Consider the following 51,418-nt stretch of genomic DNA (forward strand, 5'->3'; position numbering starts at 1 on the left):
CCGACGACTTTGCTGGCCCAAGTCGATTCCTCGGTCGGCGGCAAAACGGCCATTAATGCCAGTGCCGGTAAGAATCTCATCGGCGTTTTCTGGCAGCCGCGTTATGTTCTGGCGGATCTATCCACGCTGGCGACTTTGCCTGCGCGCGATTTGCGGGCAGGTTGGGCCGAGATTTTGAAGATCGGCCTACTTGGCGACCGGGCTTTCTTTGACTGGTGCCTGGCCCATGCACCCACGGCGCTGGCTGGCACGGTTGAGCATTTGGCCTATGCCATTGGTCAGTCCGTTCGGGCCAAAGCCCGCATTGTGGCTGAAGATGAACGCGAAGCTGGCGTGCGCGCACTGTTGAACCTGGGCCACACTTTTGGCCATGCGTTTGAAGCCATCGTTGGTTTTGATGAAAGCGTGCTGCGCCATGGCGAAGCGGTGGCCTGTGGCATGGCGATGGCATTCCGCTTTTCCCACGCCCAAGGGCTTTGCCCACATCAAGATGTCCTGTTGGCAGAGCAGGCTTTGCAAGCCGCAGGCCTTGCCCATCTGCCTAAACTCTTGCCCGGCGGGCCTTGGCATCCAGACGCTTTGTTTGAAGCCATGAGCCACGACAAGAAAAATGAGAATGGGGCCCTGACCCTGATTTTGACGCGCGGCATCGGCGCGGCCTTTGTGCAAAAGGGCGTTGATGCAGAAGCCGTCCGAGCCTTTTTGAAAGAGGATGTTCAACGATGACGATTGACCCCACGGTCATCGTAACAGCGATTTCGGTCGCTGTTCTTATTGCGATGTCTGCTTTTTACTCTGCGGCTGAGACGTCGATTACGTCCTCCTCGCGCGCACGTATGTTCCAGCTTGAAAAGGACGGTGACCGGGCGGCAGCGCGCGTCAATCGCCTGATCCAAAATCCAGACCGGCTAATTGGCTCGCTGCTTTTGGGCAATAACTTTTTGAACACCTTGGCCGGTGCGCTGACAACCGCGCTTTTGGTGCAATTGTTTGGCCAAGCACCCACCACAATTGCCATCGCGACGGCTCTTGTGACGGCGATTGTTTTGATCTTTGCCGAAGTGATGCCGAAAACCTTTGCTTTCTCTTACCCAGAGACGACGGCGCGCTGGGTGTCCTTGCCCGTGCAATGGTCGGTTACCCTTCTCAGCCCGATTGTGACCGCCGTGCGCTGGATTGTGCGGGCCACCTTGCAGATATTTGGCGTCAAGTTGGATCGAGTCACCGATGAAGATGCGACGATGGAAGAAATTCGCGGCGCGATTGAGCTTGGCAAGCATGAAGGCAGCGTTGAAAAATCCGACCGCGACCGGGTTGCCGGGGTTCTCGACCTTGAAGAGCTCGATGTTTCCGACGTGATGATCCACCGCAAGAATATGAAAACGATTGATGTGGAATTGCCGTCGCGCGAAATCGTCATGCAAGTGCTGCAGACTCAGCATTCGCGCTTACCCCTCTATGAGGGCGATCAGGAAAACATTGTCGGCATTCTCCACGCAAAAGACTTGTTGCAAGCCATTGCGGATGCCCAAGGCGATTTGGACGCGATCGACCTGAAGGCCATCATTCGCCAGCCCTGGTTTGTGCCCGACACCACCACTTTGAAAGAGCAATTGGAAGAATTCTTGAAGCGCCGCAGCCATGTCGCCTGTGTGGTCGATGAATATGGGGCGCTGCAAGGCCTTGTGACCTTGGAAGACATTTTAGAAGAAATCGTCGGCGACATTGTGGACGAGCATGACATCGCCATTCAAGGCGTAAGGCCGCAACCCGATGGCTCGGTCAATGTCGATGGGGCCGTACCCATTCGCGACCTCAATCGCGCCATGGACTGGGATTTGCCCGACGAAGAAGCGGTGACCATTGCAGGCCTTGTGATCCATGAGGCCCAAGCCATTCCAGACCCCGGCCAACGTTTTGCCTTCCACGGCTATCGCTTCCAAATCCTCCGCAAGCATCGCAACCAGATTCTGGCCATTCGTATCACACCGGAAGTGGCCAGCGATAAGGATGAGGCCGGGCGAAAATAGCGCAAACAAAAAGGCCGTAAGCTTGCGCTTACGGCCTTTCGATGTGACTTTGGAAGTCGTTCTTAGAAGGTACGCTTCAACTGAACAACGCCCTTACCTTCGTAGAGGTTGTTATTGTCAACGTCGGTGTCGGTGTAGAACACGTCGACAGCCCAGCCGCCTTCCGTGGCAGCTGTCAGACCGACTTTCCAGTTGGTGTAGTCTGGCAGAACCAAGTTGGTTTCTGCGTTCAAGCTACCGACCGAAGCGCTAGCCGACAAAGCGAAGGGGCCGATTTTTGCGCCCGGGATTGGGGCAGAAACAGCGGCTTCATAATACCAGTAGGAAGGGCCATCTTTGCCATATTCTGGCGAATAGAACACCGAACCCGTCAGCGCGACGCCCGACTCGGTTGCAACCGTGCCAGCGAACTTGCCTTCATAGATCAAAAGATTGCTCTCTTGTGGGTAGGTATAGGCCAGAACGCCGATATCCAAGGTGACAGGGCCGACTTGTGGCTTGTAGCCAGCATAGAGGTCGACTTCCAAATTGGCCTTGGTGCCGAAATCGACGTTCGACAACCAGGTGCCGACATAGAAGGAACCAGCCGACACATCCACGCCGCCGAAAACCTGGCCCGTGTCGTCAGCATTTTGGTTCACGCCGCGGAATTGGTAGCTAGAAGCAACACCGACGTTCACGGAGGTGGTGGTTTCTTGAGCGGAAGCGACGGCGGGAGCGCCGCATACCAAGGCTGTAGCCAAAAGGAGTGCTTTGAGTTTCATTTTAGTCCCCTATGGAAGCCGCGAAAGGTGCGACCCCTTGTAATTTACATTCGCCTTTTTGGCGAAGTTTGAACTTCGCCGCTATGACATCAGCGCAACACCTCGTTTGCAATCGCACTGAACGTCAGGCGGACGCGATGAACCGCGCCATGCTGCTTCTTTAATCATAAAACATCAAAAAATGACTAATAAGCGGGCTTGCGCTTATGTCGGTGCACGGATGCTTGCCCCAAGATGGAGTCCTGCATCCACAAGCAGGGTCTCGCCCGTGATGTGGCGGGACGCGGTGGAACAGAAGAAGGCGACCGTGTCGGCGATATCATCGGGACCCGAAGCAACTTGCAGAGGGACTTGTTTCTTTACGTTTTCTCGGATTTTTGCCGTGGTATCTTCGCCGAAAGCATCGGTAAACCAGCGTGTATCAATAAAGCCCGGGCAGACCGCATTGACCCGAATCGCCGGTGCCAAAGCGCGGGCCAACGACTTGGTCATGGTGTTGAGGGCCCCCTTGGTGGCGGCATAGGCAACCGAGGATCCAATGCCGATGACCCCGGCAATCGACGAAATCATCACAACAGAACTTGCCGATTGGCTCTTATGATAGGCTGCGATCAATAAGGGCTTTGCCGCGCGCACCATCATGAACGGGCCGACCGTATTGACTTGATAGAGGTGGAGGAAATCGTCCGCCGCCAGTGCGTCCATATCGGCGTGATTGGGGGCGTGCTTTGTGGTTCCCGCATTATTGACCAAAATATCGACTTGGCCCCAATCCTCAGCAGCTGCTGCGATTTTACGGCAATCCTCATCTAAGGCGACATTGCCTTGCACAACGCGCACTTCCTTTGCCCCGGCTTTCAGACAGGCCTGGGCGGTTGCTTCGCATTCTGCTTGGCTTTTGGAATAATTCAGAATGATCCTGGCACCAGACTCCGAAAGCTTCAAAGCCGTTGACGCGCCAAGCCCGGTGGCAGAACCCGTGATGATTGCGACCTTGTTTTCAAAATTGGCCATGATCTAGAAATCCTTTGCTTCGGCCAAGGCCGCCCGATATTCGGCCTCTAGCCGGTCGATAAGGTCCTTGACTGGGATTGTCTCGTGAATGGCCCCCACACCCTGACCCGCCGACCAAATGGTGGACCAAGCTTTTCCGGCATTGAGTTCTTCGCCCATATCGACATGGGTCTTGGGCTCCATGGTGACAGGGTCTAGGCCATTTTGGAGCAAAGAGGGGATCAGGAAATTGGCCGGAATGCCGCTGATCTTCGGCGTATAGACAATATCGGCAGCCTCGCTGTCCGCAATCATCTGCTTATAGTCATCCTGGCCTCGGCTCTCGTTAGTCGCGATAAAGCGCGTGCCCATATAGGCCAAGTCTGCGCCCAGCATGCGGGCGGTAGCAACGTGCCGCCCGGTCGACATCGCACCCGACAGGGCGATGCACGTATCGGGAAAGGCTTGGCGCAATTCGGTGACCAGCGCGAAGGGTGACAAGGTGCCTGCATGGCCACCCGCACCCGCACAAACCGGGATCAGGCCATCAACACCTGCCTCCATCGCTTTTTCGGCATGCTTCATATTGGTGACGTCATGGAAGACCAGACCGCCGCCATCATGAATGGCTTGCACCACATCTTTGACCGCCCCAAGCGAGGTAATTGCTAGGGGGATTTTCTTGTCGCTGGAAATTTTGACGTCTGCCGCCAAGCGCGGATTGGTCTTGTGCACAATCAAGTTCACGCCAAATGGGCCATCTTGCGGGGTCAATGCAGCTTGGATGAGATCAAGCCATTCCCCATAGCCTTCGCTGGTCCTCTGATTGAGGGCGGGAAAGGTCCCCAGAATACCTGCTTTGCAGGACGCTATGACCAGTTCTGGCCCTGAGACCAGAAACATGGGTGCGGCCACAATCGGCAGCCGCAAGCGCCCCTGAAGTGAAAGTGGTAAGGCCATAGGCGATGCTCCCCTGATTGTTTTTGCTTGGGGAAAGTCTTGGCCAAGCCTTAGGGGAAGGTCAAGCCTGAATCCAAATTAGGTCTAGCTCGCGCTTTAGCGCCCAGACTTGCGGGCTTGGGCCGCTTTGTCTTCGGCCTCTGTCGGAATAAAGCCTTTGCCATTTTGGGCGCGGTCAAGCTTGTCCAATTCTTTCAACATATCCGCACTGGTGGCGGTTTCGATGAAACGATTGGCCATGTCGGTTAACTGGCCAACGGGCAAAACAGCCTTCACATTGAGCTTGATCGGCACCCCGGATAGGACTTGCGGATTGGCCCCGATCAAGACCACGCCCAAGGTCAAATCCCCAGTGATACGGCCATCGACCGTGATTCTATCGATCTCATACTCAATGCCGGTCAAGGCTTGGGCGGCGATTTCGGCTTGGCTTGGTGGCCGAGGCGCAAACCATCTTTGATACCAAGGCAGCTTTTTCACTGGGGCCTTTGGGTCAGACCCCGGAATGGGCCCCGTGTAGCGAATTTTTCCGCCACCGTCGCGCGCCTGCAGCTTACCCCCCACAATCTCCACACTGCCATTGCGCACCTCAATCGGGAAGACGCCAGAGACTTTCCCGTCGATCTGCAAGTTTGGGATTTTCGTGAGGCCTAAGAATTTCGCGAGGTCGACATCTTCGACATCGACCGCAAAGGATTGATCCCCGTCGCGGAAGGTCCAGCTTGCGGGGCGAACGGATAATGTGCCGTCGGCAAACGGCCAACTTGCATCTTTGAGTTCAAGCGTATTGTCACCGGGCAAGGCAAAGACGACATTGACGTCTTGGATCGGCAAGCCCGGATCAAATTGGGCGACCGTAAAGCCTTGCTCTCCGGCAGAGCGGACTTTCAACAAATCATCGAGCGAAAAGTCGCCCGTCAAATTGGTGACCGGACCTAGCATGGTCAGGAAGTCGAGATTAGCGGTCGAAAGCTTGGCGTCTGAAACGGTCGCCTGATTGGGCCCCCAAGCCATGGAGGCTGAACCCGAGACATCGCCCACTACATCCAAAATCACCCCTTGTAGGGCTGGAACAATATCATCCGCATCGAGCGGCCGGACATTCTCTTGCGTGACACCGGCCGCATTCTTGGGCAATTGGCCAAAGGAAATCGACTCTGACAAGGCATCGAGGCGGCCAAGACCTGTCTCGGCATTATGGTTCAAAATGGCGCGTGCAAGAAAAGCGTTCGAGGCCGCCAAGCTGATGTCGCTTTGAATGTCGATTTGGCTGCCATTGATGGTGCCTTCGCCCGTGAGAGACAGCATGCCAAAGCGGGCAGGGCGCTCAACGAGCTCGCCATTGGCATCGGGCGTCGGGAAATAGGTCGGCGCATCGCGCACCAAAAGATTCTCAAACGCAAGACTGCCGACAAGCCCTGCACGTCGTGCCTGGAGGTCGGCGGTTGCGATGCCAGAAATCTGCACGGGCAGGCCCTTGGCCCGCAAGCCGGCCAACTGGCCGCGCAAGGTCATGCCGCCGGGGTCAGGGGTCAGTCGCAACGAGGAATCTTGTGCGTTGAGTTCTGCAAAGCCGCCATCTGGCAATTTGAATGTGTAGCCAAGCTCTTTCGAGGTCAGGTCCAGTAACCAACCACCAGTCGCCGACGGGCGGAAATCCCCGCGGACGGCGCCTAAACGCAGAGAGCGGCCATCTTCTAAGGCCCCTAAGCGCAATTCTAACGGCTCAAACCGGGCATCGGCATAGATAATGGGGTCTCCCCCCATCAAGCTGGCAAATCGACCAAAGCGGTCCGGGCAGAAGCTGGACCTGACTGGCCCGACGCTCGCATCGCCGGGAAAACGACCCTGTTGGGCCGTCACGGCCAAACAGCTATCGCCCTGCAGAAGGATGGCCGAACCAACTTCGCTTGGAATGGCTTGCAGTGGCCCGCTCACCCGCAAGCCTTCAACATAGGTATCGCCGGAGGTCAGCGAGCTTGCAGTCGCATTCAGATTAGTTGTGGCTTGCCACATGGAGGCCTGACCGGGGGCGGAGCGAAAACGGATTGGCAAGTCGGCGCGCAACCCATCAACATGGCTGTCATCATAAGCCAAGGTTTCTGCATCCATCGTCAGGGTGCCGCTGGCTTCCACCGCTTGCATAGTCCCGCGCGCAGAAATTGGCAGGGTGAACCGACCTGTTCGCACGCCAAAGCTTTGGGAGGAGAGGCTGTCCACCGCGCCTGTGATGGTTAGGTTGGCGTCCCAACTACCCAAGTGGCTGAGGTTGAGCGCCTCTACTTGATTTGGGCTCGAAGGTAGCGCGACAAGCCCCCCCAGCCGGGCGCGGCCTTTCAGCCGTCCCGATAAATCGAGCACATTGAGATCGGGTGATCGGAACCCCGCTGCCCCAATTTGACCGTCGAGGTCCACCGTCCAGATTGACTGGTTACGAACGGCCTTAGCATCTAAACTCAACCGCCCCTGCCGTGCCCCTGGGCCATTCTTGCCAAATCCCTCAATCGGGCCTGCCACCGAAACCGACAAGATTTGACCATTGCCGCGAATTTGCCCGGTCAATTTCGCGCGCCCTGCGCCAAGACCCAATCCGGCGGTACCGGCTTTGGCTGCCACCTCGATTGTGCCCCGACCCGACCCCACCGGAACGTCACCACGCTTTGCAGCCAAGGACAGATCGCCTACTTGGCCAGACAGCAAAACGCCAGACCAAGCACCAGGCATGGGCACATTCTTCAGGGCTAGGTTTCGCGCAGCCAGCGACCAGCCGGCGGGGTTCCAACTAAAGTCTTCCAGTCGGCCTTGGCCAGTGCCTGCATTGGGGGCAGAAATCGCAAAATCGCCAGAGCCGATGGCTTCAAAGCCTTCTGCATTTGGCTTGGTCAAATCCAATCGGAACAAGGGCGGACGTTTTGCGTCGGGCGTGAAGCGCAGTTTCGGGCCTGAGCGCAGCGCCAGTTCAATGGGATCACTGACCCGCACTTCGGCTTGCTTGGGCCCATAGGCAAAGCCAAACCCAGCCTTGCCTGACACGGGATCGGCAACCTTTTGAGCCTCTTGCACGAGATTGGCCCAGGTCAACAGAGTCTGGCCTTCCCACGTCGCCTCGGGGGCTTGTTTGAGGTCTTTCAAGACGGTCTGAACAAAGCCCGAGACCTCCGCCTTGCTGGCGCTCCAGCCGAGGGCAGGACTAGTCTGAGGGCTTGCCACGCTGCCTTTGATATCCAGACGGGTTAAGCCGGTCTGGGTGCGGGCTGTCGAGAAGTCCAAAGCAAGATTTTGAAACTGGCCTTGCGAAGCTTGCACGGATTTGGCTTCGATCCGGCCAATCAAAGTGCCAAAGCCCGTCTCGAACCAAGATTTCTGACCTGAGACCTGATGCTGCCACTGCCCGGTGCCACCTGTAAGGGTCAGAGATTGCGCGCTTAGTTGTGGGAGGCGGGCTTTTTGCGCCGTCAACGCGACTGTGCGTGTTTCAACCCGCGTACCGCCTTTGCCATCAAGAACGACGAGCGCTTGAGCAAGCCCAGCCAAACGGTCGAGTTGGAAATCCCCGATGCGATAGCTCTGCCCTTCGGGCCGCAACGCTAGGCCGATTTGGGTTGGGCCTTTTTGCCCATCGGCCCCTTCGGCTATTGGGGCCAAAGCCAATCCAACTGCCAAAGGCCGATCGCGCGACTGCGTCACGACCTCTGTCGGTGGCGTTATCAGTATTTGCGCGCGCCAGCCCGTCAGATCACCCCCTGAAGCTTGGATGCGCGCCGAGCCCTTTCCCATCGTGCTGTCAAAGCTCAACAGGGCATCGCGCAAGATCACATCGGTCAGCCGAACTTGGCTTGGCTTGTCTGACGGGATCAAGAAAGGCTTGAGTGCGCCAAAATCGGGCTCACCCGTCTTTGTCATCCCAATATGGAGTTTGGCACCTTGCGCCTCTAACCGGTCAATCACCAAACGACCGCTTCTGATGTCGAAGTGCCAGCTCAAGCTCGCAACCGGCAAAACAAGGGTTGGGTTTTGCGCCGGGCCTAAGCGGAGATCACGGATCGTGGCCGCATTTACTGATAATTTTGTGAAAGAAATTCCGCCTTCGATTCCGCGCTCACGCAGAAGTGACTGAACCCCCGATTCGGCGAGTTCGGCTCGCCAAATCCAACCAAGACTCGCGGCTGAGGCGAGTCCTAGAAGTCCAAGGCCCCAAAGACGCGAAGTTCCCCTCAGATAAGTTTTACGACTCAAATGGTTAACTTTGTTAACACTTGGGGTCTCGGTCTCAGAATTGAGGTCATCATGAGGCGGGACTCGGTCATTCATACAAGCTCTATACCTTGCTCTGGCCGGTTTCTCGACCCCCCACTTATAGGCGCTCGAACCTGTACCAAACTGCGATCAAAAGTGACCAAAAAGAGGCAAATGCAGGGGTGAAATTGGACTCCGACTGAGGCAAGGGGTTGCCCTGTGCTGAAACTTGTGTATTTCAGGCAACACAATGAGAAAAAAAACTGCCAAAGTATGGTTAAACGGGGCGGGATTTACACCCGAACTTAATCTGTGAAGGGTACAGTTCGTACTCGTAACGGCTAAAGGGGTTAGCTTTTGAGACACACGACCAAACGTCGCGCTGCCTTCAATCTCGCAGTCAAGCTTAGCTTGGGATGTGCGATCGGCTTTATCGCCTCAGCTGGAACTATTCACACCGCGATCGCGCAAAATGCCAATCTTGAGCATATGGCCTTTGCCGCTGGTACCGGACAATCAGATCGTCAAACCATTTCGATTCGCGCTGGCGAAACCCTCGAACAAGCTTTGATCCGCGCCGGTGCGATGCGCGATGATGTCGCAAGCGCTGTTCGTTCGCTGGCTCGCAGCCTTGATCCGCGCGATGTGCGTCGCGACGACAAGGTGACCGTGTTTATGCAGCCTGGTGCCGGTGGCAATCGCTTGGCTGGGTTCAATCTCGCCAGCGGGGCAGAGCGCTCGGTAACCGTTACGCGCGGTATCGACAATGTATTCCGCGCCCGTGAGATGACCACCAACATGCAGCGCAAGACCCTGCGCATTGCCGGTGTTATTGGTCAAAACGGCTTGGTGAATGCGGTGCGCGAATTGGGTGCACCAGACCGCGCCGCTGATTCCATCGCACAAGCCTTTGCTTATGACGTCGACTTCGAACGCGAAGTGGGCCCAGGCACTGAGTTTGAACTGATGTATGACCGCGTGTCTGACTTGCGCGGTCAAGTCGTCCGCGAAGGCGAACCTGTGTTTGCCCGCATGACCACTGCCGGTGGTCGCACCATCCAGTTGTATCGTTTTCAGCCTCCAGGCTCTGCATCGTCGGACTGGTATGATGCTGCAGGCCGGTCTGCCCGAAAGTTCTTGATGCGGACGCCGATTAACGGTGCACGCTTGACTTCTGGGTTTGGTAGCCGTGTTCACCCTGTGTTGGGCTATACCAAAATGCATGAAGGCATCGACTTCGGTGCACCAATCGGTACCCCGATCTTGGCCGCAGGCGATGGCGTGGTGACCCGTGCGAGCGCGATGGGCGGCTATGGAAATGTCGTGGATATTCAACACGATGCAACCTGGTCTACCCGTTATGGCCATATTTCACGCTTTGCCCCCGGCTTGCGTCCGGGTGACCGGGTGAAGCAGGGCGATGTGATTGCGTTTGTGGGCAATACCGGTCGTTCGACTGGCCCGCATTTGCATTATGAAGTTCGCCGCAACGGCCAAGCGATCAACCCTCTTGGCGTTGGCGTGCCAACCGGTCAGGCTTTGCCGCCCGAGCAAATGGCCCGCTTTAATGCTTTCCGTGCCCGGATCGACGCGATGCGCCGGGAAGCCATTGGATCGACATCGATCGCACAAGCTGGCTCGGGCACTACCCGTATCACAAACTAAAAATCTCCGTGTTAAGCACTTCAAGCACGCCCCGGGTCATCCCGGGGCGTTTCTTTTGCTGCAACATGAAAGCTGTGCATCGTGAAGTTCATGGGGGGTTCACATGGGAATAGTCATGCTATGACTGTCTTACGGGATAGGCCCGTGCTGATAAGGATGGCCCCATGCGTCACAGTCTTCTTGCGATAAGCGCCGTAGGGTTAGTTGGTGTTGCTGGCTGCACGCCCACAATTCGCCTGCAGGTGCCCGACAAGCCAATCGAGATCAATCTGAATATCAATATGAAGATTGAGCAGACGGTGCGGGTTAAGTTGGAGCGTGAGCTCGATAAGGCAGCACAAGCCAATCCTGGCATTTTCTAATCCCCTGACACAGGCGCGCCGCAGGACAGGTAGCGCTTTCGGAGAGTGATGGACATGAAACGCACGATTCTCATAGGCTTAATGGTAGCAGGCGCGCTGATCGCGACTTCTGCCATGGCGATCGACAATAATGGCCCAGTTGATAAGGCCATGGCTGCTGGCATCATTGGCGAGCAGGCTGACGGCTATCTCGGCTTTGTGCGCCCCCCGACTGCCGCCCAAGCAGACCTGCAGCGCCGGATCAATGAGATCAATATTCGCCGCCGCGGCGTGTTTAACGACACGGCCAAAGAGACGGGTGAGACCGAAGATCGAGTTGCTCTGTTGTCGGCCTTACGTCAGATTACCAAGACGCCAAATGGCGAGTATTTTCAGGACATCACCAAGACTTGGTGCGTGAAGACACCCGAATCCCAGGTCATGCAAACCGCCGATGATGTCGTCGTCATCCGTTGTGCTCCTGCTCCCAAGGCAAACTAAAGCCTTGGCCGGCGACCTGACCCCTCAAGCACCCAAGGCCTCCCAGCGTTTGTCTGGGGGGGCTTGGTTGATTATTGTCTTTTTGGGTCTCTTGATGATTGCCAGTTTGGCGGGCTTTGTATCGATCTTCTTGATCGGTCGCTTCCCTGTTATCTCCATGCATGGCTGGATCGCTATGGGCTTGGGGACCGTCTTGTCGCTGGCTTTGGGTTTTGGCTTGATGTGGTTGAGCTTTTATTCCTCGCGTCACGGCTATGACGATCGGGCCGATCCCGGTCGCAAACGCCCGGGCCAAAATTAGGGGCTGTGAAGGCCCAGATTTGGGCCTTGCGCGGGCACCATAAACTGGGCCAATCTGACTGAATGCGCCGCCCCAGTGAGAAGGCGGCCAGTCAGGGAGTTCCATATGTCAGCCGCCAGCTTTGAGACTATCACGCTCGAGATTGCAGACAAAGTTGCTGTGATCACCCTCAATCGTCCCGAAAAAATGAACGCCTTCACCGGCCAGATGATGCTGGACATGGTGGCAGCTTTCGATCTGACCGATGCCAATGATGATGTGGGTGCCGTCATCGTTACAGGGGCCGGTCGGGCTTTTTGCGCTGGCGCTGACTTATCGGCTGGGGCCAAGACTTTTGACTATGATAATCGCTCAGATCGGCCCGACAAAGCGGGTTTAGATGATTTAGAGCGCATTCGTGATAGCGGCGGGCGCATGACGTTGCGCATGTTTGAGAGCCTTAAGCCGGTCATTGGTGCGATCAATGGGGCCGGTGTCGGAATTGGGGCTACCATGCAATTGCCGATGGATATTCGCATTGCTTCGACCGCGGCCCGTTTTGGTTTTGTTTTTGCCCGACGAGGCATCGTGCCAGAAGCTTGTTCCAGTTGGTTTTTGCCCCGATTGGTTGGCATTTCTCAGGCGTTGGACTGGTGCATGTCTGGTCGCGTCTTTGGTGCGGAAGAAGCTTTAGCGGCTGGATTGGTGAAATCCTTGCATGCGCCAGAAGATCTCTTGCCCGCAGCACATGCAATCGCGCGCGAAATTGTGGATAATACTGCACCGGTTTCTGTGGCCCTAACCCGTCAGATGATGTGGCGCATGTTGGGGGCAGACCATCCCATGCAGGCCCACAAGATTGATAGCCGCGGTGTCTATGCGCGGGGGCAAACCATTGATGCCCGCGAAGGCGTCATGAGCTTCCTTGAAAAGCGGCCGCCGGCCTATGCCAACAAGGTTTCAACCGAAATGCCGGACTTTTTTCCTTGGTGGGACGATGTTCCATTTAAGTGAGTCTCGGCCTTACTTTGAGCATAAGGTGTAAACTGGATTTTAATGTTCCTCGGCCAGTTTAAGACCTAGTGTGAGGACGAAATGGCAGACGGAACCCTATCTGAGTTCGAAATAGACAGATTCGAAATCGAAGAAGGGGGACAAACCAAGACGCGCGCCATGTTGACGCGACGTCTGCAGGACGTGGTTGGTCTGCCTGGTTCACGCATTACCCCACAAGAACGCCATATTGCGGCCGATCTCTTGATAGAGGTCTTGCGCGAAAGCGATATTGGCACTCGCGTGCGCTGTGCGGAACGTATGGCGCTCTTGATAGATACACCTGCAATCCTGTTACGCTTTTTGGCCAAGGACGAGCTCCAAGTAGCCATTCCCTTGCTGGAAGTGTGCGAAGGTTTCAACGACTCAGACCTGATCGCCACAGCGCTTTCGCCTTCTGCAACCACCACGCACCGCTTGATGATTGCGAAGCGCAAAGTGGTGTCTGAGGCGGTGACCGATGTTCTGGTCAATATGGGCGAAGTGGAAGTCATTCAGGCCCTGTTGCGCAATGAAGGCAGCACCTTTGCCCATCCCGCCATGGAGCAGGCCACAGCCCTGTCCAAGCAAGAGCACAGCCTTGTGCCTCTTCTGGTCAAGCGTCCGGAATTGAAGCCCTCTCAGGGCCTGACCATGTTCTGGTGGGCCGATGCGGAAGATCGTCGCCGCATTCTGCAACGCTTTGCGGTTGAGCGCTTGACGCTTCTGGAGGCCGCCCAAGACATTTTTGCTCGCGCTGCGGGTGACGGCTGGCGTGATCCTTTGGTCCGCAAGACACTTCAATTCATCGAGCGACGCCAGCGCAATCGCGATGCAGCCGCCCGCAGCCCCTATGGCAGCCTCGAGGGCGCAATCGAGGCGCTCGACCATCAATTGCCCTCGCGTGAGCTTTTTGTGGAGGTCTCCTTCCTCGCAGGTATCAAGCCCATGTGTGGTGCGCAGATTTTGTCGGACGGCGGTGGCGAATCAATCGCAGTGCTGTGCAAGGCGACGGGCCTAAAACGGAAGCATTTCCGCCAATTATGGCGCGGATTACGCCGTCCAATGGCCGATGATCATGATCTGAGTGATCCGTGGGGCCGCTCGGTGCTCGTCTATGACACAATTTCCACCAATAAAGCACAAACCGTGCTGCGTTATTGGAATTGGGCGCTGACATCTGCAATGTCGCCAACCTTGGCCGCCAAGCTTGAAGAGGGCGATGAGGAGTTACTATATTCGGTCGCTGCCCGCTCTTCAAACCTAGTTTTTGGCAATACCCCCTAAGGTTACCTTAGTTGTCGATACCCGTTGGTATGTGGAATCTGCCATTTTTCCAAATAAAATCAGAAATCGAGTTTTTCCACCCATTGGGGATTTTTAAAGATTACCGAATTGTAATAACACTTTGTTAGGCGTAACCAAATAGTACTTTGAGTATAGAATATTTAATTGAGAACGTTTGCACGACATTTTTTGTAATAGGTAACCATCTGTCGGGTTATCAATTAAATCAATCTTGAACTACCATGGGTATCGTCATATTTTCCGTGGTTTAAGTGCTTGCATTTACATCGGTAAGGTGAAAGAAGTTGGTGGTGGCAGTTTTATCTGCTCCGCAAGAATAAAAAGTGGTTTTGGCCATGAAGTAGTGGCGCGCCTCCTCTCTGCGCTAGCTGCTCGGGCTAAGACTTATGTTAGGTAGGTCTTTAGGGCGGTGTCTCTAATTTCTGGGGAACTAAGTAATGTCGGAAAACACGGATGCCAGTTTGATTGAGATGACGGTTGAAATCGTTGCAGCCTATGTGGCCGGTAATGAGCTTCCCTCGTCTGAATTGCCTGGTTTGATCTCGACGGTCTATGCGTCGTTGAAGAATACCCATGAGGGTGCGCCTGTCGTGGAGTCCAAGGAATTGGTTCCAGCAGTGCCTGCCAAAAAGTCGGTCTTCCCAGACCATATCGTCTGTTTGGAAGATGGTAAGAAGTTCAAGTCGCTGAAGCGCCACTTGCGTTCTTCTTACGATATGTCGCCGGATGAGTATCGCGCCAAATGGGGGCTGCCAGCAGACTATCCAATGGTGGCGCCAAATTATGCTGCGGCACGCTCTGAATTAGCCAAGAAAATTGGCTTGGGACGCGGTCGTCGTTAACTATTAAGAGATCATTTCGCTACCGAAACAAGTATTCGCAGTGAAAAGATGAAAATATTCTCTTGCTATACATAAAGACTCTTGCGCGATTCGGTGCAAATCACTGATACTAATCTCAACAGGGGGTTAATATCGGTGTCAATGTTCCGAGCTCAATTGCTGCTGGAAGAACAGCGTCGTCTTTTCGACGTCTGGAACAGCGCAGCTGGCTGCTCGCCGATGCCGACGCGCGAGAGTTTTCAACCCCGTGCTTTTGGGCCGCTTCTGCCCTTCATCTCGCTCATCGAAACCAAGTCGTTGGAAGGCCCGCGGGTTCGCGTGGCGGGCAGTGCGCTGCGCGACGTCTTTGGTGATGATCCGCGCCTATGTTTGGTCCAATCAGACTTGCCCGGGTCAGCTGAGACGATCCAGCGCGTCGTGCGCGAACGTAAGCCTTCCTGTGGCGTGGCACCCGCCGAAGTCGGTGTTCATGGGCATTCGGTGCGTTTCTGGATGCGCCTGCCATTAGGCCATGATGAAGAAGTGGAGGCCGTGATTGGCCTTGATATCGCCCTTTCTGGGGCCCGCGCGCCCAATTGGGCACTCCAGCGTATGTTGACAGCTTAGATTTTGGCCCCACGGGCAGCCTTGAAATAGGACAAGCCTGTCCAAATCGACATCAACGCGCCTAAAACCAGTATTGCAAACCCGGCAAAGCCTAATTCGGACATGCCGGTAGCAAGCCCGGCCAGCAAAACACCCATCCCGCCCATAATCACCGCTGTTTTGGACTTTGCGGCAAAGGTCGGTGACAGCGAGATCCCTTTCAGACTTGCTTGCGCCCGCAAGCGCGTCACCAAACTGTCCCGGACTGGAATTGCGAGCAAAAAGAACACGCCCGCAGCAACCCCCAAGGGATCGGCTAAAGCGTCTGCTATCAAACTACCATGGGGATTATTCTGCATGATCCACCCGACCCAGAGGGCCAGCAAGGTGATGCCCACCAAAATTTTATCGCCCCAGAGGTCGAGCTTGCCGCCCAACTCGCTCTTGGCATCCAGCGCGCGTGCCAAATAGCCGTCCAACCAATCGGTCAAAGCTGAAAAGACAAAAAGCCCAAACGCCCATTCAAGCTCGCGATTGGCCACACCTTTGGAAAGCCCCACCCAAATCAAATAACCAATCAACGGCGCAAGGGCCAATCTGCTGATCGAGACGGCATTGGGGAGCCACTTCATCCTTAGGTCCTTTGAAAATAAGCCAAAATTCGAGTTGCCAGTTCTTCATTAACCCCTGGCACTTCCATCAATTCGGATAGACTAGCACGCGCAACCCCACGGGCAGAGCCAAAGCGCGCCAGAATGGCCTTCTTTCGCATGGGGCCGACGCCCGCAATCTCGTCCAGCGGATTTTTTGAAATGGCGATAGAGCGTTTCTGACGGTGCGCCCCAATCGCAAAACGGTGGGCTTCATCGCGCAAACGCTGCAGATAATAGAGAACAGGGTCCTTGGGCTCCAAGCGGAAAGGTTGCCGGCCCGGCAGATGAAAGAATTCGCGCCCGGCATCACGGTCCACGCCTTTGGCGATGGAGATCAAAGTGATGTCTTCGTCCAGTCCCAATTCCTTGGCCACTTCCACCACGACTGCCAATTGCTGCTCACCCCCATCGATCAACACAATGTCGGGCCAAGCGGTGTCTTGTTGGCGGTTTTTCCGCCCGCCCTCGTCAATCAGATTGCCCTCCATATCGACACTGGGGGGTAAATCTTCCGGTTCTGGCTGGATCAAGCGAGCAAAGCGGCGGGTGAAGACTTCGCGCATCATGGCAAAATCATCGCCGCCCTTGGCATCTTTGATGGTCCATTTTCGGTACTGGCTTTTCTCAAACCCATCGGGCCCTGCAACAATCATCGCCCCAACGGCATGGCTGCCTTGGATGTGGGAATTGTCATAGACTTCGATCCGTTGCGGGGTAGCTGCAAGGCCGAATACATCGGCGACCCCGTCCAGCAATTTCGTCTGGGTACTGCTCTCGGCCATTTTGCGGGCCAGCGCTTCGCGGGCATTCGATGTGGCATGGGCCACTGTGTCGCGCTTTTCACCGCGTTGGGGACAGCGAATCTCAACTTTCATATCCATCTGCAGGCTTAGGGCCTCCTCCAGAAGCTCTGCCTCTGGCAAAACATGGCTGGTTAGGATCAGGCTTGGCGCGGGCTTGTCGTCGTAGAATTGCGCCATGAAGGCATCGAGGATTTCGGCCTCTGTCGTATCTTTCTCATGTTTTGGGAAATAGGCGCGATTGCCCCAGTTTTGCCCGGCCCTGAAGAAAAAGACCTGGATACAACTCATACCGCCATTTAGGGCCACGCCAAACACATCGGCCTCTTGGAAGCTTTGCGGATTAATGCCCTGAACCGCTCGGATTGAGGCAAGCGCCTTGATGCGGTCGCGTAAGCGGGCGGCGCGCTCAAAGTCCAAGCTCTCGGCGGCTTCATGCATGTCATCAGCCAGCCGCTTTTGCAGGTCGACCGATTTGCCGCGCAAAAAGGCGGTCGCCTCATCAACCAATTCCCCATAATCGGCTTGACTGATCAGACCGACGCACGGGGCAGAGCAGCGCTTGATCTGGTGCAACATGCAGGGCCGCGACCGCCCGTCATAGACGCTATCGGTACACGACCGCAGCAGGAAGGCCTTCTGCAGGGTGGTGAGGCTGGCGTTGACGGCCCAAGCACTGGCGAAGGGCCCGAAATAATCCACGTTTTTGGCGCGTGCGCCGCGATGCTTGGCGATTTGCGGGGCGGCATGATCGCGGCGGATGGAGATATAGGGAAAGGATTTGTCATCCCGCATCAAAATGTTGAAGCGGGGCCGTAGTCGCTTAATCAGATTGGCCTCAAGCAACAGCGCTTCTGTTTCGGTTGCCGTCACCACAAATTCCATTGCCCGCGTCAGATCGATCATGCGGGCGATGCGGTTGGAATGGCCGAGACCTCGGGCATAGGAGGTCACCCGATTTTTCAGGTTTTTGGCCTTGCCAACATACAGGACTTCGCCGTCTGCCCCGATCATCCGATAGACGCCGGGTTTGCCCGGTAAGCGCCGCAAATGATCGCGGATGACCTCAACCCCTTGCAGCACGCCCTTTGCCGGGGTGGCTTCCCCAGGCAGGTCGGCTAGATCGGGTAAAGGGGTTGAATCGGCCTTAGACATGGTCTGACTGAGGTGCACGCGACAGCGCCAGAAGGCAAGGCCCCTTGGCTTTAAGGCTTCGCTTGCGGGGCAGGGGCGGGTGCCGGCGGGGGTGAAGCAGGTGCGGTAAAGGTCACGGGCACGACGCTCATGCCCAATTTGGCCGACGCGGCAACCAATTCCCGACTATAGGAAACATAGATGATCGACTGATTAGGCACATCAACAATCCGGCGCAGCGCAATGCTTTTGAAGAACAGGCTAGAGCCTTTGGAGAAGACTTCCGCATTCTTTGGCAAGGTCGCCAAAGTGGCGGCATCAATCGGGCTTGTTTGATGGCAATCAATGGCGGTGTTGGATGGGTTCTCAAACCAATTACCCTTACCCAGACGGTCCAAGAGGCTGCGGTCAAACGAACCAAAATAGCAGGTGACTTGTGCCAATTGCGGGTCGCGCAGCGCTGTTACCTTGATCTCATTGCCGGTCAAATCATTGGTGAAGCCACCAACTTGATCATCTTTTGCACCACAGCCTGCGGCCAAAAGTGGCAGGCTCAGCGCTAAGGCAAATCCGATGAGGTGATTTCTGCGGCCTAGGTTTAGCATTGTTTGCTCCTGTGATCGTCAAAAGAGACGCCCCTCTTTGTAAGGCCCTATGTGGGGACGCGTGGGGCTCTTGTCATCGGCAGGTGGCCTTGGTTGCTGTGGCTTATGCGCATTTAGGATTATTTGGCTGCAATCAGCCAACGGCTCGCATGATTTGCCCTTGCTTTGCGGCTTCTGTCGTTGAATACCTGCATCAAACGCCCAAAGAGGCGGCACATAATCCCTTCAGGGAGAGGAAACATCCATGCCATTTCCAGCCATGTCGGTTGCCCAAGCTCATGCCATTTTAACCGGCCCCGGTGGCCCGCTCGAAATTGAGACCAAGAATATCCGCGGACAAGATCTGCGCGTTTATAAAGTTGGTCCGCAAAACTTGCGCGACATCTTTGAGATTGGCCGTTCACACGGTGAGCTTGAGTTTTTGATCTATGGGGACGAGCGAATTACCTATCGCGCCCATGCTAATGCAGCTTCGAAACTGGCTCATATTCTGAAAGACACCTATGGCATCCAAAAGGGGGACCGCGTTGCCCTGGTGATGCGTAATCTGCCCGAATGGCCTGTGGTGTTCTGGGCGAGCGTCATTATTGGCGCGATGATTTGCCCCCTGAATGCGTGGTGGACGGCCGATGAGTTGGAATATGGTCTGCGCGACTCAGGCTCTGTGATCGCGATTGTCGATGTAGAGCGCGCCGATCGCATTGCTGAAAAACTGCCCAATATTCCAAACCTAAAGGCGCTGATTGTGGCGCGTGGCGGCGATGATCGCCCAGCAGGTGCGGTTGCTTTGGAAGATCTGATTGGTGAAACAGTTTCGTGGGCAAGCCTGCCAGAGACCTCTCCGCCAAACGTGGCCTTAGACCCAGAAGACCTCTGCACCCTGTTTTATACATCGGGCACAACCGGCGCACCCAAGGGGGCCTATGGCACACACCGCAATGTCATCACCAATTTGATGAATATGATGGTCAATACAGCCCGCCAATTCCTGCGCCGGGGTGAGACCCCACCCGCGCCAGACCCGACCCTGCCCAAAAAGGCAACTTTGCTCGCCATTCCCTTCTTCCACGTCACCGGGTGCCACGCGGTTTTGGTGCCGTCAGTGGCACAGGGGGTGAAGATCGTCATGATGCACCGCTGGGATGCGCTGAAAGGGATTGAGTTGATCGAAAGGGAAAAGATCAACAGTTTTGGCGGCGTGCCAGCAATCGCCTGGCAGGTGATTGAGCACCCACGTTTGAAGGAATTCGATACTTCGACGGTGGAGAGCGTTTCCTATGGTGGGGCACCTTCTTCGGCAGAATTGGTGCGCAAGATCGTCGAAACCTTCCCGAAAGTTTCCCCCGGCCAAGGCTATGGCCTGACCGAAACCTCGGCCGCCGTTACCAATATCGGCTCAGAAGATTATGAGCTGCGGCCCTTATCCTGCGGTCCGGCCCATCCAATCAATGATGTGCGCGTGGTCGATGCCAATGGCAAGGACGTGCCGGTTGGTGAAGTGGGCGAACTGTGGATTCGTGGTCCCAATGTCATTGTCGGCTATTGGAACAAACCCGAAGCCACCGAAGCAGCCTTTGGCGGTGGCTGGTTCAAGTCGGGCGATTTGGTCAAAATGGACGAGGAAGGCTTTATCTTCATCGTTGATCGCGCCAAAGACATGATTATTCGCGGTGGCGAGAATGTCTATTGCTCTGAAATTGAAGACATTCTCTACAAGCATCCTGACATTTCCGATGCCGCGATCATCGGTGTGCCGCACAAAGTGTTGGGCGAAGAGGTGGGGGCGGTCGTCACCGTACCGCCCAGCTCGACGTTGACAGCAGAAGAGTTGAAGCGCTGGGTTGGGGCCTCGCTGGCCAGCTTCAAAGTGCCTGCCCATGTGCGCATCATGCACGAGCCCTTGTTGCGCAATGCCAACGGCAAAATCCTGAAGCGGGAGCTTAAAGCTCTGTTTGAATAGGAGCAGATGATGACAGATCGCGGTCGTGTTTTGGGTTTGGGCGGGGTCTTTATCAAAAGCCCTGACCCGGACCGGTTAAAGGCTTGGTACCGCGATGTGCTTGGCTTTGCGCTTGATGAGTATGGCGTCAATTTCGCGCTGGCGGGCCAAGACGGGTATCAAATCTGGAGTCCTTTCAAGGCGGATACAGCTTATTTTGAGCCTTCCACCCGCGATGTCATGCTCAACTTCCGGGTTGATGATCTCGACGCCCTCATCGTCAAAATACTGGCGGCGGGCGGCGACATGCTGGGCGATGTTCAAGAAGAGCCCTATGGCAAGTTTGCTTGGCTGGTTGATCCCGACGGGACAAAAATCGAATTGTGGCAGCAGACGGGCGACTTTGCGTGACACTTAACCCACGCCAAACAGTTGTTGGGATGACAGAGGACGCATTCAGCCCTATCTGCGCACCATGACTGAGATGAGCCTCGCCAATCATGCCTTGGTGCGCAACCCAGATGCGCAAGCTGTCCTTGCCGCCCTTAATGCGGTCCGCGCCGATGGCGCGCGGTTGGTTGGCGGCTGTGTGCGCGATGCGGTTTTAGGTAAATTGGCGCATGATATTGATATTGCGACCCAGCTAGAGCCCGAAGCTGCTATGGCAGCCCTGCAAGCAGCCGGGATCAAAGTGGTGCCCACGGGTCTTGCCCATGGCACCGTCACCGCCATTCCCGCGGGCAAGCCTGTCGAGGTTACCACCCTTCGCACCGATATAGCCACGGATGGCCGCCATGCTGAAGTGGCCTTTACCGATGATTGGTTGGCCGACGCCCAGCGTCGCGACCTGACGATGAATGCGCTTTATTGTGACGTGCAAGGCCGTGTCTTTGACCCAATCGGCACGGGCATTGCCGATGCGAAATCAGGCCATGTCCGCTTTGTGGGCGAGGCGGCGAAGCGCGTCACCGAAGACTATTTGCGTATCCTGCGGTTTTTCCGCTTTCATGCCTTCTATGGCAAAGGCACCCCAGACTCGGTCGCTTTGGCAGCATGTGCCGCACATCGCGACGGCATCGCAAAATTGTCGGTTGAGCGGGTATGGATGGAGCTCAAGCGCTTGCTGGCGGCCCCCGATCCCCGCGTGGTTTTGACTGCCATGGCGCAGGCAGGCGTCTTGGCGGCCACCTTACCCGAAGCGGAGGGCCTTGAAGCGCTGCACCATTTGGTCGAGATTGAAAATAGCCTCTTCCTAGAGCCAGACCCACTCCAACGCTTGATGGCCCTGTTGCCGCGTGATCCAACCCGGGTTGCAGGCTTAGTCAGCCGCCTTAAATTGTCGAGTGCGGAAGGCGACCGGCTCCTGGCTTGGGCCGCAGATCAGACGGTCATCCAGTCTTATTTATCAGCACGCGAGGTTCGTCGAGCCCTCTATTGGATGGGGGTGCCGCTCTATCTTGATCGCGTGCGCCTCGCGTGGGCAGGCGACCCGGAACCGCGCCGGACCAGCCAATGGCGCGCTATGATTGCCTTGTCGAGCGGCTTTGTTGCCCCGCGCTTTCCTGTGACCGGGGAACAGGTGCTGGCAGCAGGCGCACGGCCCGGCCCGGCCATTGGCGCAATCTTGCGAGAGCTGGAGCGTTGGTGGGTGGAAAATGACTTTACCGAGGATGAGATGGGCTTAGTTGAACGCCTAAAGGCCTTGGTGCAAGCGCTCGGCTAGTCATCTGCCCACAAGGCGCGCCTCAAGTCCCGCTTTAACCTGCGGCCATTCTTCTCGCAGGATAGAGAACCAAGCGGTGTCGCGCCAATGGCCGTCGGGCAAAAGAAGGTGGCGGCGGAAAATGCCTTCAAACGCGGCACCCAGCTTTAAAATGGCCGCACGAGAGCGACTGTTACGCGCATCGGTCTTCAGTTCTACCCGTTCAGCGCCACAGGCAAAGGCGTTTTCCAACAGGGCAAGTTTGCAGGCTGGATTGACTTGGGTGCCATGGACGTCTGCCGCATACCACGTGCCGCCAATCTCGACGCCCTTATGCTCTGGCCGGATCGCGAGATAACAAGTCTGGCCGACAAGGCGGCCATTAGACAGGCGAACCGTATGCAAAATCCAACGACCAGCAGCTTGCTCTTTCAACATCCAGTCAAAGTTCTCATCCCATTTGTCGGCCGCCATATTGCGTGGCCAGTAGCGAAATAGGGCAGGGTCTGAGGCGGCGATGCGCAACTCTTCCCGGTCTGATTCCACCAAAGGGGTAAGCGACACGTCGTAGAGGCTGGCGGTAACAGGGTTAAGTTGCATGCCTTGCTGTTTATGCCGCAGCAATATCCACTTCAAGTCTCATGCTTTCGATTGCCCTCCCGCCAGCACGGGGCTAGGTTAGGGGGAACGTAGAAGAACACGAAACAGGGAGCAGGACATGATTTTCGAACATTCAGAACAAACCAAGCATTGGGTCGCACGTGTTGAGGCCTTTATGGAAGAGCATATCATCCCAGCTATCCCTGTGTATCAAAAGCAGGACGCTGAGGGCGAGCGCTGGAAGGTCATTCCTATTGTTGAAGAACTGAAGGCAAAAGCTAAAGCCGCTGGCCTGTGGAATATGTTCATGCCGCCCAGCCATGGTGCAGCCCATGTTGACGACACGTTCGAATTTGAAGGCCCGGGCCTATCGAATGTGACCTATGCCGCGATTGCTGAAATCTTGGGCCGCGTTGGTTTTGCGTCAGAAGTCTTCAATTGCTCGGCACCGGACACCGGCAATATGGAAGTGTTGATGCGCTATGGTACGTTGGCGCAAAAGGAAAAATGGCTCCGCCCCCTGATGAATGGCGAAATCCGTTCGGCCTTTTTGATGACAGAACCCGCTGTGGCTTCGTCAGACGCCACCAATATCCAAACCTCCATCGTGCGCGATGGCGACGAATATGTGATTAATGGCACCAAATGGTGGAGCTCTGGCGTTGGCGATCCGCGCTGCAAAGTCGCCATTGTGATGGGCAAAACTGACCCCAGTGCCAAGTCCTACACCCAGCAAAGCCAGATCCTGATGCCTTTGGATGCAAAGGGCGTGACCTTAGTGCGTCCGCTGCATGTCTTTGGCTATGACGATGCACCCCATGGCCATTTTGAAGTGAAGATGGAAAATGTGCGGGTACCTGCTGAAAATCTGATCTTGCGCGAAGGCGCAGGCTTTGAGATTGCTCAAGGGCGCTTAGGTCCAGGCCGTATCCACCATTGCATGCGCACGATCGGTGTTGCTGAAGTCGCGCTGGAAAAAATGTGTAAGCGCTTGGTCACCCGCGTTGCATTCGGCAAAACGGTCGCAGAACATTCGATTTGGGAACAGCGTATCGCACGTGCCCGTATCGATCTGGAAATGACGCGTCTGCTCTGCCTCAAAGCCGCCTATATGATGGATACTGTTGGCAATAAGGTTGCCCGCGCGGAAATCGCGATGATCAAAGTCCAAGCGCCAACTATGGCCCTTCAGATCATTGATGATGCGATCCAAGCCCATGGCGGTGGCGGGGTCAGCCAAGACTTTGGCCTTGCCCAAGCCTATGCCCACCAGCGCACCCTACGTTTGGCTGATGGCCCGGATGAAGTGCATAATCGCACGATTGCCCGCTTAGAGCTCGGTCGCCATGCCGGCTCTGCGATGAAGGAAAAGGCTGAAGCCGAAGCTGCTCTGCACGTGCCCGGTATTCGCTAAGCTACCTCTTTTGCCAAATACAAAAAAGGCCCGGACGGTGACGTCCGGGCCAAAGTATAGAATGGGTTTTCTATAGTCTCTTCTCTTATCGGAAGAGTGAAAGGGCAGACTGAGCAGAACTATTGGCAATCGATAGTGCCTGAATGCCCAATTGTTGCTTGACTTGAAGCGACTGCAGTTTCGCGCTCTCTTTGCTGAGGTCGGCATCGGTGATGGCCCCAATCCCGGTATTAAGGGCATCGGACAGCTTCGCGACAAAGGTGCGATGGACTTCAAAGCGCTTGGCACCCGCACCCCAAGTTGCCAGTTGCGTACCCAGGTTGGTGATGGATGTGTTGACAAGGCCCAAGGCGGTGGTCGCATTAGTTGCGGTGTCGATTGCCGAGGACGCCGTTACGGTAATTGTCGAGCCCCCCAGTGACAAGTTCGCACCGGCGACAGTGATGTTGTTGCCGCCACTGGCATCGCCCAAAGAAACCGCGGATGCTGGCGAGGCGCCTACAAGGTTTGCGCCGTCAAACGAAGCATTTGCGATCACATTGGTGATTTGGTCTCGCAACTGAATGAAGTCCGCGTTCAATGCGGCTTGAGAGCCAGCCGAAAGTCCAGGCTGAGAAGCGGCGAGGGCTTTGCCTTTCATTTCATTGAGCAATTCCATGATGCTCTCGCCTGCGGCGATGGCGGTATCGAGGATAGCGCCTGCCCGATCATTCGATTCCCGCACGCGGTTATAGGCCATGACATCGGATGTCATCTTGTTGGCGATGGTCCAGATTGCGCCATTGTCCTTAGCCGATGCAACGCTTTTTCCAGTTGCAATGGCATTTTGCGTGGTTTGCAGATCCCGCTTGGTCGAGGCGAGGTTTTGAATAGCCGCCATAGCCCCGATATTGGTATTGATACTGATCATTTTGATCCCTTTGCTTTTTGCATTTGGGCGATGTTTTATCGCCTTGTCGTTTTGACGAGCCCATATTACCCATGGGTTATGAATCTTTAGTTACTCTCGGTAACAATCTGCATCTGCAGCGCAATTGGGGCGCTGAAGGGGCTTGCAACAGGCAAAAGGCTCGGAAGGCACATGCCGCCATCCGAGCCTTAGTTATATGATTAATTTTTGTTTTTCGGGCTAGCGAAACAAGCCCAAAGCATATTGGGTTGTTGAGTTGGCAATCGAGAGCGCTTGGATGCCCAATTGCTTCTTCACTTGCAAGGATTGCAACTTGGCGCTTTCAGCGGACAAGTCTGCATCAACCAAAGAGCCAATACCCGTGTTCAGCGCATCTTGTAGCTTGCCGACAAATTGGCGGTGAACTTCTAGTCGCTTCGCGCCCGCGCCCCAGGTTGCCAATTGCGTCCCCAAGGCGGTGATGGAAGCATTGACCAAGCCAAGTGCGGTGCTGGCATTGGAGGCGGTGTCAACCGTAGTGCCTGTCGCCACACTCACCACAGGGCCGCCCAAGCTGAGGTTCGCCCCAGCAATGGTAATCCCGTTGCCTCCAGATGAATCCCCCAAGCCAATGGCGCTGTCTGGGGTTGCGCCCACCATATTGGTGCCATCAAAGGAAGCATTGGCAACCACCGTGGTGATCTGATCCCGCAATTGGTTAAAGTCGGCAGTAAGTGCGGCTTGCGACCCAGCAGACAGGCCCGTTTGGGTGGCAGCCAAAGCCTTGGCCTTCATCTCATTGAGCAATTCCATAATCCCTTCACCGGCGGCAATGGCGGTGTCGAGAATGGCCGTGGCGCGATCATTCGATTCCCGCACCCGGCTGTAAGATTGCACATCGGTCGACATTTTATTGGCAATCACCCAAACCGCGCCATTGTCACGGACATTGGCGATTTTCTTGCCGGTCGAGATGGCCGATTGGGTCTGCTGTAACTCTAACCCGGTACGGTTGAGATTTTGAATGGCGGCCATGGCAGCCAGATTGGTGTTGACACTGATCATTGTGATCTCCTTGCATTTAGCAATTGATTTGACTTCAAGTCACGCGTTGCTGAAACGGGCGCTATGGCCCTGTTAGGGGGAACTTCGCTCAGCCCATGGGTGCGGACAGCCGCCCCCATGCATGCCGATAGCGATCGGCATGGTGGAACTCTCGAAGGCACGCATACAAAGAGGGGGGTGGAGTTAGCCGCGCTTAGCGGAACAAGGCCAGTGCAAGTTGGGATGCACGATTGGTGATCCCAAATGGCTGTGACTCCAATTGTTGACGGATTTGCAGCGCCTGAAGGCGAGCGGCATCGGTCGTAAGATCGCTGGTCGTTACCTGCGTTGAATTGGCAGACACAATCGCTTCCATCTGCGAGAGGAAATCCATGTGGTGCGCTTTAGGTAACTGATCCGACGGGGTTCGAGGCATTGTCAGATCAATTTCAAAGGCCTTTTCGGCTTGGTCTGACCCGGTGTCGCGAGCGCGCATGTCGTCCGAAGTTTTTTGGGACGGATCACTGCGGGCTGCGACCTGCAGCTGTAAGGCCTGTACGGGCCCAAAGCCAGAGTTGATGCCAATCATTGTATGATCCTTCATCAAGCGGTGGAACGCCATTCAGGCGCTTGGTCGTTGTAACCAAGCGCTATGTTACCCATAAGTTACAAATAAATGGTCCGCAGAATTAGGAGAAATTGACTCAAGTTCGAGATTGATTTGAACTAGATTTGAATCGGATTTTAGCTAAATTTTCTGCCTAGACGCGGATATCGATGACCCGCCCTGGTCGGGCCAATCCGGTTTGCGGTGCGGCTTCTTCTGCCTTGACGGAAGGGCTTGAATTTAAACCAGAAGCTTGTTGTGCCGCTGGGGCTTCATTTGACGGTGTACGCGGCAGGCTGGAACGTTGATTGGCTGCACTCAACAGTGCAGCAAACGCCTTGATCGACTCGCTTGTGTTCGCCGAAGGACGCGCCGACGTAGGGGTATGGCCGAGTGATTGGGGAAAAAGGGGCGGATCAACTTTCATAGAGACAGGGCTAATCTGAGTTGCGTTAATGATTTACAAACAACTCGGGCAGGCCCGCCACCGCAAACAAATCAGCTTTAGGGAGTTGAATTGCGGGCTGCCAATTGCGCCAAATCGGCGGCAACTTTCGGCGTGATTTCGCCCCGATGTCGGGCCAAGACAATACCCTTAGCGCTGATGACATAGGTCTCGGGCACACCGCCTAAACCCAATTGCACCCCGGCCGCGCCCTGCCGATCGATGCCGGTCTGGGCATAGGGGTCGCCCAATTCATCCAGATAAGCTTGGGTTTTGCTCGGGTCGTCGCGATAGGCAAGGCCGATCACGACAAAGCGCTTGTCCTTGGCCAATTGCAGCAACATCGGGTGCTCAACCCGGCACGGGGCACACCAAGACGCAAACACATTCACAATGACGGCGCGGCCCTTATAGCTGGCAAGGTCAAGCGTATTGCCGTCCATATCGGGTAAAACAATCGGTGGAACGGGCTTGCCAATTAAGGCGCTGGCGTGGCGGTCAACCCGTTGGCCAAACATGGCCCAAGCAAACAATCCCGCCAGCGCCAGAAACAAGGCCAGCGGCAAAAAGGCCATTAGGCGATTGGCTTTGGGCTGTTCGCTCATGGGTTTGCGCCTGCATCCTTTTCTTGGCGCAAGGCTTCTAAGCGGGCCTTTTGCTGACGTCCATTCACAATAGCCCGCAGGATGAGGGCGGTGATGACCGCAACGCTCAAGCCCCAAGCGCCCCACACAAAACCGGCATAGCCACCCATGGCCATAAAGTCAGAGAGGGAAGCAAATTGTGGGGTCATGCCTGCAACCTCGCTTGGATCGCATCGGCCGAGCGCTTCCAGATTTCGGCGCGCATGGCTGCCAAGGTCAAGGCGGTGAAGATCAGCAGATACGCGACGCCCATGACAAGCAGGGGATGTAGTAAGCTGGGGTCAAGGCTCGGACCGCCCTCGCGAATGACCGATGCCTTTTGGTGCAACGTATTCCACCATTCAACCGAGAAGCGGATGATGGGGATATTGATCGTGCCAACCAAGCAGAGGATCGCTGCCGCTTTAGAGGCTTTGCTGGTCTCATCTAACGCGCTTCGCAGCGCCATATAGCCCAAATAGAGAAAGAACAGCACAAGGACAGAGGTTAGCCGGCCATCCCATTCCCACCAGGTGCCCCACATGGGCCGGCCCCAGATAGAACCAGTGGCCAGACACAGGGCGGTAAAGGCCGCGCCAATGGGGGCCATCACTTTGGCGGCAATATCGCCAAGCGCATGGCCCCAGACCAGATAAGACACACTGCCAATCGCCATGCCCGTGTAGGCACCCACGGCAATCCAAGCTGCGGGCACATGAATATACATGATGCGCGCGGTCTCACCTTGCTGATAGTCGGCCGGGGCATAAAGCAGCGACCAAACCACGCCAATGCCGGTTACAAAGACGGCCAGCACACTGGTGATCGGCAACAGCCAGTTGCTGAGACCGAGGAAACGTTGCGGGTTTGCAAAGCCAGAAATCATAAGTCCTCAGTTAGAACGCACACGCCATCAGGTCCAGCGTTAGAGCGCGATCAGACGCAGCACAAAAGCGTGCGCAATCGGTCAGGGCCCGGCCTGCAGAAGCAAGGCAGTTGGGGTCGAAAGCAAGGTGCCCAGCTTAGGTTGCACTTGATAAGCCCAGCCGCGGGTAGCTTCGGTCAAACGTTGGCCCTCTTCATCGGTCGCCGCCTTACTCGCATCCACGCGCACTTTGACCCAGAATTGGCCATCGGCCTCATAACCCTCCAGTGCTAAGATCAGGCCTGATTTTAGGCTTGTCTCATGGCGAAAGCTTGCGGGGCCGATCATCCGGCTTTCACGTCGCGCATCTTGAAAAGCCAAGCGCGTCAACACCAAGGCGATATCGGTGATGGAGGCATTTGCGCTGCCACCGACCGGCGCAAAGCCGCCATCCGGTCGGCGGACGATATCAATCGGGCCTTGCCCGGTCCGTGTGAGGCTTATGGTCGCAATTCGCTCTGGCGGGATGTCAAAGTGCGGCAAATCCAGCCACGCACTGGCCGAAGTCAAACTTGGCCAATCGGCGGACGTCACTTCATATAAGGTGGTGTCATCGGACAATAAGACCAAGGTCCGATCCCCCCGTCTTGCGACGATGAGGGTGGCGAGCTTTTCTCGCGCGTCGGTCTCGAGCGACAGCCAAACCCCGTCCCCGCCGGTGCGCGGATCAATTTGGCTGGCAGCGGCATCTTGTTGGGTTGGGGGTGGCAAAGCGCGGACATAGCGAAGGTCTGACACTGCCTTCAAAAGGCGGCGCAGCGGCGCCTCGGCTATGGCATGGGAATCGGCCAGGGGCATGACCCACGTGCCTGAGACTTTCACGAGTTCAAATTGGTTTGAGGGCCCAAGTATCTCGATCCGGCTGACTTTCGATAAATCTCTGGCAAGTCTTGGAAAGAGCTTGCCCGATTTGGATTGCCCCGGCCCCGCCCCAGACCGGCTTAGATGGGCACTCAGGCTAAGGCCTATTCCAAGCAGGGTTATCGCGCCCAAACGCAACACGATATCCCGCCGCTTGAGGTCGCCGGTGGTCGGACGCATTCCAGTCATGCGGCGACCTTTTTGGCTTGGCGTCGCCGCAGCATCTGGACCACGAGGCCTGCCAGCAAAATGAGCGCAGGGATCACAATTCCGGGGATTAGCATGAGGCGCGTTTTGATCCCGGCCACCCCCTCGCGCACACCTTCTTGCACGGCCCGCAAGCGCGTCCGTGCCTCTTGCACGTCTTGGCGGACTTGGGCGCGTTCTTTGTCTGTCACGTCAGAGGCAATCACCCCTTCAAGCGCTTCTGAGGTCTCAATCTCTTTTAGGCGGGCTTCAGCAAGCGCCAGTCGGTTCTCTAAAGCTTGCTCTTCTTCTAGAATGCGGGCTTGGGCGGCCTGCCGCAATCTTTCAACTTCAACCAAGTTGCGCGGGCGGGGCGTTTTGGATCGCAGGCTTAGAAGTTGCGTTTTGCCTGCAAGATAATCGACACTATTGAGGAGCAAGCGCGCATTATCGGCCACGGCGCCGGTGTCATCGATATAGAGGCTGTCGGCCAGAAGATCGACGTCGCCAAAGATGAGGATTTGGCCCGGACGGGTGCTTGTTTTGAGCGTGCTTGCGTTTTGATCGCGCGGATTCCCGGCTGGAAAGGCGGTGGTCCATGTCCCTTGCACCTCTGCCGCCAAGATTTGGCGCTGGCCTGAGCTCTGCCAACTCAATTCCACATCTTGCGGGCTTATGCCCGACAAGGCGCGCTGGGCCTCTAAGCGCATGGTATCGGTCGAGGAGGTCAAAAGCGGGGTAAAGCGGGTGCTGGTTTGACCAAGGGGGACCACTTCACCCGGCGTCGCGACATGCACACCTTGGCTTAGGCCCGATGTGATGGCTTGGTCCTGATTAAGGCCACTCGCGGGCACACGGAAGATCAGAGGCTGGGGGGCAATTGCGTTGCGCCCTGCAAGGCCGGTCTGTACCGGTAGCGCAAAAGTGCGGTCTGCGATCACATCGCCCTGGACACTTACCCCCCACGCTTGCGTCAACCGACCCAGCGCTTGGCTGCCCTGTTCAAGCCCGCCGCCGCCATCCCGCGATACGGTCGAGGCGGGGTCGAGAAAGATCAAGAGCTTGCCACCCGAGAGGACATATTGGTCGAGCACAAATTGCTGCGCATCGGTCAAAGCCTCAGGCTGGGCCAAAATCAGCACATCGATGCCAGATGGAACCGCCTGAAAATCGGGGCTGAGCAGCGAGAAATCGGTTTCCTGCGTCAACAGCTGCGCGACCTCAGCCACAGGTCGCAGGCCACCGCTTTGTGGGTCCGACGTGACGAGCCAAGGCAAGCTTGTGAGCATGGCAACCCGCGTTGGCTTTGCTTCCTGAAGTTTGACCACCGCACGGGTTAGGTGAAACTCGAGGCTGGCTGCCTCACGCGGGTCCAGCAACGGCAGCACCACATCGCGGCCATAGGGGCTTTTGACCACCAAACCTAAAAAGGCTGCGGCATCATCGGGGTTCGGGCCTGGAATAGGGGTTAGGCCTGCCTTCAGCGCTTCGTCTTCTGCCGCTGAGAAGGGCTTGGGATCGATCAGGGTCAGCTTGATCTGGCCACGGGCTTGGCTGGCATAGACCGACAGCAAATCGGCCACCCGCTTGCTAAAGCTCCGCATGACAGGGTCTTCGGTCAGGGCGTCGCGCGATAAATACAGGCGTAGTTCTAAAGGCTGCTGGATGTCACCCAAAACCGCCCGTGTGTTAGCCGAAAGCGTATAGTCTTGATCTTGGGTCGTATCGAGGCGCAGTGCCGCGAACCAATTTTGGCTGATCACTTGGCTGCAGAGAAACAAGACCACCAAAAGTGCTGCAGCAAGCCGGGTGAAAAGGGGCCGCTTCATGCCTGCCCCCCGCGCTTATGATCAACCCACAGGCCAGTCAGTGCAAGGCCCAATGCCATGACAGCCAGAAAGTAGCTGAGGGCACGGGCTTCGATCACACCGCGCTCAAACCCTGCAAAAGCGTCCAGCATGGACAGTGCAGCAAGCGCTTCAGTTAGGGGGAGCGGCAGAAAACCTGCCAGCGTGCTACCCACCAAGGGCAGGCCCGCCGCTGTGGCCAAAAAGCTAAAGCTTAGCGCCAAAACAAAGCTCAAGACTTGACTGCGGCTGGCCGCTGATGCCGCCATGCCAATCGCCAGATAGGCCCCGGCCAACAGACAAGATCCCAGATAAGCCGTCAAAGTCGCACCATGGTCTACCGGGCCAAGTAGGCTAAGGCCCAACCAGAGTGGGGTTGTGAGGGCCAGCATCAGGCACGCCAAGGTCCATGCCGCCATGAATTTGGCAAGAACCAGTGCTGAGGTCGGCACCGGTAACGACAGCAAGGTTTCCAACGTGCCAGTCCGCGCCTCGTCACTCCAAGCCCGCATGCTGAGCGCAGGCATTAAAACCACAAACAGCCACGGGTGGAATTGGAAAAAGGCAACCAGTTCGGCTCGGCCAGCTTCAAACAAACCGCCCACTTGAAATGCCAAAAGGACTGAGGCCGACACAAAACTGGCACCAAAGACATAGGCGAGGGGGTTGCCGGCATCTTGGCGCAACTCCCGCCAATAGAGCGCGCGAAAGCCGGTCCAAAAGGCGGTCATATGTGTGCCTCGCCCGGCTTTTCCGGCCCGTCCGTTGAAGCGACGGTCAGGCGATAAAACACGTCTTCAATCTGCCCTTTAGGGTCTTGTGCGGCAAAGTCAGCTGGGCTCTGGTCTGCCCGCACGTGACCATCGGCTATTAAAATCAAACGGCTGCACAAAGTGGCAACTTCGTCCAATTGATGGGTGGAGATCAAAATGATGCGGCCGGGGGAAAGGTCCCGGATCAGCGCCCGCGTCACCCGCTTTTGGTTGGGGTCAAGGCCATCGCTGGGCTCATCCAATATAAGGACGGGTGGGTCATGAGCGAGGGCACCGGCCAGCGCCACACGCCTGCGATAACCCTTCGAGAGGCTCTCAATCCTGCGATCCAGCACATCTTCAATCTGGGTGCGTTTGGCGGCTTGGCTGACCAAAGCGGTGCGCTGGTTACGAACAAGCCCGCGCGCGGCCAGTAAAAAGTCCAGATAAGTGCGCGGGGTCATATCCTCATACAGGGGGGCATGTTCGGGCAAATAGCCCAGTAAGGCCTGGGCGGCTTTGCGGTTTGACCACATATCATGGCCCAGTACGTGCACACTGCCGTGGTCGGGCTCAAGCGTACCTGCAATCATCCGCAGCGTCGTCGTCTTCCCAGCGCCATTGGGGCCGACAAAGCCCACCACTTCGCCGGGCGCAACCTCAAAGCTGACAGAGTTCACACCCCTTTGGCCAGCATAGGTTTTGGTGAGCCCGTCAAGTTTCAGCATGCTGATGTTTGTTCCCGTCGCAGGTTGGGCTTTCTAGCCCCCAGAGCCGGACAGGGGAAGGGCAGCCCGCACGTAAGCGCGGCGCTCCGGCGGCTTAATTGCGCGGCGGGCGGGCTGGCTGCGGTCGCCGCGGTGCCTGTTTTGGGCGTGGTTGTGCCTGTACATCATAAAAGATGGCGATAGGCGGGTTTTGGCTTTCGGTAGAAGCCGGAGCCAGGCGCACACCCCCACCCACAGGTTCAATCGTATCGATAAAACTGCCGACAGGTGGCAACGCATCGTTCGACCGCGTGATGCGGACTTTGCGCGGCCGTTCTTTGCGCACCTCAGCCTTTACCTGCGGCGCAGTTACCCCATCAGAGCGATAGGTGGAGACGCTTTGGGCTTGCCCGCTGGAGGCAAAGCCTAAGGCGACGAGTGTTCCAAGGTAGGCCGCATGCTTAATCATGACGCACGCACAGCAAGTTTTGCGCCAATCTACCTTGGCTTTAAAGGCCCCGCGCGGCAGCTAGTTCTGCAAGGCTAACCAAAGGGCGCGCGCCATAATGGGAAATCACTTCGCCCGCAGCCAAGGAGCCCAATTTGCCGCAGGCCTCAAGCTCGCGGCCCGTGGCGAGGCCAAAAAGCACACCCGCCGCATAGAGGTCGCCTGCACCTGTGGTGTCGACCACCGCCGCAACCGGATCGGCCGCAACCGTTACAATTTCATCGCCGCGGGCCAGAACAGAGCCCTTTTCAGAGCGGGTCAGCGCGACCAAATCGCAATCCTTGCGGGCTGCGGCCAAAGCGGCGTCAAAGTCTGATGCGTCATACAGCGCGATAATCTCGGCCTCATTGGCGAACAAAATATCGATATGATTGGCAACCAGATGCCGGAAAGCGGCTTTGTGACGGTCCACGCAGAACAGGTCTGACAAGGTCAGCGCCACCTTATTGCCGGCGGTATGGGCGATTTCAGAGGCCTTTACAAAGGCTGCTTTGGCTTCTTCGGCGTCAAACAAATAGCCTTCAAGGAAGACGATTTGGGCTGAAGCGAGTTTCGCAGGGTCCAAGTCTTCCGGCGTCAAAAGGGGTGAGCAGCCTAAGAATGTGCTCATGGAGCGCTGGCCATCGGGCGTCACATTGATCAAGCAGCGTGCGGTTGAAGGGCCGTTTGAATGGGGTGGCGTATCATAGGCGACGCCGCCTGCATTCATATCGTGGCGAAACACCTTGCCCAATGTGTCATCGGCAACCTTGCCAATATAGGCCCCTTTGCCACCCAGCGAGGCGATGCCAGCCAATGTGTTGGCGGCTGACCCGCCCGAGCTTTCTTGACCTGCCGCCATGGTTGCATAAAGGCGCTCAACCGCCGGCTCATCAAAAATCAGCGTCATGGCGCCTTTGGCAATTTGATGTTCTGCGAGGAATTCGTCCGTAGCAGGCGCAATCACGTCAACAATCGCATTCCCTACACCGCAAACATCAAATTGGGTCGTCATTTTTGGGCTCCTTGCCGCAAGCAATTTAGTGCGGGCTTGCTCTAGACGTTTGCGCGCGATGCGGCTAGCGCCTTGGACATGAAACCAATCGCCCTGCTTGTCACCCACGACTATTACCCCAGCCGTCCCGATCGGGACGAGCCCGATTATGCGCATAATCAACTTGTGCTGTTGCGCGAGGCCTTTGCCCCATCCGGTGTCGAGATTGAACCTGTGTTCTGGCAAGATGAGGGAACAGATTGGTCGCGCTTTTGTGCGGTTTTGCCTTTGCTGGCTTGGAATTATCCCCAAGCCACAGACACCTTCTTGAAGCGGATCGCGGAGATTGGAGCCTCTGGTGCGCGCCTGTTAAATGATGGTGCTGTCATTCGCGCCAATATGGATAAAGGCTATTTGGCCGAGCTTGAGCGCCGCGGTGCACCTGTTCCACCGACCTTGGCAATCGACGCCTGTAGCCCAGAGGTGATTCTCGAAAGTTTTGATGCCTTGGGTGCTAATGAAATCATCATCAAACCGCGCATTGGCGCAGGCGCGTGGCGGCAAGCGCGACTAAAGCGCGGGGAGCCTGTGCCGAGCGCAGATATCCTGCCGCCAGCGGCAGCCCTGATCCAGCCTTTTCTGCCTGCGGTCACCGAAGAAGGCGAATTGTCGCTGCTTTACTTTGGTGGACGGTTTTCCCACGCCCTCATCAAGCGGCCCAAAGCAGGCGATTATCGCACGCAAGGCCAGCATGGTGCGGTCGAAACCGGCATTGATGCACCCGAAGGCGCGCTGGAAGCAGCTGAAGCCGTGCTCGCCAAAGCAGATGGCACGCCCTTGACCTATGCAAGGGTTGATCTCGTGCGCGGGGCGGACGGAAACTGGCTCTTGATGGAGTTGGAATTGATTGAGCCTTGGCTCTATCTGGCGCTCGACCGTCAAGGCGGCAAGCATGGCGCGAAACTCTTTGCCCAAGCCGTGCTGCAGCGGCTGTAGGCATTAGTCGTTCTGGATCATCCGGATCAAAGACCCATTCGGGTCGATCATGTAGGAAATCGTCAAGCCAGAGGCTTCCTTTTGCGGCGGATGCACCCGTGGCATCCCAAAGGGGGTTTGCGATATGCCAGCGGCGACACAGGCTTGATAAAGCCCCGGTAAATCATCAACCCGCAAGCAACTCCCAAACGAAGAGGTAGCCGGGTCCAAATCCGGATAGGGAAAAAACTCCAATTGCAGGCCACCGCGCGACAGGATCATCCAGCCGGGCGAGACATAATCTTCAACAAAACCCAGCTTTTGATAAAAGGCAGATGTGGCCGCCATATCGATCGCTGGCAAATTGGGTGTGGCAAAATCGGTCATGCATTGGCCTTCAAGTTTTCACCGCGCAGAAGTCTCGGCAGGTCGCCTACTGCGCCACCGGCGTGACTGGCAAAAAAGCGGCGTGCTGGGCCAATGGCGTCAACAATCCCAAGGCCTAGGGTGCGCAAGGCCCGGACTGGGGCGATATCGTTGGAGAAAAGCCGCACAAAAGCATCACAGGAAATGGCCAAGGTCATGGTATCGGTGCGCCGCCATTGGGCATAGCGTTCAAGTACGGCCAGATCGCCTAAGTCTTGACCAAGGCTTCGGGCTTCCACCAGTACTTCGGCTAAAGCGGCAACGTCTTTGAGCCCAAGGTTCAGGCCTTGGCCTGCAATCGGGTGAATGCCGTGGGCCGCATCGCCGGCAAGGGCCACGCGCGGCTTTGCCCAAGTCGCAGCCAGCTCCATCGACAAGGGGTAGGACCAAACAGGGGCATCAAGCTTGACGGTGCCAAGGAAATCACCAAAGCGGCGGGCTAATTCCTGCTCTAAATCGGCGCGGCTCATGGCCAGAAGCGCTTTGGCGCGGCTGGTTTTCTCAGACCAGACGATATTGGCGCGATTATGCATCAAAGGCAGGATGGCAAATGGGCCGGTTGGCAGGAAATATTCATGCGCAACACCTTGATGGCTGTGCTCCATCGCAACGGTCGTCACAATGCCTGTTTGATCATAGGACCAGCCATAGGTGCGGATGCCTGTCTTTCTGCGGATATAGGATCCCCGACCTTCTGCGCCCACGATGACAGGCGCGGTCACTTCCTTGCCCGACTTTAGGCGCGCCGAGACTTGGCCTGTCCCAATTTGCAAATCCGCAATCTCATCGGGGGCCAAGCGGGTGATGTTGGGCCGTGTTGCTGCTTCTTGATCGAGAGCCAGGCGAATCCGGCGGTTTTCAATCATCCAGCCCAAGGGCTCATCGCCCGCACCTGTTTCACGATGGTCAAAATGCAAGGTGAGGGAAGACGGGCCACCCTTGCGCGACGGGCTGCCGACCCGACCGTCTGACACCAAAATCTGTTCAATCGGCTGCACTTCGCCAATATGACGGGCGACGCCCAAGCTCTGCATCATGCGATAGGTGGCAAAGCCCATGGCGGTGGCGCGACCGTCAAAGGTTTCTTCCAACAAATCCGCTGCTGGTAGCCGGTCAATAACGGCAACCTTCAAGCCGCCTTGGTCGAGCGCCAAAGCCAAGGTCAGCCCAACCAGGCCACCGCCAGAAATCAGGACATCGAAATTATGGGGGGCTTGGGCCATCAGGCAGTCTCAGCAAAGAAATGGGTGGCGTCGGTAATCAGGGCCTTAGCTGCGGCTTCGACAATCTTGCCGCCTTGCTCTGGCGTCGACTGGGTTGGGTCAGAACCGATGCGGCCATCGGCGAAACGGCGGCGATAGTCTGCGGCATCGCGGATCGGGCCATTGGGTGCGATCTTGGGCTCTAGCACCAGCTTGGCGAGGTCAGCGCGTTCGGGGTAAGCCCAATAGGTGACCGCGACTTCCGAGGCTGTGCCGTGTGAGCCATGGCCAACGGGATACATGTCGAGGCACAGCCGCTCTATCCCCGGCAATTCCCACCAATTCTTCAACATATGCGCAAAGGGGGCAGCCTCGCCGCGCAGCGAGTAGGGGGCATAGGTTTCTGCAAAGGCGGCTTGAATGGTTGCCACATTGCCGCCATGGCCATTGACCCAATAGAGGCGGTCAAAGCCCGCACGCGTTAGGCTTGCAGTCCAGTCAACGATGGTGGCGATCATGGTGGACGGCCGTAAAGTCATCGAGCCCGGAAAGCCCATGTGGTGTTGCGCCATCCCAATGGAGAAGGGCGGTGCAAGCAAAATATCTGCCTGCTTTTCGGCTTCGCGCGCAATAATATCGGGGCAGAGCGCATCGGTGCCAATCAGGCCCGTTGGGCCATGCTGTTCATGGCTGCCAATTGGAATAATGATCCCGCGTTTGCCTGCTTTCAGCCGCTGATCAATTTCGGGCCATGTGGCTAAGGACAAGAACATGTGGGCTTCCTTTGGACAATCCGGCTGAGAGAAATGCTGTTTAAAAGCTTGTAGTGCGGTCTTTTGGTTTTGTCAGCTAAGCTGACAGGGCCTGGCCCAAGTGGTGGCCAGACAGCCAAGCCGATTCCACCCGTGGCCCTGACAGCCAGTCGCCACACGCGCCAATGCCTTGACCTTCATCATAAAGATAGCCCGGTCCATGGCTGGTTTCGACCCGGGCATAGCGCCAGCGATGGGCGGTTTGAACAAGCGGCTTTGGTAGGGGGCCGCACACTTCGGCTAAGGCCTCAAAAAGCGCTAGGCTAATCTGGTCGGCGGTTTCTTCTAAATGTGCGACCGACCACGCGGGGTGGGCATGCACAACATAAGCCGCAGGCCCCGTACGGCCGGGCTTAGACACGCTGGAAGAAATCACATCCAGTACGGGGTGGGCCTCAAAGCGTGCCATGTCCCACTCACATGCCAAGGGCACCTCAAAGGCAAAAAGCCCAGCCCAGCAGGGCAGAGAGCGGATCGCTCTGGCCTGTTCCCCGATGGTGGGCGTATGGGCGGCCAAAAGATCGCTGACTTGTTCGGCGGGCACGGCGCAGATGACTTGATCATACGGCCCCAAAGTCTCGCCAGTTTCAAACTGCAGGTGCCACGCGCCTTTTTGCCCCGAAAGGGCGCTGACCCGTTTACCCCAAACCGGGTTCAAGCCTGTGGCAAGGCCGCGTACAAGGCCATTCATGCCCGGCGTGCCGACATAGCGGGGTTCATCCCCCAGCGTCTGGATTTGGCCGTCGCGATCCATGCGTACGAACATGCCACGCCACTTGGCGACCGCACCTTGTGTCTCCAGCGCCGCGATTGTCTTTTGAAAGTCGGGGTCGCGCTCGGTAAAAAATTGCGCGCCATGGTCAAAATAAGCTTGGCCTAAGGGGGTATCCACCCTTCGGGTCGACATACGACCACCCGGCCCACGCCCTTTATCAAACAAGGCGACTTGATGTCCGGCGTCAGCCAAAGCCTTGCCGCAAGCCAAACCACTAACCCCCGCGCCAATAATGGCAAAACTGGCCACGTTGTCGTCCTCTTTTTGGTGGGCTCTTGGCCCCAAACTCACGAATAGGAACTAGCGCAAATGGGATCAGCGCACAGGAAATTGCGCAGGCCTTTTTTCCATAAAGGCGGCAAAGCCTTCTTTGAAATCTTCGCCCGTAAAGCTTGCGCCAAATAAAGCGCGGCTGGCTTCGGCATCGTCACAACCGCCGCGAAGCATCGCCAATATCTGCTTTTGCGCCCGGATCGAATAGACGGAAGCTGCGCTGATTTTAGAGGCATAATCGGCGGCCACCGCTTCCAAGTCTTCCCGTTTCACCCGTCGGTCGATGAGGCCGCAAGACAAGGCCTCAGCGCTGTCGAGCAGGCGGCCGGTAAACAAAATGTCTTTGGCTTTGGAAAGTCCAACGGCTTGGATCAAACGCCGCGTATCGCCAGCACCATAGACAAGGCCAAGCTTAGCGGGGGTGACGCCATAGCGGCTATCTTCTGCCCCGATCCGCAAGTCACAGGCCAAGGCAAGGCCACAGCCCCCGCCCACACATGGCCCTTCGATCAAGGCGATCACGGGTTTAGGGCAATCTTCCAGCGCCTTCATTGCCCCTTGAATCTTCTCATCATTTTGAAGCGCGGCTTCAGCCGTAGCATAGACCTCCGGCATTTCGGCAATATCAGCCCCGGCAGCAAATACCCCACCAGCCCCTCTCAGGAACAGGAGCTTGATTTCAGGGTCAGCGACCGCTTCAGCCACACCTTCCGGCAAAGCCGCCCACATCGCCACCGTCAGTGCGTTGCGCTTGTCTGGTCGATTGATCCACAAAGTGGCAGAGTGATTATCATGGCGCTGCAGAAGGATGAGGTTTTCCACGGGAAGGCCTTGTCAGAGGTATAGGATATATCATTTACTAGCGCAGCTTAGACGTCTTTGGTCTGCTTCAAAAGGGATTCTGCATTATGGACACAATTCGAACCGGCATGCCGCTTCTAGCCCGTCATGAGGGCGAATGGGTGGGCGAATATATCCATGTCGATGCCAATAATGTTGAGTTGGATCGCCACACCTCGCATCTGCAATGCAAATTCCAAGATGACGCGACCTATCCCTATTATCAGATCAATACTTATACGTGGCCTGATGGTCGCCGTGAGGAAATCCATTTCCCCGCAACCTATAAGGATAAGCAGATTTGGTGGGATACTGAACGCATCTTCGGTCGGGCATGGGAAATTGACGATAAGACGGTTGTGCTGACCTGGACGCGCAAGGACAGCCCCGGCACCTATCTCTATGAGATGATCCAATTATCCGATGATGGCAATGATCGCGGTCGCACCTGGCATTGGTTTGAAAACGACAAGCTGGTGAAACGCACTTGCATCAAAGAGCGGCGTGTGAAGTAAGTCTTTTTCTTTGCTTGCCCGCCTTGAGGAGACTTCATGGGCCTCTATGACATCCTCGTTTATGTCCATGTCTTGGCGTTTGTCTTCTGGCTAGGCGGCGATCTTGGCGTGGCAATCTTGGGTTCGGCCTTTCGCAATCGGGCAAAGCCACTTGCCACACGGCTAGAGCTTTTAAGGCTATTGGGCGTGGTCGATATGGGGCCGCGCACCGCTTGGGTCATCATGGTGCCCTTGTCGATCACGCTGGTCGATGTAGCAGGCTATTGGGATGTGCCCGATTGGGGCTTGTGGCTGGCTTGGCTGGTGGGGGCTGCCTGGATGAGCCTGACCTGGGCAATCCATCTGATGACGGGCAAGCCCATTGTGCCCCAACTCAAGCAAATTGAATTCTGGTTGAAACTTGCCATCACAGCCTTTTATGCCGGTATCGGCATCACCTCGCTTCTGGGCTGGGGGCCGCTTATCGAAAGCTGGCTTAGCCAAAAGGCTTTGGTCTTTGCTGCCATTTTTGGCGCGGCAATCATGATTGATGTCGCAGGCAAGCCCGTTGGCCCGCTCTTATTGGCGGTCATTGAAAAGGGCTCTAGCGATGAAACTGAAATCCCACTGCGCCGGGCGATGGACCGCGCCCGCTTGTGGGTCTGGTTGACCTATGCTTTGCTGTTGGTGATTGGCTTTTTAGGAAGTGTGAAGCCGACCTAAGTGCCCATTTTGCCTGCAGGTGCGTGCCCTATGTCTTTTCAAGCCTATCTCGATACAATCCACAAAAAGACGGGCTTGACCCCTGCCGATCTTCGCCGTCTGGCAGACGAACAAGGCTGGACCGAGGCAGGCATTCTTAAACCCAGCACCAAGGCAGGGGCGATAGTGGCTTGGCTAAAGGCACATCATGATTTGGGCCATGGCCATGCCATGGCTGTATTCGCGCTCCTAAAGGGTGCAAAAAAGAAGAAGACGCTTGACCATGGCTGACGCGCGTACCCTTAAAATCACCCGTCACCTCAAAGCGCCGCGCGCCAAGGTCTGGCGCTGCTGGTCTGAAGGCGACCTCCTGAAGCAATGGTATTGCCCCAAGCCGTGGTATGTGTCGGTGGCCAAAATTGATGTGCGCGCGGGTGGTGCCAGTTACATTGTGATGAATGGCCCGGCTGGAGAAGAAAATCAGCTTTATGGTCAATATGTTGAGGTGATCGAAGGCCATAAGCAAACCTTCACCGATGCCTATATTGGCGACTGGATGCCCGGTGCCAACGCCCCCTTCATGACCGGCTATGTCGTGCTGGAAGATGCGCCCGACGGTGGCACCCTCATGGAATGGGGTGCGCGGCATTGGAGCGACGAAACCAAGGCCCAGCATGAAGCCATGGGCTTTGAAGCCGGCTGGAACGCCGCCGCCGATCAATTGGAAGCCTTGGCGCAGGGGCTTTAAACCCGCACGATACCTTCGCGGATCAGGCTACGCGCGGTATCCGTGATGGAGGTGCGGACGTCGCGTGGGGTCCAGCCCAGCAAGGTTTTGGCCTTGCTATTGTCGGCCATGCGGACTTTTTCCAGCTCAAAAGTGATCCCCCGAATAACGGGATCGAAATTGGCGATGATCCGGACCAGCCAGCTTGGAAGACGCCCGGTTGGGGCTTTGCGCGCTTGGGTTCCCAAATCTTCACGCAGGACCCGCGCTACATCTTCTACCCAATACCAGTCGCAAGCCGCCATAAAACGCTCACCGGCCGCTTTTTCATGCGTCATGGCGCGAATATGCAAGTCCGCCACATCGCGAACATCCACCAGCGAGAAGCCCAAGCGTGGGCAAGCGGGGAAGTCTCCATTCAACAATTTTTGCACCAAAAGAATGGAGGTAGAAAAATCAGGCCCAAGAATTGGCCCCAAAACAGCCCCTGGATTGACGGTTGCAAGCTCCATCGTGCCGCCTTCGGTCTTCATAAAGTCCCACGCTGCACGCTCGGCAATTGTTTTAGACCGAATATAGGCACCGGTATCGGGGCTGGTTTCATCGGTCCAATCTGCCTCAGTATAGGCGGTCGTCCGCGGTTGTGCCTGCCCATAAGCAATGGCGGCCATAGAGGAGGTTAGCACAACCCGCTTGACCCCTGCGTCGCGGGCAAAGCGTAGTGCGCGCAAGGCCCCTTCACGGGCTGGGCCAATCAATTCATTCTCATCTTTGGGCATCACTGCCGGGAAGGGGGAGGCAACATGGTGAACAAATTCAACGCCTTCAACCGCTTCCGCCCAACCATCGTCGCGCGTCAAATCTGCAGCAAAAAAGGTTAGATTATCCAGATTAGGGGTAAGCTTTTTCAAGGTTTCACGAACCTCAGGCTCTCTCCCCAGATTCCGGATGGTGGTGCGCACATGATAGCCAGCTTCCAAAAGCTGGGCGATGACATAGCCGCCAATATAGCCAGATCCGCCCGTAACCAGCACTAAGCCCTTACTTGCCATCATCCTATCCTTCATTTCCACAAATTGACATTATGACGATCTGACATTATTATCATGAAATGTCAATACGTTTAGACGGCGATCCGCGTCGGGACCAGATTTTGCAAGCAGCCTTGGCTGTTTTTGCGCGCTATGGCTTTAAGCGCGCCACCATGGAGGATGTAGCCAGTGAGGCGGGCATTTCCCGACCCGCCTTGTATCAGTCGTATGAGAATAAAGCGGCGATCTTTGCGGCCTTGGCGGTGGCCTTGGGCCAAGCAAGCTGTGATGCTGCCGAGGCTTCTTGGCCAGCCGAACTGCCGTTTCACGAAGGCTTGGCTGCGGCGGGCCTCGCTTTACATGGGGCTCTTTGGCAGGCCATTCACACCTCGCCCCATGGCGCAGAACTGATGGCGACGAATTCCGCCCTGGTTGGCGATGTTGTCGCCGCCGTCGACAGTCGCATGCAGGCCTTGGTACAGGCCCGCCTTGCCCCGTTGATTGAGGCAGAGCGTGTTCCCGTGCAGGCGCGCGCCATAACCGCCGCGCTACAGGGGATTAAAGCGAGCGCGACGAGTTTTGAGGATTTAGCCCTTCTCACGACCCAATTTGCCCGCCTGATCGGGGCAGGCCTTACCGCTCAAAGCCGCGTTTAGCGAAAGCAGGCATTGCCTTCCCAACGGAAGCTTTCCACCTTCTTATCGCTCGAGACCACAAACCGTCGAATGCAATTCTGATTGACCGTATAAACGGGCGAGGAGTTCAGCACGGGCACGGATTCGGTGTATTGCACTGTCCGCACATTGCCTGCCGCATCGGTTTCGGTGCGAAAGCGAGTTACTTCGCGAAAGCTGGTATAGCTTTCTCCGCCTTGGGTACTGGTGCGCTTTTGCTCATATTGCAGCACATCGCGGCCATCGGTCAGCTTATAGGATGATTGCGGTGGCCCGAACGCCAGCACCAATTCGTCGGCCGATTTGCCAACAAATCGCTGCACCATTTGGTCTTCATAGGCTTTCGCCCGCTCTTCAAAGGGAATTGTTTCGCAAGCTGCGGTGAGGGCCAAAAGCCCACACGCCAGCATGATTTGAATAGGCTTCATCGCCTGTCTCCTGCTAGGTTGCGTCCCTCTTTAAAGCCAGATAGGGCGCTTGGCCCATCGGGCCAAGCTTTCTGACCTAATCGACCAATTTCTGCATCAGATAGGTGGCAACCAAAGCGCGCTGCTTGGCGCTTTCCACCAAATTTGCAGCGGCCGAATGCCCCCCATCAATATTCTCATAATAGAGGAAGGGCATGCCAAAGCTTTCCATCTTAGCCGCATATTTGCGCGCATGGCCTGGATGGACGCGGTCGTCCTTGGTCGAGGTCATGAAGAAAGGCTCTGGGAAGGGGCTGCGCTTGACCAGATTCTGATAGGGGCTGAATTTCTCCAACCAAGGCCGCTCAGAAGGCACGTCAGGGTCGCCATATTCATCCACCCACGAGGCACCGGCCAAAAGCTTGTGATAGCGCAGCATATCCAAAAGCGGCACTTGGCAAACAACGGCTTGGAATAATTCTGGCCGTTGGGTCATCATCACGCCCATCAAAAGGCCGCCATTTGAGCCACCTTGAATGCCCAAACGGCGCGGGCTGGTGATTTTGCGCGCGATCAGATCCTCGGCAACACCAATAAAGTCATCATAAATGACTTGCCGCTTGCCCTTCAGGCCCGCTGTGTGCCACGCGGGGCCAAACTCGCCACCGCCACGAATATTGGCCAAGACATAAACGCCCCCGCGTTCGAGCCACAACTTGCCATTCATGGCCGAATAATTGGGCAAGAGCGACACTTCAAAGCCGCCATAGCCATAAAGCAAGGTCGGATTGCTGCCATCCAAGACCAAGCCCTTCTTCGCAATCACGAAATAGGGGATTTTCGTGCCGTCTTTAGAGGTTGCCTCATGCTGCTTGACCTCAAGGTTGGAGGCATCAAAGCGGGCGGCTTGGGCCTGCACCGTTGTTGGCTTATCGCTGGGCTTGGCCGCAAACAAGATCGAGGGTGGGGTAATGAAGTCATTATAGGAGAAGAAGGCTTCTTCTTGGCGGATGCCCGCATCCACCACACCGGCCACCCCATTGGTTGGCAGAGCAATCGGCTTAAACGACCAAGCACCCTTGGCGTTTTGGGTGTAATGGCGCACCGCGCTTTTCACATTGGTCGAGAGCGTAACATAGAGGCCGGTCTTGGCCATCGACACATCCTGCAGGGCCTCGCGGGGGCCGGGTGCATAGATGGTCGTTGTTGCAATGGCACCGGTCTTCGCCTTCAATGCGGCCAATGGTGCCGACACAAGAGAACCGGCGGCAATCGCCTTTTTCGCCCCACGTGGCGTCCAGTCTTCTTGTAGGGTCAGATAGATCTGGCCCGCGCGCAGGCCTTGCAAACTATGCTTGCTGGGCAGGTCCAATTTGGCGACTTTGCCGTCAGCTTCCAGATAATAGGTCTCTGTCGTGAAGAAGGTGGGCGTACGGCTGATGAAATGATGGAAGCGGGTGCCATCATCCATGCGGAAAGCGCTGACCGCCACGTCCTTTTCCGTGCCGCGATAAATTTCCACCGCATCTTCCAGCTTTTGGCCGCGCTTTAAGCGTTTGACGATAAAGGCATAGCCGCTTTCGGTCATGGTGCCTGGGCCCCAATCGGTGGAGACCAAAAGCGTATCCTTATCAAACCAAACCGCCCCGGATTTTGCTTCGGGAAGTTCAAAACCGCCTTCAACAAAGCTACGGGTCTTGGCGTCCCATTCGCGCTTGGTGTCAGCATCCTTGCCGCCATTGGAAAGTTCCAGCAACAGCCGGGTATTCCACAGATCATGCGGGTCTAGCGGATTGCTGCCCTGATAGACCCAGTTTTTGCCCTCATCCTTGGCCAGCTTATCAATGTCCAGCACAGTTTCCCAAGCTGGGCTGCCCAAGCGCCACGCGGTAAAGTCGGCGCGCCGCCAAATGCCGCGCACATGATTGGTGTCCTGCCAGAAATTGCTGACATAGCCAGCCACATAAGAGCCAAAGGTCAAGCGGTCTTTGGCGCGGATGATGTTGAGGGCGTCTTCTTCCAACTTGGCATAGCGCGGGTCCTGCGTCAGCCTCGGCAGGGAACGCGCGTTCTGGCTGCGCACCCAAGCCAGCGCCTTTTCGCCTTCAACTTCCTCAAGCAACAAAAAGGGATCATTGCTGGCCGCATCCGCGGCAGTTTGGGCGAGGGCAGATGTGTTCAACGTCAAAAATCCCAAAGCAGTGGTCGAAATGGCGGCCAAAAGGTTACGGCGGTTCATGTGATCCCCTCATGTTTTGAGGAACTCACAAATAACCATTTCTGCGATAGGTCAAGACGCAGAATTGTTACCAGAATTTTAGGTTTTGTCTTTGGTGTCCTCGAGCAGGGGCTTGCCGTCGGCATCGGTGAAATATTTGGCCAAAAGCGCAAAGTTTACGATCCAGAAGATCATATTGATCGCCATGTCGCCCCAAGTATTATAGGTCACCCAAGTCGCTAAAGGCTGGGTGCGCCAGACCACTTCATTGATGATCGCAAGGGCGACATACATCAGGCCAGCGCGGAGGGCGAGGGCATGCCAAACTGGTTCTGGCATATTTAAAGCCCCTGAAAACAAAGCCTTCAGCACATTGCGCTTAAACAGGACCGAGCCCAGCAAGATCAAGCCGATCAAGCTATAAACTAAGGTGGGCCGCATCTTGATGAAGATATCATTCTTCAACCACAGCGCCAGACCCGAAAAAATCCCGATCATCGCAAAGGTGAAAATCCCCATCGGGCTGACGGTGCGCTCCTTCCAATAGGAAAAGGCAAAGCCTGCTATGGCTGCTGGAATGAACAGGACCGTCGCAAACAAGACCGCCTGATCGCCACTGATCGCACGGGCAAATTCGGGTACGCCGTGCTTTTCTGCGTGCTGATAGGACAGGAAGAAGACGACGGCGGGGCCTAAATCACTGACCAGACGGACCCAGCTTGCCCCACCCTTTGCAGCAGGGGCCGGTGTGGGCGCAGGTTCTTGCGTGCTCATGTCTTGCTTCCTAGCCAATCGGGGAGGGTTTCCATCCCGAACATTTCTTCATAGGTTTGGCGGGGCCGCACCACTTGCCATTGGTCGCCACTGACCATGACTTCGGCGGCTAAGGGCCTCGAATTATAGGTCGAGGCCATGGCAAAGCCATACGCGCCCGTGCTCATAAAGGCTAAGAGTTCCCCCGCCGCAATGGCCGGCATGGGCCGCTGTTCGGCAAAAGTGTCGCCCGTCTCGCAAACGGGGCCAACCACATCAAGCGGGGCCAAATTATCATGGTCACCTGCCTTTTTGACCGGCAGCATCTGGTGATAGGCCTCATACAGGGCGGGACGGATCAGATCATTCATCGCCGCATCCACAACCAAGAAAGACTTGCCGCCATTATCCTTCGTCACGATCGCGCGGGAGACAAGCACACCCGCATTGGCGGCGATCATGCGCCCGGGTTCAAACTCGAGCTCCACGTCCAAATGCCCCACCACGCGCTGTACCATCGCGCCATAGGCGGCAAGGTCTGGCCCCTTGACGGTCTCGTCATAGGTGGCTGCAAGCCCCCCACCGAGGTCCAAGCGTGTGACTTTCAAGCCGCGCCCCCGCAGCCGCACCACGCAATCAGCCAGCTTCTGATAGGCTTTTTCCATCGGGGCAAAGTCGATGATCTGGCTGCCAATATGGACAGAAAGGCCCACAGGCTCGACCCCGGGCAGGCCATCGGCAAGCCCGTAGAGTTCTTCGGCCAAGTCAAAGCTGACGCCAAACTTGTTATCCGCCTTGCCGGTAGTAATTTTGGCGTGACCGCCCGCGCCGACATCGGGGTTCACGCGGATACAGACTTGCTGCACCTTGCCCATCTCTTCTGCCAGCTTCGCAATGCGGTTCAGCTCGCTGGCGCTTTCAATATTGATTTGCCGCACGCCCACCGAAATCGCATAGGCTAGTTCCTGGTCGGTCTTGCCAACGCCGGCAAACACAATGCCCTCTGGCGGCACGCCTGCATGCAGCGCGCGACGGATTTCGCCTTCCGACACGGTGTCAGCACCAGCACCCAAAGCCGCCAGAGTCGCAATCACCGCACGATTGGTATTGGCCTTGACCGCATAGCAAATATGGACAGGCAAATCGCCCATCGCGGCTTTGAATACGCGGTAATGATGCTCCAGCGTTGCGCGCGAATAAATATAAACTGGGGTGCCAACAGCTTCGGCAATATCTGCCAGCGGCACGTCCTCGGCGTAGAGCGCGCCATCGCGATAATCAAAAAAGCGCATGGCAGGCCTATTGGGGCGAGGGGGAGGGGGATGTGGTCTCGGCCTTTTCAGCCTCTTCGGCCGCCTTCTTTGCTTTTTCTTCTGCCGCCTTCTTCGCTTGCTCTGCCTCATAGGCAGCGCGATCTGGCCCCCACATGGGCGGGGCAGTCTCCAGCGGTCCGCTGATACCACAAGCGCTCGTCAGGCTGAGCGCGGCACAAGCTAAGGCAAAGCGAAATTTCATAGGCGTTATCTTTGCAATCAAAATTGGGGAAGAAACACAGCTATAGAGCGAAACGGCCCAGCAATCAAAGGCCGATCACGCATCTAAGTGAAGCGCGGCGCGCAAGCGTTTTACCTGTTCCAACACCCGCTTGGGTGCCGTCCCCCCGTAAGAATCCCGCGCAGCAACCGAAGCTTCCACCGACAAAAGCGCAATCACGGAAGCATCAATGCGCGGCTCAATCGCTTGGAAGGTCGCAAGCGGCACATCGCACAGCTCTGCAATGCCCGCGGCTTCCGCGGCTTTCACCACCGCGCCGGTCACATGATGGGCCTCGCGGAAAGGCATATTGAGAACCCGCACCAGCCAGTCGGCCAAATCCGTTGCGGTGGAATAGCCAAAGGTGGCGGCTTGCCGCATGGCATCGCGATTAAAGGTCACACTCTGCATCATGCCGGCCATAGAGCCGACGCTCAACATAAATGCATCAAAGGATTCAAAGGTCATGGCCTTATCGTCCTGCAAGTCTTTGGCATAGGTGAGCGGCAAGGCCTTGACGATCATCATCAGGCATTGGGCGTTAGAGGCAATGCGCGCGGCCTTGGCGCGGACCAATTCTGCCGCGTCGGGGTTACGCTTTTGCGGCATGATGGAAGACCCGGTCGACCAAGAGTCCGACAGGCGCGCAAAGCGGAAGTGCGAGGAGGTCCACAGCACAATTTCTTCGGCCAAGCGCGATAAATGCACCGCACTAATCGAAAGCGCATTAAGCGCCTCCATCGCAAAATCGCGACTGGCTACACCGTCGAGCGAATTGGCCATCGGCCGGTCAAAGCCAAGCGCCTCCGCTGTCTGATCGCGATTAATCGGATAGGGGGTTCCTGCCAAAGCCGCAGAGCCTAGGGGCGATTCATTGCCATGGCTGAGCGCACTGGCAAGCCGCGCGCGGTCGCGTTGAAACATTTCCACATAGGCCAGAAGATGGTGGCCAAGAGTGACGGGTTGGGCGGTTTGCAAATGGGTAAAGCCCGGCATGATCCAATCGGCATGGGCTTCGGCTTGAAGCACCAGAATGCGCATCAGTCCCAAAAGCGCCTCATCAGCCTCGCCCAGTGCCCGACGCACCCACAGGCGAAAGTCGGTCGCCACTTGGTCATTGCGCGACCGACCCGTGTGCCGCCGCTTGCCCGCATCGCCCATCCGCTCGGTCAGGCGGGCCTCGATATTGAGGTGGATGTCTTCCAGATCAATGGAGAAAGGAAAATTGCCAGCCGCAATTTCGGCCCCGATTTCGTCCAAGCCCGCCTGTATCGCTTGGCCATCTTCCTGCGTAAGAATGCCCGTGGCGGTCAACATTGCAGCATGGGCCTTTGACCCGGCGATGTCCTCACGCCACATACGTTGATCGACATCGATGGAGGCATTGATCGCCTTCATGGTTTCATCGGGACTGGCTGCAAAGCGACCGCCCCACATTTGTTGGCCTTTGGCAGAAGCGGGCGGGATAGAGGAATCTGAGGACGACATGAGTGAAGAGCAACCTGAGCGCGATGGACCTGTGACAACGGGAAAGCCCAAACGGGCGCAATGGGCGCTGCTTGGGGCTTTGTTGATTGGGATTATCCTTTACGGAGTTTATCGGGCAGTGCCAATCTCCCCAGGTGGGAAGGATTTCGCCTCTTTTGCGGCGGGCTCGCTTAAGGGGTTGGAGATTGTTCGTGACCCCGTGCCCCAACCGCCTAACAGCTTTGCAGGCCCAGACGGTGCCCCCACCCAGCTGAGCGCCTTCCATGGCAAGGTGGTTTTGGTCAATCTATGGGCGACTTGGTGTGCCCCTTGCGTCACCGAAATGCCCACTTTGGCAGGCCTGCAAAAAGCCATGGGCGACAAAGACTTCAAGGTGGTCGCCATCAGCGTCGATAAAGCCAATGAAGCCGAAGCGGCCAAGAAAGAATTGGCCGAGCTAAGCCAAGGCAGCCTGACCTTTTATCACGACCCCAAAATGGCCATTGTCTACCCTCTCAAGGCACGCGGCTTTCCAACCTCCATCCTCTATGACCGGGAAGGCAAAGAACTTGCCCGTCTTGCTGGCGAAGCCGATTGGAATAGCCCAGAAGCGCGGGCTTTGATTCAGGCGGCGATGGAGCAGTAGGGGGAAAGCCAAAGTCCCCTGAGGTCCCCGCTCTCCACTTCGTTTCGGCGGGGGTGACAGGGTGGGAGAACGCCCCTTCAGTCCGCTTCGCGGACAGCTTCCCCATGAATGGGGAAGCGGCCTGTCCCAACTGCTTCTTGTTGCCGCTTCCCCGCTCGCGGGGAAGCTCCGCCGAAGGCGGTGAAGGGGTGCTTTATCCACCTCAATCCACGTGCAGGCGCACCGCCGCTGCCGCGGCAACAGGTGCAAAGGCCAAGGCGGCCAATACAAGTGCGCACAAAAACAAAAACGGCTGGCTTAGAAAATCCCCGCCGGTGGCAAGGGCAGCGGCCGCACTCGCGCCGAAAATCACACTGGGCGCATAGAGCGGCAGGACGACGAGGGCGACCAAGAGGCCACCGCGTCGGATGCTGGCCCCCAGGGCTGCCCCAATCGCACCAATCAGAAACAGGCCCAGACTGCCCACCGCCAATTGGGCGCACAGGGGCAGGATCACCGCAGGCTCTACCCGCACCAACAGGGCGGCAATCGGGCTTACGGCCAATAAGGGCATGGCCGTCGCCAACCATTGACCCAAAATTTTGCTCAAGACCTGCAGGCTGTGTGGCACGGGGCTCAAGAGCATCTGATCGAGCGTGCCGTCTTCAAGATCGGCTTGAAACAATCGCTCAAGGCTAACAAGACTGGCCAAGGTCAGGGCTAGCCACAAATA

At 56.5% G+C, this 51,418-nt stretch carries 54 protein-coding genes; 21 read left to right on the forward strand and 33 right to left on the reverse strand.

Translation table 11 applies throughout. The features are described 5' to 3' along the window. Together IOB61_RS06980 and IOB61_RS06985 are read left to right on the forward strand one after the other, a co-directional pair. Positions 1–726, forward strand: a 726-nt coding sequence (locus IOB61_RS06980) for a 3-dehydroquinate synthase (RefSeq protein ID WP_290814190.1), incomplete at its 5' end; no start/stop codon positions are given. Next, positions 723–2,030, forward strand: a complete 1,308-nt coding sequence (locus tag IOB61_RS06985; protein WP_290814193.1) for an HlyC/CorC family transporter — start codon at positions 723–725, stop codon at positions 2,028–2,030. The genes IOB61_RS06980 and IOB61_RS06985, both read left to right, overlap by 4 nt. Positions 2,031–2,092: 62 nt before the next feature. Here the strand turns inward: IOB61_RS06985 and IOB61_RS06990 are convergent, their stop codons facing one another. From IOB61_RS06990 to IOB61_RS07005, 4 genes are all read right to left on the reverse strand, one after another. Next, complete coding sequence (locus tag IOB61_RS06990) at positions 2,093–2,794, reverse strand: TorF family putative porin (RefSeq protein ID WP_290814196.1); 702 nt, start codon at positions 2,792–2,794, stop codon at positions 2,093–2,095. Between the two features lie 204 nt (positions 2,795–2,998). Further along, positions 2,999–3,808 (reverse strand): SDR family NAD(P)-dependent oxidoreductase, encoded by an 810-nt coding sequence (locus IOB61_RS06995; protein WP_290814199.1) that lies wholly within the window; start codon positions 3,806–3,808, stop codon positions 2,999–3,001. Between the two features lie 3 nt (positions 3,809–3,811). Further along, entirely contained in the window at positions 3,812–4,747 is a 936-nt protein-coding gene (locus IOB61_RS07000) for a nitronate monooxygenase family protein (protein WP_290814202.1), read from the reverse strand. Positions 4,748–4,843: 96 nt separating this feature from the next. After that, positions 4,844–8,983 (reverse strand): YdbH domain-containing protein, encoded by a 4,140-nt coding sequence (locus tag IOB61_RS07005; RefSeq protein WP_290814205.1) that lies wholly within the window; start codon positions 8,981–8,983, stop codon positions 4,844–4,846. 357 nt (positions 8,984–9,340) lie between these two features. Between IOB61_RS07005 and IOB61_RS07010 the strand changes: the two genes are divergently transcribed. The 8 genes from IOB61_RS07010 to IOB61_RS07045 all read left to right on the forward strand — a co-directional run bounded on the left by IOB61_RS07010 (position 9,341) and on the right by IOB61_RS07045 (position 15,558). Beyond that, positions 9,341–10,648, forward strand: a complete 1,308-nt coding sequence (locus IOB61_RS07010) for a M23 family metallopeptidase (protein ID WP_290814208.1) — start codon at positions 9,341–9,343, stop codon at positions 10,646–10,648. 164 nt (positions 10,649–10,812) lie between these two features. Next, complete coding sequence (locus IOB61_RS07015) at positions 10,813–11,010, forward strand: YnbE family lipoprotein (protein ID WP_085340867.1); 198 nt, start codon at positions 10,813–10,815, stop codon at positions 11,008–11,010. Positions 11,011–11,064: 54 nt separating this feature from the next. After that, a complete protein-coding gene (locus IOB61_RS07020) occupies positions 11,065–11,490 on the forward strand; it encodes a YdbL family protein (protein WP_290814213.1) in 426 nt (141 codons plus the stop codon). 4 nt (positions 11,491–11,494) lie between these two features. After that, entirely contained in the window at positions 11,495–11,791 is a 297-nt protein-coding gene (locus IOB61_RS07025; RefSeq protein ID WP_290814216.1) for a hypothetical protein, read from the forward strand. A 105-nt stretch (positions 11,792–11,896) separates the two neighbouring features. Further along, the gene (locus IOB61_RS07030; RefSeq protein ID WP_290814218.1) at positions 11,897–12,784 is read left to right on the forward strand and encodes a crotonase/enoyl-CoA hydratase family protein; all 888 of its coding nucleotides are present in this window, start codon (positions 11,897–11,899) and stop codon (positions 12,782–12,784) included. A gap of 81 nt (positions 12,785–12,865) precedes the next feature. Beyond that, positions 12,866–14,089, forward strand: a complete 1,224-nt coding sequence (locus tag IOB61_RS07035; protein ID WP_290814221.1) for a DUF2336 domain-containing protein — start codon at positions 12,866–12,868, stop codon at positions 14,087–14,089. A 458-nt stretch (positions 14,090–14,547) separates the two neighbouring features. Further along, on the forward strand, positions 14,548–14,952 hold the full coding sequence (locus tag IOB61_RS07040) for a MucR family transcriptional regulator (protein WP_085340446.1): 405 nt from the start codon (positions 14,548–14,550) through the stop codon (positions 14,950–14,952). A gap of 141 nt (positions 14,953–15,093) precedes the next feature. Beyond that, positions 15,094–15,558 (forward strand): PAS domain-containing protein, encoded by a 465-nt coding sequence (locus IOB61_RS07045; protein ID WP_290814412.1) that lies wholly within the window; start codon positions 15,094–15,096, stop codon positions 15,556–15,558. On the opposite strand, the gene IOB61_RS07050 is transcribed toward IOB61_RS07045, so the two are convergent. The 3 genes from IOB61_RS07050 to IOB61_RS07060 are packed head-to-tail and all read right to left on the reverse strand — an operon-like array spanning position 15,555 to position 18,729. Then, positions 15,555–16,169 carry a CDP-alcohol phosphatidyltransferase family protein gene (locus IOB61_RS07050; RefSeq protein WP_290814226.1) on the reverse strand — a complete coding sequence of 205 codons (615 nt, stop codon included), beginning with the start codon at positions 16,167–16,169 and terminating at the stop codon, positions 15,555–15,557. The genes IOB61_RS07045 and IOB61_RS07050 overlap by 4 nt on opposite strands. 2 nt (positions 16,170–16,171) lie before the next feature. Further along, entirely contained in the window at positions 16,172–18,145 is a 1,974-nt protein-coding gene (uvrC, locus tag IOB61_RS07055; RefSeq protein WP_290814415.1) for an excinuclease ABC subunit UvrC, read from the reverse strand. 50 nt (positions 18,146–18,195) lie between these two features. Further along, complete coding sequence (locus tag IOB61_RS07060; RefSeq protein WP_290814229.1) at positions 18,196–18,729, reverse strand: CreA family protein; 534 nt, start codon at positions 18,727–18,729, stop codon at positions 18,196–18,198. Positions 18,730–18,973: 244 nt separating this feature from the next. Here IOB61_RS07060 and IOB61_RS07065 point away from each other — a divergent pair, with 244 nt between their 5' ends. The 3 genes from IOB61_RS07065 (at position 18,974) to IOB61_RS07075 (ending at position 22,391) form a co-directional block, all read left to right on the forward strand. After that, a complete protein-coding gene (locus tag IOB61_RS07065) occupies positions 18,974–20,689 on the forward strand; it encodes a class I adenylate-forming enzyme family protein (RefSeq protein WP_290814232.1) in 1,716 nt (571 codons plus the stop codon). Between the two features lie 9 nt (positions 20,690–20,698). Further along, positions 20,699–21,079: a VOC family protein gene (locus IOB61_RS07070; RefSeq protein ID WP_290814235.1), complete on the forward strand. Its 381-nt coding sequence runs from the start codon at positions 20,699–20,701 to the stop codon at positions 21,077–21,079. 64 nt (positions 21,080–21,143) lie between these two features. After that, positions 21,144–22,391, forward strand: coding sequence for a CCA tRNA nucleotidyltransferase (locus IOB61_RS07075; protein ID WP_290814238.1), 1,248 nt, complete (start codon positions 21,144–21,146; stop codon positions 22,389–22,391). On the opposite strand, the gene IOB61_RS07080 is transcribed toward IOB61_RS07075, so the two are convergent. Continuing rightward, positions 22,392–22,970: a GNAT family protein gene (locus IOB61_RS07080; RefSeq protein WP_290814239.1), complete on the reverse strand. Its 579-nt coding sequence runs from the start codon at positions 22,968–22,970 to the stop codon at positions 22,392–22,394. It abuts the gene before it with no gap. A gap of 118 nt (positions 22,971–23,088) precedes the next feature. Here IOB61_RS07080 and IOB61_RS07085 point away from each other — a divergent pair, with 118 nt between their 5' ends. After that, complete coding sequence (locus tag IOB61_RS07085) at positions 23,089–24,384, forward strand: acyl-CoA dehydrogenase family protein (protein ID WP_290814242.1); 1,296 nt, start codon at positions 23,089–23,091, stop codon at positions 24,382–24,384. 85 nt (positions 24,385–24,469) lie between these two features. On the opposite strand, the gene IOB61_RS07090 is transcribed toward IOB61_RS07085, so the two are convergent. The 12 genes from IOB61_RS07090 to IOB61_RS07145 form a co-directional block, all read right to left on the reverse strand. After that, positions 24,470–25,294 (reverse strand): flagellin, encoded by an 825-nt coding sequence (locus tag IOB61_RS07090; RefSeq protein WP_367272822.1) that lies wholly within the window; start codon positions 25,292–25,294, stop codon positions 24,470–24,472. A 219-nt stretch (positions 25,295–25,513) separates the two neighbouring features. Then, positions 25,514–26,338, reverse strand: a complete 825-nt coding sequence (locus tag IOB61_RS07095; RefSeq protein ID WP_290814254.1) for a flagellin — start codon at positions 26,336–26,338, stop codon at positions 25,514–25,516. 193 nt (positions 26,339–26,531) lie between these two features. Continuing rightward, positions 26,532–26,906: a hypothetical protein gene (locus IOB61_RS07100; RefSeq protein WP_290814267.1), complete on the reverse strand. Its 375-nt coding sequence runs from the start codon at positions 26,904–26,906 to the stop codon at positions 26,532–26,534. Between the two features lie 522 nt (positions 26,907–27,428). Further along, complete coding sequence (locus IOB61_RS07105) at positions 27,429–27,974, reverse strand: DsbE family thiol:disulfide interchange protein (protein WP_290814279.1); 546 nt, start codon at positions 27,972–27,974, stop codon at positions 27,429–27,431. Beyond that, complete coding sequence (ccmD, locus tag IOB61_RS07110; protein ID WP_290814291.1) at positions 27,971–28,162, reverse strand: heme exporter protein CcmD; 192 nt, start codon at positions 28,160–28,162, stop codon at positions 27,971–27,973. Before ccmD ends, IOB61_RS07105 begins: the two co-directional genes overlap by 4 nt. Beyond that, the gene (locus IOB61_RS07115; RefSeq protein WP_290814302.1) at positions 28,159–28,878 is read right to left on the reverse strand and encodes a heme ABC transporter permease; all 720 of its coding nucleotides are present in this window, start codon (positions 28,876–28,878) and stop codon (positions 28,159–28,161) included. Before IOB61_RS07115 ends, ccmD begins: the two co-directional genes overlap by 4 nt. Positions 28,879–28,959: 81 nt before the next feature. Continuing rightward, positions 28,960–29,967, reverse strand: coding sequence for a hypothetical protein (locus IOB61_RS07120; protein ID WP_290814313.1), 1,008 nt, complete (start codon positions 29,965–29,967; stop codon positions 28,960–28,962). Next, positions 29,964–31,793: a GldG family protein gene (locus IOB61_RS07125; protein ID WP_290814316.1), complete on the reverse strand. Its 1,830-nt coding sequence runs from the start codon at positions 31,791–31,793 to the stop codon at positions 29,964–29,966. Before IOB61_RS07125 ends, IOB61_RS07120 begins: the two co-directional genes overlap by 4 nt. Beyond that, positions 31,790–32,542: an ABC transporter permease gene (locus IOB61_RS07130; RefSeq protein WP_290814319.1), complete on the reverse strand. Its 753-nt coding sequence runs from the start codon at positions 32,540–32,542 to the stop codon at positions 31,790–31,792. Before IOB61_RS07130 ends, IOB61_RS07125 begins: the two co-directional genes overlap by 4 nt. After that, positions 32,539–33,291 (reverse strand): ABC transporter ATP-binding protein, encoded by a 753-nt coding sequence (locus IOB61_RS07135; protein ID WP_290814322.1) that lies wholly within the window; start codon positions 33,289–33,291, stop codon positions 32,539–32,541. The genes IOB61_RS07130 and IOB61_RS07135 overlap by 4 nt, the downstream gene beginning before the upstream one ends. Positions 33,292–33,385: 94 nt before the next feature. Beyond that, positions 33,386–33,739, reverse strand: coding sequence for a hypothetical protein (locus tag IOB61_RS07140; protein ID WP_290814325.1), 354 nt, complete (start codon positions 33,737–33,739; stop codon positions 33,386–33,388). Positions 33,740–33,779: 40 nt separating this feature from the next. After that, positions 33,780–34,772 (reverse strand): adenosine kinase, encoded by a 993-nt coding sequence (locus IOB61_RS07145; protein WP_290814328.1) that lies wholly within the window; start codon positions 34,770–34,772, stop codon positions 33,780–33,782. A 78-nt stretch (positions 34,773–34,850) separates the two neighbouring features. Between IOB61_RS07145 and IOB61_RS07150 the strand changes: the two genes are divergently transcribed. Then, positions 34,851–35,747, forward strand: coding sequence for a transporter (locus tag IOB61_RS07150; protein WP_290814332.1), 897 nt, complete (start codon positions 34,851–34,853; stop codon positions 35,745–35,747). Positions 35,748–35,750: 3 nt separating this feature from the next. Here IOB61_RS07150 and IOB61_RS07155 read toward each other — a convergent pair whose 3' ends face one another. The 5 genes from IOB61_RS07155 to IOB61_RS07175 all read right to left on the reverse strand — a co-directional run bounded on the left by IOB61_RS07155 (position 35,751) and on the right by IOB61_RS07175 (position 40,036). Beyond that, complete coding sequence (locus tag IOB61_RS07155) at positions 35,751–36,113, reverse strand: bleomycin resistance protein (protein ID WP_290814335.1); 363 nt, start codon at positions 36,111–36,113, stop codon at positions 35,751–35,753. Then, positions 36,110–37,375, reverse strand: coding sequence for a UbiH/UbiF/VisC/COQ6 family ubiquinone biosynthesis hydroxylase (locus IOB61_RS07160; RefSeq protein WP_290814338.1), 1,266 nt, complete (start codon positions 37,373–37,375; stop codon positions 36,110–36,112). Before IOB61_RS07160 ends, IOB61_RS07155 begins: the two co-directional genes overlap by 4 nt. Next, complete coding sequence (locus tag IOB61_RS07165) at positions 37,375–38,127, reverse strand: creatininase family protein (protein ID WP_290814340.1); 753 nt, start codon at positions 38,125–38,127, stop codon at positions 37,375–37,377. The genes IOB61_RS07160 and IOB61_RS07165 overlap by 1 nt, the downstream gene beginning before the upstream one ends. Positions 38,128–38,203: 76 nt before the next feature. Then, positions 38,204–39,190, reverse strand: a complete 987-nt coding sequence (locus IOB61_RS07170) for an FAD-dependent oxidoreductase (RefSeq protein WP_290814343.1) — start codon at positions 39,188–39,190, stop codon at positions 38,204–38,206. A gap of 66 nt (positions 39,191–39,256) precedes the next feature. After that, complete coding sequence (locus IOB61_RS07175) at positions 39,257–40,036, reverse strand: enoyl-CoA hydratase-related protein (RefSeq protein WP_290814346.1); 780 nt, start codon at positions 40,034–40,036, stop codon at positions 39,257–39,259. 86 nt (positions 40,037–40,122) lie between these two features. On the opposite strand from IOB61_RS07175, the gene IOB61_RS07180 reads away from it, so the two are divergent. Genes IOB61_RS07180 through IOB61_RS07195 form a run of 4 tightly spaced genes read left to right on the forward strand, consistent with a single transcriptional unit; the run spans position 40,123 to position 41,998 of the window. Next, complete coding sequence (locus IOB61_RS07180; protein ID WP_290814349.1) at positions 40,123–40,569, forward strand: hypothetical protein; 447 nt, start codon at positions 40,123–40,125, stop codon at positions 40,567–40,569. Positions 40,570–40,605: 36 nt separating this feature from the next. Beyond that, complete coding sequence (locus tag IOB61_RS07185; RefSeq protein ID WP_290814352.1) at positions 40,606–41,271, forward strand: hypothetical protein; 666 nt, start codon at positions 40,606–40,608, stop codon at positions 41,269–41,271. A 30-nt stretch (positions 41,272–41,301) separates the two neighbouring features. Further along, positions 41,302–41,541 (forward strand): DUF4287 domain-containing protein, encoded by a 240-nt coding sequence (locus IOB61_RS07190; RefSeq protein WP_290814355.1) that lies wholly within the window; start codon positions 41,302–41,304, stop codon positions 41,539–41,541. Continuing rightward, a complete protein-coding gene (locus IOB61_RS07195) occupies positions 41,534–41,998 on the forward strand; it encodes an SRPBCC family protein (protein WP_290814358.1) in 465 nt (154 codons plus the stop codon). The genes IOB61_RS07190 and IOB61_RS07195 overlap by 8 nt, the downstream gene beginning before the upstream one ends. On the opposite strand, the gene IOB61_RS07200 is transcribed toward IOB61_RS07195, so the two are convergent. Next, on the reverse strand, positions 41,995–43,029 hold the full coding sequence (locus IOB61_RS07200) for an aldehyde reductase (protein ID WP_290814361.1): 1,035 nt from the start codon (positions 43,027–43,029) through the stop codon (positions 41,995–41,997). The two genes, IOB61_RS07195 and IOB61_RS07200, sit on opposite strands and share 4 nt — an antisense overlap. A gap of 59 nt (positions 43,030–43,088) precedes the next feature. Here IOB61_RS07200 and IOB61_RS07205 point away from each other — a divergent pair, with 59 nt between their 5' ends. Then, positions 43,089–43,664 carry a TetR/AcrR family transcriptional regulator gene (locus IOB61_RS07205; protein ID WP_290814364.1) on the forward strand — a complete coding sequence of 192 codons (576 nt, stop codon included), beginning with the start codon at positions 43,089–43,091 and terminating at the stop codon, positions 43,662–43,664. On the opposite strand, the gene IOB61_RS07210 is transcribed toward IOB61_RS07205, so the two are convergent. The 6 genes from IOB61_RS07210 to argH all read right to left on the reverse strand — a co-directional run bounded on the left by IOB61_RS07210 (position 43,661) and on the right by argH (position 50,081). Further along, the gene (locus tag IOB61_RS07210) at positions 43,661–44,110 is read right to left on the reverse strand and encodes a hypothetical protein (RefSeq protein WP_290814367.1); all 450 of its coding nucleotides are present in this window, start codon (positions 44,108–44,110) and stop codon (positions 43,661–43,663) included. The genes IOB61_RS07205 and IOB61_RS07210 overlap by 4 nt on opposite strands. A gap of 76 nt (positions 44,111–44,186) precedes the next feature. Then, positions 44,187–46,328: a prolyl oligopeptidase family serine peptidase gene (locus IOB61_RS07215; RefSeq protein ID WP_290814370.1), complete on the reverse strand. Its 2,142-nt coding sequence runs from the start codon at positions 46,326–46,328 to the stop codon at positions 44,187–44,189. A 78-nt stretch (positions 46,329–46,406) separates the two neighbouring features. After that, positions 46,407–47,081 carry a septation protein IspZ gene (locus IOB61_RS07220; protein ID WP_290814373.1) on the reverse strand — a complete coding sequence of 225 codons (675 nt, stop codon included), beginning with the start codon at positions 47,079–47,081 and terminating at the stop codon, positions 46,407–46,409. Beyond that, entirely contained in the window at positions 47,078–48,352 is a 1,275-nt protein-coding gene (lysA, locus tag IOB61_RS07225; protein ID WP_290814377.1) for a diaminopimelate decarboxylase, read from the reverse strand. The genes IOB61_RS07220 and lysA overlap by 4 nt, the downstream gene beginning before the upstream one ends. A gap of 7 nt (positions 48,353–48,359) precedes the next feature. After that, entirely contained in the window at positions 48,360–48,575 is a 216-nt protein-coding gene (locus IOB61_RS07230) for a hypothetical protein (RefSeq protein WP_290814379.1), read from the reverse strand. A gap of 75 nt (positions 48,576–48,650) precedes the next feature. After that, positions 48,651–50,081, reverse strand: a complete 1,431-nt coding sequence (gene argH / locus IOB61_RS07235) for an argininosuccinate lyase (RefSeq protein ID WP_290814382.1) — start codon at positions 50,079–50,081, stop codon at positions 48,651–48,653. On the opposite strand from argH, the gene IOB61_RS07240 reads away from it, so the two are divergent. Continuing rightward, positions 50,080–50,706 (forward strand): TlpA disulfide reductase family protein, encoded by a 627-nt coding sequence (locus IOB61_RS07240; RefSeq protein WP_290814385.1) that lies wholly within the window; start codon positions 50,080–50,082, stop codon positions 50,704–50,706. The genes argH and IOB61_RS07240 overlap by 2 nt on opposite strands. Before the next feature lie 202 nt (positions 50,707–50,908). Here the strand turns inward: IOB61_RS07240 and IOB61_RS07245 are convergent. Beyond that, a partial coding sequence (locus IOB61_RS07245) for a heme exporter protein CcmB (RefSeq protein WP_290814409.1) occupies positions 50,909–51,418 on the reverse strand: 510 nt, incomplete at its 5' end.

Source organism: Aquidulcibacter sp., assembly GCF_020253525.1.
In the GTDB taxonomy this organism is placed as follows: Bacteria; Pseudomonadota; Alphaproteobacteria; order Caulobacterales; family Aquidulcibacteraceae; genus Aquidulcibacter.

Bases quoted from the DNA above. Each gene is read 5' to 3' on its own strand.
- IOB61_RS07150 (WP_290814332.1), top strand. From the start codon at position 34,851: ATGAAACCAATCGCCCTGCTTGTCACCCACGACTATTACCCCAGCCGT.
- IOB61_RS07140 (WP_290814325.1), bottom strand. From the start codon at position 33,739: ATGATTAAGCATGCGGCCTACCTTGGAACACTCGTCGCCTTAGGCTTT.
- IOB61_RS07120 (WP_290814313.1), bottom strand. From the start codon at position 29,967: ATGACTGGAATGCGTCCGACCACCGGCGACCTCAAGCGGCGGGATATC.
- IOB61_RS07190 (WP_290814355.1), top strand. From the start codon at position 41,302: ATGTCTTTTCAAGCCTATCTCGATACAATCCACAAAAAGACGGGCTTG.
- IOB61_RS07070 (WP_290814235.1), top strand. From the start codon at position 20,699: ATGACAGATCGCGGTCGTGTTTTGGGTTTGGGCGGGGTCTTTATCAAA.
- IOB61_RS07195 (WP_290814358.1), top strand. From the start codon at position 41,534: ATGGCTGACGCGCGTACCCTTAAAATCACCCGTCACCTCAAAGCGCCG.
- IOB61_RS06995 (WP_290814199.1), bottom strand. From the start codon at position 3,808: ATGGCCAATTTTGAAAACAAGGTCGCAATCATCACGGGTTCTGCCACC.
- IOB61_RS07145 (WP_290814328.1), bottom strand. From the start codon at position 34,772: ATGACGACCCAATTTGATGTTTGCGGTGTAGGGAATGCGATTGTTGAC.
- IOB61_RS07215 (WP_290814370.1), bottom strand. From the start codon at position 46,328: ATGAACCGCCGTAACCTTTTGGCCGCCATTTCGACCACTGCTTTGGGA.
- IOB61_RS07065 (WP_290814232.1), top strand. From the start codon at position 18,974: ATGCCATTTCCAGCCATGTCGGTTGCCCAAGCTCATGCCATTTTAACC.
- IOB61_RS07050 (WP_290814226.1), bottom strand. From the start codon at position 16,169: ATGAAGTGGCTCCCCAATGCCGTCTCGATCAGCAGATTGGCCCTTGCG.
- IOB61_RS07085 (WP_290814242.1), top strand. From the start codon at position 23,089: ATGATTTTCGAACATTCAGAACAAACCAAGCATTGGGTCGCACGTGTT.
- IOB61_RS07155 (WP_290814335.1), bottom strand. From the start codon at position 36,113: ATGACCGATTTTGCCACACCCAATTTGCCAGCGATCGATATGGCGGCC.
- IOB61_RS07045 (WP_290814412.1), top strand. From the start codon at position 15,094: ATGTTCCGAGCTCAATTGCTGCTGGAAGAACAGCGTCGTCTTTTCGAC.
- IOB61_RS07095 (WP_290814254.1), bottom strand. From the start codon at position 26,338: ATGATCAGTGTCAACACCAATCTGGCTGCCATGGCCGCCATTCAAAAT.
- IOB61_RS07130 (WP_290814319.1), bottom strand. From the start codon at position 32,542: ATGACCGCCTTTTGGACCGGCTTTCGCGCGCTCTATTGGCGGGAGTTG.
- IOB61_RS06985 (WP_290814193.1), top strand. From the start codon at position 723: ATGACGATTGACCCCACGGTCATCGTAACAGCGATTTCGGTCGCTGTT.
- IOB61_RS07160 (WP_290814338.1), bottom strand. From the start codon at position 37,375: ATGGCCCAAGCCCCCCATAATTTCGATGTCCTGATTTCTGGCGGTGGC.
- IOB61_RS07075 (WP_290814238.1), top strand. From the start codon at position 21,144: ATGACTGAGATGAGCCTCGCCAATCATGCCTTGGTGCGCAACCCAGAT.
- IOB61_RS07035 (WP_290814221.1), top strand. From the start codon at position 12,866: ATGGCAGACGGAACCCTATCTGAGTTCGAAATAGACAGATTCGAAATC.
- IOB61_RS07185 (WP_290814352.1), top strand. From the start codon at position 40,606: ATGGGCCTCTATGACATCCTCGTTTATGTCCATGTCTTGGCGTTTGTC.
- IOB61_RS07165 (WP_290814340.1), bottom strand. From the start codon at position 38,127: ATGTTCTTGTCCTTAGCCACATGGCCCGAAATTGATCAGCGGCTGAAA.
- lysA (WP_290814377.1), bottom strand. From the start codon at position 48,352: ATGCGCTTTTTTGATTATCGCGATGGCGCGCTCTACGCCGAGGACGTG.
- IOB61_RS07200 (WP_290814361.1), bottom strand. From the start codon at position 43,029: ATGGCAAGTAAGGGCTTAGTGCTGGTTACGGGCGGATCTGGCTATATT.
- IOB61_RS07080 (WP_290814239.1), bottom strand. From the start codon at position 22,970: ATGCAACTTAACCCTGTTACCGCCAGCCTCTACGACGTGTCGCTTACC.
- IOB61_RS07105 (WP_290814279.1), bottom strand. From the start codon at position 27,974: ATGAGCGAACAGCCCAAAGCCAATCGCCTAATGGCCTTTTTGCCGCTG.
- argH (WP_290814382.1), bottom strand. From the start codon at position 50,081: ATGTCGTCCTCAGATTCCTCTATCCCGCCCGCTTCTGCCAAAGGCCAA.
- IOB61_RS07220 (WP_290814373.1), bottom strand. From the start codon at position 47,081: ATGAGCACGCAAGAACCTGCGCCCACACCGGCCCCTGCTGCAAAGGGT.
- IOB61_RS07000 (WP_290814202.1), bottom strand. From the start codon at position 4,747: ATGGCCTTACCACTTTCACTTCAGGGGCGCTTGCGGCTGCCGATTGTG.
- IOB61_RS07060 (WP_290814229.1), bottom strand. From the start codon at position 18,729: ATGCTAAACCTAGGCCGCAGAAATCACCTCATCGGATTTGCCTTAGCG.
- IOB61_RS07020 (WP_290814213.1), top strand. From the start codon at position 11,065: ATGAAACGCACGATTCTCATAGGCTTAATGGTAGCAGGCGCGCTGATC.
- IOB61_RS07240 (WP_290814385.1), top strand. From the start codon at position 50,080: ATGAGTGAAGAGCAACCTGAGCGCGATGGACCTGTGACAACGGGAAAG.
- IOB61_RS07115 (WP_290814302.1), bottom strand. From the start codon at position 28,878: ATGATTTCTGGCTTTGCAAACCCGCAACGTTTCCTCGGTCTCAGCAAC.
- ccmD (WP_290814291.1), bottom strand. From the start codon at position 28,162: ATGACCCCACAATTTGCTTCCCTCTCTGACTTTATGGCCATGGGTGGC.
- IOB61_RS07125 (WP_290814316.1), bottom strand. From the start codon at position 31,793: ATGAAGCGGCCCCTTTTCACCCGGCTTGCTGCAGCACTTTTGGTGGTC.
- IOB61_RS07180 (WP_290814349.1), top strand. From the start codon at position 40,123: ATGGACACAATTCGAACCGGCATGCCGCTTCTAGCCCGTCATGAGGGC.
- IOB61_RS07205 (WP_290814364.1), top strand. From the start codon at position 43,089: ATGTCAATACGTTTAGACGGCGATCCGCGTCGGGACCAGATTTTGCAA.
- IOB61_RS07135 (WP_290814322.1), bottom strand. From the start codon at position 33,291: ATGCTGAAACTTGACGGGCTCACCAAAACCTATGCTGGCCAAAGGGGT.
- IOB61_RS07015 (WP_085340867.1), top strand. From the start codon at position 10,813: ATGCGTCACAGTCTTCTTGCGATAAGCGCCGTAGGGTTAGTTGGTGTT.
- IOB61_RS07100 (WP_290814267.1), bottom strand. From the start codon at position 26,906: ATGATTGGCATCAACTCTGGCTTTGGGCCCGTACAGGCCTTACAGCTG.
- IOB61_RS07210 (WP_290814367.1), bottom strand. From the start codon at position 44,110: ATGAAGCCTATTCAAATCATGCTGGCGTGTGGGCTTTTGGCCCTCACC.
- IOB61_RS07230 (WP_290814379.1), bottom strand. From the start codon at position 48,575: ATGAAATTTCGCTTTGCCTTAGCTTGTGCCGCGCTCAGCCTGACGAGC.
- uvrC (WP_290814415.1), bottom strand. From the start codon at position 18,145: ATGTCTAAGGCCGATTCAACCCCTTTACCCGATCTAGCCGACCTGCCT.
- IOB61_RS07040 (WP_085340446.1), top strand. From the start codon at position 14,548: ATGTCGGAAAACACGGATGCCAGTTTGATTGAGATGACGGTTGAAATC.
- IOB61_RS07030 (WP_290814218.1), top strand. From the start codon at position 11,897: ATGTCAGCCGCCAGCTTTGAGACTATCACGCTCGAGATTGCAGACAAA.
- IOB61_RS07090 (WP_367272822.1), bottom strand. From the start codon at position 25,294: ATGATCAGTATCAATACCAATATCGGGGCTATGGCGGCTATTCAAAAC.
- IOB61_RS06990 (WP_290814196.1), bottom strand. From the start codon at position 2,794: ATGAAACTCAAAGCACTCCTTTTGGCTACAGCCTTGGTATGCGGCGCT.